The organism is Flavobacterium seoulense, assembly GCF_000695795.1.
GTDB lineage: Bacteria > Bacteroidota > Bacteroidia > Flavobacteriales > Flavobacteriaceae > Flavobacterium > Flavobacterium seoulense.
Map to the genome: position 1 here is coordinate 1 of NZ_JNCA01000013.1, position 57,671 is coordinate 57,671.

Annotated in this window: 32 protein-coding genes (1 of these 32 running past the window's edge); 3 read left to right on the forward strand and 29 right to left on the reverse strand. The window is 34.5% G+C overall.

Translation table 11 applies throughout. The features are described from left to right. The 8 genes from FEM21_RS16180 to FEM21_RS06565 form a co-directional block, all read right to left on the reverse strand. Positions 1-3,838, reverse strand: a 3,838-nt coding sequence (locus FEM21_RS16180; protein WP_152547382.1) for a rhamnogalacturonan lyase family protein, incomplete at its 3' end; no start/stop codon positions are given. A gap of 356 nt (positions 3,839-4,194) precedes the next feature. Continuing rightward, positions 4,195-5,595: a sialate O-acetylesterase gene (locus FEM21_RS16395; RefSeq protein ID WP_152547383.1), complete on the reverse strand. Its 1,401-nt coding sequence runs from the start codon at positions 5,593-5,595 to the stop codon at positions 4,195-4,197. A 163-nt stretch (positions 5,596-5,758) separates the two neighbouring features. Then, positions 5,759-6,934, reverse strand: coding sequence for a mannonate dehydratase (gene uxuA, locus FEM21_RS06540; RefSeq protein WP_035659024.1), 1,176 nt, complete (start codon positions 6,932-6,934; stop codon positions 5,759-5,761). 22 nt (positions 6,935-6,956) lie between these two features. Beyond that, the gene (locus FEM21_RS06545) at positions 6,957-7,784 is read right to left on the reverse strand and encodes an SDR family oxidoreductase (RefSeq protein WP_035659025.1); all 828 of its coding nucleotides are present in this window, start codon (positions 7,782-7,784) and stop codon (positions 6,957-6,959) included. A 406-nt stretch (positions 7,785-8,190) separates the two neighbouring features. Next, a complete protein-coding gene (locus FEM21_RS06550) occupies positions 8,191-11,070 on the reverse strand; it encodes a glycosyl hydrolase 115 family protein (protein ID WP_051627516.1) in 2,880 nt (959 codons plus the stop codon). Position 11,071: 1 nt separating this feature from the next. Beyond that, entirely contained in the window at positions 11,072-13,534 is a 2,463-nt protein-coding gene (locus tag FEM21_RS06555) for a glycoside hydrolase family 2 TIM barrel-domain containing protein (RefSeq protein ID WP_081824657.1), read from the reverse strand. Positions 13,535-13,842: 308 nt separating this feature from the next. Further along, positions 13,843-15,054, reverse strand: coding sequence for a mannonate dehydratase (uxuA, locus tag FEM21_RS06560; RefSeq protein WP_035659027.1), 1,212 nt, complete (start codon positions 15,052-15,054; stop codon positions 13,843-13,845). A gap of 13 nt (positions 15,055-15,067) precedes the next feature. Continuing rightward, on the reverse strand, positions 15,068-15,883 hold the full coding sequence (locus tag FEM21_RS06565) for an SDR family oxidoreductase (RefSeq protein ID WP_035659028.1): 816 nt from the start codon (positions 15,881-15,883) through the stop codon (positions 15,068-15,070). Positions 15,884-15,996: 113 nt separating this feature from the next. Here FEM21_RS06565 and FEM21_RS06570 point away from each other — a divergent pair, with 113 nt between their 5' ends. Further along, the gene (locus FEM21_RS06570; RefSeq protein ID WP_035659030.1) at positions 15,997-16,869 is read left to right on the forward strand and encodes an AraC family transcriptional regulator; all 873 of its coding nucleotides are present in this window, start codon (positions 15,997-15,999) and stop codon (positions 16,867-16,869) included. Positions 16,870-16,973: 104 nt separating this feature from the next. Here the strand turns inward: FEM21_RS06570 and FEM21_RS06575 are convergent, their stop codons facing one another. The 12 genes from FEM21_RS06575 to FEM21_RS06630 form a co-directional block, all read right to left on the reverse strand. Continuing rightward, complete coding sequence (locus FEM21_RS06575) at positions 16,974-18,281, reverse strand: rhamnogalacturonan acetylesterase (RefSeq protein WP_035659032.1); 1,308 nt, start codon at positions 18,279-18,281, stop codon at positions 16,974-16,976. A gap of 25 nt (positions 18,282-18,306) precedes the next feature. Continuing rightward, positions 18,307-19,752: a sialate O-acetylesterase gene (locus FEM21_RS06580; RefSeq protein ID WP_035659033.1), complete on the reverse strand. Its 1,446-nt coding sequence runs from the start codon at positions 19,750-19,752 to the stop codon at positions 18,307-18,309. 463 nt (positions 19,753-20,215) lie between these two features. Further along, a complete protein-coding gene (locus FEM21_RS06585; RefSeq protein ID WP_035659034.1) occupies positions 20,216-20,857 on the reverse strand; it encodes a hypothetical protein in 642 nt (213 codons plus the stop codon). Between the two features lie 80 nt (positions 20,858-20,937). Then, positions 20,938-27,978: a pectinesterase family protein gene (locus tag FEM21_RS16185; RefSeq protein WP_081824658.1), complete on the reverse strand. Its 7,041-nt coding sequence runs from the start codon at positions 27,976-27,978 to the stop codon at positions 20,938-20,940. Between the two features lie 161 nt (positions 27,979-28,139). Beyond that, positions 28,140-29,813: a glycoside hydrolase family 28 protein gene (locus FEM21_RS06595; RefSeq protein ID WP_035659035.1), complete on the reverse strand. Its 1,674-nt coding sequence runs from the start codon at positions 29,811-29,813 to the stop codon at positions 28,140-28,142. Positions 29,814-29,825: 12 nt separating this feature from the next. After that, a complete protein-coding gene (locus FEM21_RS06600; protein ID WP_035659037.1) occupies positions 29,826-31,052 on the reverse strand; it encodes a glycoside hydrolase family 88/105 protein in 1,227 nt (408 codons plus the stop codon). A 5-nt stretch (positions 31,053-31,057) separates the two neighbouring features. Further along, complete coding sequence (locus FEM21_RS06605) at positions 31,058-32,710, reverse strand: glycoside hydrolase family 43 protein (RefSeq protein ID WP_035659038.1); 1,653 nt, start codon at positions 32,708-32,710, stop codon at positions 31,058-31,060. 159 nt (positions 32,711-32,869) lie between these two features. Next, positions 32,870-34,519: a DUF5123 domain-containing protein gene (locus FEM21_RS06610; RefSeq protein WP_035659040.1), complete on the reverse strand. Its 1,650-nt coding sequence runs from the start codon at positions 34,517-34,519 to the stop codon at positions 32,870-32,872. Between the two features lie 12 nt (positions 34,520-34,531). Continuing rightward, positions 34,532-36,427, reverse strand: a complete 1,896-nt coding sequence (locus FEM21_RS06615; RefSeq protein WP_035659041.1) for a RagB/SusD family nutrient uptake outer membrane protein — start codon at positions 36,425-36,427, stop codon at positions 34,532-34,534. A 21-nt stretch (positions 36,428-36,448) separates the two neighbouring features. Further along, complete coding sequence (locus FEM21_RS06620; RefSeq protein ID WP_201448280.1) at positions 36,449-39,670, reverse strand: SusC/RagA family TonB-linked outer membrane protein; 3,222 nt, start codon at positions 39,668-39,670, stop codon at positions 36,449-36,451. A 39-nt stretch (positions 39,671-39,709) separates the two neighbouring features. Further along, positions 39,710-40,546 carry a hypothetical protein gene (locus FEM21_RS06625; protein ID WP_051627518.1) on the reverse strand — a complete coding sequence of 279 codons (837 nt, stop codon included), beginning with the start codon at positions 40,544-40,546 and terminating at the stop codon, positions 39,710-39,712. 720 nt (positions 40,547-41,266) lie between these two features. Continuing rightward, positions 41,267-45,610: a hybrid sensor histidine kinase/response regulator transcription factor gene (locus tag FEM21_RS06630; RefSeq protein WP_035659042.1), complete on the reverse strand. Its 4,344-nt coding sequence runs from the start codon at positions 45,608-45,610 to the stop codon at positions 41,267-41,269. A gap of 372 nt (positions 45,611-45,982) precedes the next feature. Here FEM21_RS06630 and FEM21_RS06635 point away from each other — a divergent pair, with 372 nt between their 5' ends. After that, positions 45,983-48,598: a beta-glucosidase gene (locus FEM21_RS06635; RefSeq protein WP_035659043.1), complete on the forward strand. Its 2,616-nt coding sequence runs from the start codon at positions 45,983-45,985 to the stop codon at positions 48,596-48,598. 57 nt (positions 48,599-48,655) lie between these two features. Here FEM21_RS06635 and FEM21_RS06640 read toward each other — a convergent pair whose 3' ends face one another. The 5 genes from FEM21_RS06640 to FEM21_RS06660 all read right to left on the reverse strand — a co-directional run bounded on the left by FEM21_RS06640 (position 48,656) and on the right by FEM21_RS06660 (position 54,034). Then, the gene (locus FEM21_RS06640; protein WP_035659045.1) at positions 48,656-49,339 is read right to left on the reverse strand and encodes an SRPBCC family protein; all 684 of its coding nucleotides are present in this window, start codon (positions 49,337-49,339) and stop codon (positions 48,656-48,658) included. A gap of 119 nt (positions 49,340-49,458) precedes the next feature. Next, on the reverse strand, positions 49,459-52,299 hold the full coding sequence (locus tag FEM21_RS06645; protein WP_035659046.1) for a CheR family methyltransferase: 2,841 nt from the start codon (positions 52,297-52,299) through the stop codon (positions 49,459-49,461). 95 nt (positions 52,300-52,394) lie between these two features. Next, positions 52,395-52,793 carry a hypothetical protein gene (locus tag FEM21_RS16190; RefSeq protein ID WP_051627519.1) on the reverse strand — a complete coding sequence of 133 codons (399 nt, stop codon included), beginning with the start codon at positions 52,791-52,793 and terminating at the stop codon, positions 52,395-52,397. 117 nt (positions 52,794-52,910) lie between these two features. Next, on the reverse strand, positions 52,911-53,630 hold the full coding sequence (locus tag FEM21_RS06655) for a YqjF family protein (RefSeq protein WP_035659154.1): 720 nt from the start codon (positions 53,628-53,630) through the stop codon (positions 52,911-52,913). 11 nt (positions 53,631-53,641) lie between these two features. Continuing rightward, entirely contained in the window at positions 53,642-54,034 is a 393-nt protein-coding gene (locus FEM21_RS06660) for a YidH family protein (protein WP_035659047.1), read from the reverse strand. 270 nt (positions 54,035-54,304) lie between these two features. Between FEM21_RS06660 and FEM21_RS06665 the strand changes: the two genes are divergently transcribed. After that, positions 54,305-54,907, forward strand: a complete 603-nt coding sequence (locus FEM21_RS06665; protein ID WP_035659048.1) for a YciE/YciF ferroxidase family protein — start codon at positions 54,305-54,307, stop codon at positions 54,905-54,907. Positions 54,908-54,971: 64 nt separating this feature from the next. On the opposite strand, the gene FEM21_RS06670 is transcribed toward FEM21_RS06665, so the two are convergent. From FEM21_RS06670 to FEM21_RS06685, 4 genes are all read right to left on the reverse strand, one after another. Further along, on the reverse strand, positions 54,972-55,451 hold the full coding sequence (locus tag FEM21_RS06670) for a CinA family protein (RefSeq protein WP_035659049.1): 480 nt from the start codon (positions 55,449-55,451) through the stop codon (positions 54,972-54,974). Positions 55,452-55,488: 37 nt separating this feature from the next. Next, positions 55,489-56,280: a UDP-galactopyranose mutase gene (locus FEM21_RS06675; protein WP_035659051.1), complete on the reverse strand. Its 792-nt coding sequence runs from the start codon at positions 56,278-56,280 to the stop codon at positions 55,489-55,491. Then, complete coding sequence (locus tag FEM21_RS06680) at positions 56,277-57,416, reverse strand: glycosyltransferase (protein WP_081824659.1); 1,140 nt, start codon at positions 57,414-57,416, stop codon at positions 56,277-56,279. Before FEM21_RS06680 ends, FEM21_RS06675 begins: the two co-directional genes overlap by 4 nt. 191 nt (positions 57,417-57,607) lie before the next feature. Beyond that, a protein-coding gene (locus FEM21_RS06685) for a DUF2188 domain-containing protein (protein WP_035659053.1) crosses the window boundary here: on the reverse strand, positions 57,608-57,671 show its final stretch. It continues 125 nt past the right edge of the window; only the last 64 of its 189 coding nucleotides appear in the window; its start codon lies beyond the right edge, outside the window; the stop codon is at positions 57,608-57,610.

Here is a 57,671-nt window from a genome sequence, read left to right on the forward strand (position 1 = left end):
CACCACAATTGTCAGTTGCTGTTAATGTTGGAATAATATAGTTATTGCTTTCATCATAACAGAATGATTGTGGTACAGGTTCTGTAATTAAAGGTTTTTGAGTATCCTGTACAATTACTTTTTGAGTGGCTGTACTAGTATTTCCAACTTCATCTTTAGCGGTCCATGTAATAGTTGTGGTTCCAACAGGAAAAACGCTTGGTGCATCATTTGTTATTTCAACTGTATTAGTGTCAATCGCTGATGCTGTACCTAAAACTACATTTGTAGCTTCACAACTTCCTTCATCTGAGTTAATAGTAAGATCTGCTGGAGTAGTGATTACTGGGCTTGTATGGTCAAAAGTATAAATTTCACCAGCTGTAAAAGCTTCTGTCAAAGTATTATTAGCTTCATCAAGGATTGAACTACCATTAGTATTTACATCTAAACGTAAAGTGCCGTCTCCACTAATGTTGTTTACTGTAATATCATACGATTTATTTGTAACTGTCGATACTTGAGCAACTGTTCCTGTAACATTTCCAGTTGTAATAAGTGCAAAATCAGCAACGTCAACTCCGCTTACATTTTCTGAAAAATCAACATGGAAAACAATGCTGTCAGCATTAGTTGTAGCCTCAAGAGGCGTTAATCGTTTTATCGTTGATACAGTTGGAGGAATATTATCAATAACTCTAATATCCGGTTTTGGAGAACCATTAGGTAGATAATAACTTAAATTAGCCGGTTGATTGTAGCCAATATTTTGAGTAGCTACCTGAATTCTGTATGCTGGATCATGCATTAAAGTATATACCTTATGTTCCGTAGGAATCCAGGAAGAGAAAAGTACAAAAGCACTATTATCAGGTTTTACAAAAACTATTTCTTCTCTCCAATCTCCTAAAATATCAGCTACTAAATTAGCATCTTGTTTAGTAGAATGTATAGTACTGGCTCCATAATACCAAGCTGTTAAAATTCTACCACCATTATTAACATCATCAATACCTGTGTTATTTCTTAATTCACGTTGAATATCACCATCAAAATAAACTGGTTGATAATACGAATTATAACTATAATTAAGAGGATTTCCTTTAGAATCAAAAACTGAACTTTGATCTTCTTTACCGTTATCGATATAATCACCCACAACTGATATTTCTACCCCCGGATTATCTGCTGTAATATCTGCTGCCCATGCTCTACCTACGTCTGCCGGACTTAAAATTTCCCAAATAATTTCTCCAGTTGCGGCATCACGAAATGAAACTCCATAAGTAGCATTTTCATGAGGTTGGAAATATTCCATACCAGGTCTGTCAGGATCCAAATCTCCTAAAGCATGTGCATCACCATGACCTCTCCCTGTTGCATACAATCCGTTACCATCATTGTCAATGGCACAAGCACCATACATCAATTCATCAGATCCATCACCATCTACATCGCCAACGGTAACACCATGGTTTCCTTCACCTCTATATAAAGTTTTCAATGGTTCTGGTAAACTATCACTATCAAAAATCCATTCCTGTTTTAAATCATTACCATTCCAAGTATAGGCTCCCATTGCAATTTTAGAATAGATTCCACGGCAGAAAACTAACAAAGGCCCTTTGTCTTTATCATACAATACTGCAGATTTAATAGATTGTGCTCTCTTTCCATAATTATCTTCCCAAGTAGCTTCATGAGTTTCTCTCGGACCTATTGGAATAGGATAATTAACGGTTGCCTTTTCAGCTCCTGTTAAACCATTAAAAACGGTCATATATGCAGGATCTTCCATTAAATGCCCTGAAATTCTAGGAATTATCATCGAATCATCATCTGTTGCAGCGGGACCTTTGCTTAAATAATTTCCTAAACCATCTTTAGTACCAGGCGCAGTTACACAAGCGACTTCTGATTTTCCATCTCCATCCAAATCGTAAACCATAAAGGCGATACCATTATAAGTAGTATTAGGCCCACAGCTTATTCTCCACAAACTTTTACCTGTTAAATCGATGGCCTCCAGATAAGCATTATCAGGATGGCCAGTAGGCTCCCATTCAAAAACCAACTCATACTTTCCATCACCATCTAAATCTCCAACTGACATATCTCCAGCAAAATAACCGGGTCCTGGAGCTGCAGGGATAGGTATTTCTAGTCGGGCTACATTCGGTTTTCCAGGTTCTATAGATGGTGCATATGGCCATACTGTAGCTTCGGCTGACATTTCGTTTCCTGATGGCAAAATTGCTTCCACCTTATACAAATCTGAAACTAATCCGCTAGGGTCTACATAGTTTGTAGATGAGGTTATTGGGCTTGTGTTTAATTTCGTCCCATTTTTATATAAATTGAAACCCACATCAGGATTGTCTGAACCCACCATTCTCCAAGAAAGAAAAACACCATTCTTAATTCCTAAAGCAACTAAACCACGGTCAAGAAATTCCATTGGTCTTGTATTTGGACCACCTCCCTGATAATCATTTACTGTAATAGTTATATTAGCAGTAGTACTGCCAGCTATATTAGTTGCAGTAATAGTATATTCATTTGCAGCCGAAACACTCCTTGGAGTTCCGCTAATAACTCCTGTTGTAGTATTCAAACCCAAACCTGCCGGCAAACTTGGACTAACACTATAAGAAGCAACTGCTCCTCCACCCACTGTTGGGTTTAATGGTGATATAAATCCTCCTCTTATAAATGTATTTGGGGTAATGTAACTTAAACTACTTGGTTTAGGAATATGAGATATTGTAATATTTACATTTACTACATTACTATCTGAATTACCATCATTAGCTTTATAAGAAAAACTGTCAGTAGTAGTATTTGAGCCATCATGAACATAACTAAATGTCCCATCTGAATTTAAAACTAATGTTCCGTTATTTGGACTACTTACTAAGATTGCATTTAAAGCATTTCTTTCTTGATCAGTATCATTAGCTAATACAGATGTTTTTCCTCCATCTAATACAGTGGCTGTTCCATTAAGCGCTACTGTAAACGAATCAGCAACCGCTACAGGCGAATAGTTTAAAAACTGACCTGCAATAACTGTTGTAGTATTCGATTCAAAATCATATTTACTTGAAATTGGTTTTCCCGCTGCTAATGCCGCACCTGACGCTTTAATCTTATTCGCACTAACAAATGACTGAACTGCTGCAGTTTGATCACCCGGAATTACGATACTCCCGGCATCGATAGTGATCAAACCAGTACTATTGATTGATAATGATGAAAAAGAAGTATAATTTACGTTTAATTTTCCTGAGTTGACATTGATTACACCTGCATGACTACTACTATATCCAAGAGACAAGTTTCCTGCTGCCCCTAAAGTCATTGTACCCCCATTGATATTAATGGTACCTGCAGCTGACACACCTAATCGCCAAACATTATTCCCTGTCAAATTTCCGCCTGCATTAACATTAATAATACCTGGAGCCGAAGATGAGTTTCCAATATATAATTTGGCACTATTTACTGTAGCTGCGTTAATATTTAATGTCCCATTTACCGAAGTCGTGGCCGAACTCGGGGTTGTAATATTCTTAACTGCATCAAAAGTTACTCCTTTTCCTAAAGTAATTTGCCTGCAGTTAATTGCGGCTGAATTCACAATCTGATTGTCATTATTTCCTGTAGCAGGAATATTAAAAATATCAGAAGTCGTAAAAGCTGATGGTACGGGATTCCAATTCGAAAAAGTCGAAAAATCAGATGATGTGCCACCTACCCAGGTGTAAGTAGTCTGACCATACATACCATTAAAAGTCCCTAAAAAGAAGACCATAGCAATCCCCCGGAGAAGATTGCTCCTAAGTAATTTTTGTTTCATAAATAATTTGGTTTGGTTAATATTAATAATGGTTATTTATTATCACAAACCTAGAAATAACTAAACTTTCATTACTTATCACCATTTGCCAATACGTATCAAATATTGACAAAAGCCTGATTTTATTGGTTTTATCATTCAAAAATTACAAAATCAACATTTTGCATAACGCTATTCTTTAAGTCATAAAAAAAGGCTGATTTACAAAAAACCAACCTCTTTCAACTATTAGAAACCTATTACCATCTTTATTTTCCCTCTCTTAATCGATCCGGATGTGCTTTGATATACGATTCCAGACTCTCAAATTTCTTTTCATAATCATATTAATTGGCTGCTTATTATTTTATACTTATTTACAAATCCTTCATCGCAACAACCTGACACTTATTTTCTTTTAAAAATTGTAAAATTTCTTTAAAAAAATCAACTGAAGTCGAATAATCAGGATCTAAAATATCTGGAACACCATGAAAAGTTAACACCAAAACTTGTTCATCATTTAAATTTTTTAAAGCTTCCAAAGTGCGTTTTTCATATTTCTCTGAAGAAATAACGGTAAAACTCGGAATGGCTAATTTTGAATCTACCCCTTCCTCATACAACTTAGCACCACCCGCTCTTGCAAATTGATAACCGCTCTCTTTTAAAATTCTTTGCGAAATAGTATCATAACGGTTTCCGGGATAAGCAAAGGAAACAGGCTTTGGAATTCCAAACTCTTTACATTTGGCATCAATATATTCTATTTCTTCCTTAATTTTCTCAGGAGTTAATTTCGTTAGATTTTTGTGATGCCCGCTATGATTCCCAATCTCAAAACCCTTTTTATGGAGTTCCTGAATTTGAGCCCAATTCATATACTCTTTTTTCTCGTCAGGATTGCGGGTTGGAAATTCGCAAACAAAAAAAGTAGCATCAAAACCATATTTCTTTAACAAAGGAGCCACATCATTATAATGACTAATCTCGGCATCATCAAAGGTCAGTACTACTTTTTTTCTATTTTTTGACAGTCCTGTTTTATTTTTAGACGAAGTCGGTTTGGAAGTATCCTTCAGCAATTTTTTCATAGCCTCAGCATAACGCTTACCTAGTTCGCGGGCGGAAGCAGTGTTAAAATGCAAATGATCTCCTCGATCGGTCAAACCTTCTGATGAAACTACCGCAGTATTTGCAACCTCTTCAGGCAATTGGTTTACAATAGGATTGATGAAGTTTTCCTTATTAAAACGCCCTATTTCACCTGCTATAAACGGAAGATTCGGCGCATTCAAATCCTTTCTGAAATTAGCTATCAGTTCCTGTAATTTTTGAAGATAAACCTTAGATCTTCCCGCATCATTATCCGATTCTCCCTGATGCCATAGAATCCCTTTTAATTGTCCTTTTTGCATAGCCACTTTAGCGCGTGCGATGGCTTCGTCATAGGGAAAATTATTAAAATACTTAGCTCCCGGTTGCCATACTTTTATAGGCGAACCACCCCAGGCACAAGGAATCAGACCAATTGTCGTTTTCTTTTTACCTTCAAGCATTGCCTGTGCAAAACTTATTCCGGGACCTACTCCAGCCGATGGTTTATCAAAATGCATAGGATCCTGAGCCGGAACCCAATTGTTATTTTTATCCAACATCAGGATATTCTGCTGAACTTTTAGTTCATTTGAATCTATTTTTCCCCTGCCAGCCATATTAGATTGTCCCACTAACAAGTACAAATCCATGTTGGTATCTACTTTAGTTTCCTGAGCCATTCCAATATTTAAGGCGAGTAATAATAGAACATGTATACTTTTAATTAAATATTTGACTTTTTTATAACACATAAGCTTTTTATCTAAATTAAAACTATTTTGCTAACCGCCTAATTATTACTCTACCTTAAAAATTGTAACAAACTACTAAAACTAATCTTCTTTATTGATTACGAACAATTCCAAATTCTACGCCTCTAAGTTCTGCTAATCCACGTAATCTTCCTATAGCCGAATAACCCGGATTAGTGCTCTTTTTTAAATCATCAAGCATTTGATGACCATGATCAGGACGCATAGGAATTAAAGCGTCTTTTCTTCCCTCAGCCTTACGTCTGGCTTCTTCAGTTACAATTGCTTTGATAACAGCATACATATCTACATCGCCTTCTAAGTGATTGGCTTCATAGAAATTACCTTTCTCATCACGCTTAGTACTTCTCAAATGTAAAAAATGCACCCTGTCAGCAAAACGTTTGAATATTTGAACCAAATCATTATCTTCTCTAACCCCTAATGATCCGGTGCAAAAAGTAATTCCGTTAGCAATATCAGGCACTGCTGAGAACAAATAAGCATAATCCTCTTCGGTACTCACTACTCTTGGCAATCCTAAAATTGGATAAGGCGGATCATCAGGATGAATACACATCATCACATTATTTTGAGCTGCAACCGGAATAATTTCCTTTAAAAAAGAAGCCAGATTTTCTCTTAATTTTTGCGCATCAATTTCAGCATAAGTATTCAGAATAGTCTGAAATTGCTCTAAGGTATATCCTTCTTCTGCTCCCGGTAAACCGGCAATAATATTTTTTACCAAAACTTGTTTTTCAGAGTCTGAAAGTTTTTCGACATACACTTTTGCTTCTGCCTGAATTTCTGCCGAATATGTTTCTTCAGCTCCCGGACGTTTTAACAAAAATAATTCGAAAGCGGCAAAAGCAACCACATCAAAACGCAAAGCTTTTGAACCATCTTCTACCACAAATTCTAAATCGGTTCTGGTCCAGTCTAAAACCGGCATAAAATTGTAGCACACAATGTTGATTCCACAAGAAGCTAAATTTTCGATACTTTTTTTATAATTTTCAATATAAGTTTGAAAATTTCCTGAACGGGTTTTTATGTTTTCATGTACCGGAATACTTTCAACAACACTCCAAGTAAGTCCGGTGCTTTCAATAACATCCTTTCTTTTTTGAATCTCTTCAACTGTCCAAACTTCTCCGTTAGGAATGTGATGTAATGCCGACACAATCCCTGTTGCACCTGCCTGTTTAATATCTGATAAGGATACGGTATCTTTAGGTCCGTACCAACGCCATGTTTGTTCCAAAATTTTATTATTTTTAGGTTATTTATACTCCGCTAAAAGCACTAAATCCACCGTCAATAGGGATAACAACTCCTGTTACAAATGATGAAGCCTCATCACATAAATAAAGTGTAGTACTGATTAAATCTTCAGCTTTACCAAATCTTCCCATAGGAGTTTGTTCGATAATGGTATTCCCTCTTACGGTTAATTCACCATCTTCAGTTGTCAAAAGTGTACGGTTTTGATCAGTCAAAAAGAAACCCGGTGCCAAAGCATTAACACGGATGCCAACCTTTGAAAAATGAACTGCTAACCACTGCGTGAAATTAGACACAGCCGCTTTAGCTCCGCTATAAGCAGGGATTTTAGTCAAAGGGGTGTAGGCATTCATCGATGAAATATTCAAAATACTGCAAGCTTCTTTTCCCACCATATCCAAAGCAAAAACTTGTGTAGGTAACAAGGTTCCAATGAAATTCAGATTAAAAACAAACTGAATTCCTTCAGAATCCAAATCAAAGAATGTTTTTACTCCTTCCTTAGCATTCACTAAATCTTCGGCTAACAAATGTGGATTAGATGTTGTCCCTAAAGGGTGATTTCCTCCGGCTCCGTTAATCAAAATATCACAAGAACCTAATTTATCATTTACTTCTTTTTTGGCAGCCTCGAGTGATTCTTTCTGTAAAACATTAGCTTCAACTCCTATTGCAATTCCTCCCTTTGCAATAATTTCCTGAGCCACTTTCTCAGCTGATTCTTTCTTTAAATCTAACAGAGCTATTTTGTGTCCTTCCTTAGCCAATGCTTCAGCTAGAGTACTACACAAGATTCCTCCCGCTCCTGTTATAACTACTACTTTACTCATCTATATATTTGGTTTATTATTTCTATTGGATACTCGAATTTTAATTCTCATCTGAATTTCTGATCCAAAATTAATTCTTAAACAAAATCTACTATTATCATATTTTGCCATTGCTTATCAGCATCAGACAAAGCAAATAACAAGTCTAAAAAACAACACATTACAACAAAAAAACTTCAGAAAATCATCATACAAAACAGCATTTTTAAATAAAAAACAGCACTAAACCTAAATTTAATGCTGTTTAAATCTCTACCCTGATACCTTTATCTGTCTTAAATCTTTACTTTCAAAACAAGTTAAATGATTTTAATTGTTAATGACAATTTTTCTTCCATTAAGATCAAAATCAAAAAGGATTTTATCCGAAAAATTAGTCGCTTTTAATTTTTCATTTCTACATTTATTACCTAATTTTTTTAATTCTGGTTTCATCACCTAATGAATACGGCAGTTCTCCTTTAGAAGTTTTTACAACCATATAATCCAGCATTACGCCTGAATCCATCATAAAGATTTTCAGTTTTTGTTTGCCCTGAGTTTTGATTGCAACGGGGATTTCTTTTATAGTTTTGTTGCTCAACACATTTTCTTTCCAGGTTTTGCTTCTTCCTTCGGTTTTAAAATTGATTACTTTAACTGGCTCGTCATTCCATTGCACTCCAATTCTAACTTCGCCATCTGTAGTTAACGGATGAGACGGAATGGCTGCAATAGCCAGTTTAGCTTTATCGGTAATCGTTTCTGTAAACAATTCATATTCTAAAACCGCCGATTTCTCATAATTACTAACCGACTCTTCTTGTAATGGCTGCGCCCGCATCACTTTTTTAGAATGTCCAAATCCATCTAAAAGTTGCCATTTTAAATTTCCTGATGGTTTATTATTACTATAACTGTCTGCATACAAAACTGCCGTTCCGTTTTTCTCTACAATAGCATTTTGAGGTGCATTTGCATAATTATCAGAAATTGTTAGCTGAATTTTTTTCTCAAAATTATCCCCTTGGATAATCACATTTTCAGTTTTCGGTTTTCCAGATTTTTGCCAATTTTCCCAGTTGATTGAGAATTGAATTCTTTGTTCTAAATCTCCATTTGCATTCAAATTCCCTGATAATTGACTCGCCTGAATCCAATTTGGTAATGACTTAAATTTCCATGAAGTAGCATTAGCCTCTGCCAAATAAACATCCACAAAATGCTTAGCTGGATCATTTACATAAAATGTTGGTAATTTTTGAATTCCTTCTTTTGTAGTCAGCGTATCTTCAACTGAAATCCCAATAGGCTCTTTAGAAGGAACCACTATCAAATTTATTTCAGGATTATCAAAAACAGGTAATTTTCGGGGCTTCATATCCATAAAACCCTGCCATTTACCATTGGATAAATCGTTATAATTTTGTGTCAACGCCACAATAGTATTATAAGAATCATTTGCCAATTCTTTATATTTTACGGCACTTTTACGTCCTTGTTGGACATAAATCAAAGCTTTGTCTCTAAACAAAAACTTGTTATTCATAGCTGCCGATGCCTTAACCGGATAACCAACTAATTGTGTAAAAGCAGACTGTAAATTTTCAGGCAATTGTTTTTCGATAGTTCCAACTTCCTGAGTGATTTTTGCGTAAGCGTCAATACGTTTTTGAATTTCATCGCCATTAGTTAACGGATTATAAGCCGTATTGAAAATTTTAGTAGTTGGTTCGGTTTGGCTCCAAGCCATAAACTCCGGTCTGCGTTCAAAGGCTAATTGGTAATAATTCGATTGAATATCGGCAATTTGCTGACCGAATTTATCTCCGAAAATCTCGCTGTAAAATTGTTTCTGATGCGCTTTGATAGCTTTGGTTTCCTGAAATTTTTCAGCATCATAAGCCATATCCATGAACAATTGTGTGTTGTACTCCCCTGGTTTGATATCACCCACATTTACAATCCAAATATTATTGTTTTTTAAATTGTAGGCTTTCATCATTTCTTCCTGTAACAAATACGGATTAGTGGTATCTAACCATAAATAATCGTGAGGTCTTCCCCAATAGGAAATATGATAATATACTCCGGCACCACCGGCACGTTTTTGCTCTTGCGTATTGCTCAACGAACGGATATATCCATAATTATCATCGGTCCACACCAAAGTAATATCCTCGGGAACTTTCAAACCGCTTTTATACAAGTCTAAAACCTCTTTATAAACAGTAAAAACCTGTGGGATTTCGGAAGCTGGTTTATTCAAATTAGCCTGTAACATATTTCGCTGATCTTTAATCACCTCGTTCAAAACTGCAACAGCTTCGTCATTATTCTTCACGCCTTCCATGCCACTATCATGTACACCACGCATCCCAATGGTATAAAATCCATCAATGTTTTTGGCTTCTTTTACACGATCTTCCCAATATTTGAAAACATTGTCTTTATTTGTTTTATAATTAAAAGCCCCCATCGCTTTCTTATCCCATTCGTCAACATTATTGCGAAGCATAGGCTCAGCATGCGAAGTTCCTAATACAATATTATACAAGGCAGCTACTTTGGCATTTCCCGGATAATGGAAAAAAGCCTTTGTACTTTCGTGCATAGCCGGCCAAATAGTATTGGCTTTTAAACGTAATAACATTTCGAAAATCTTAGCATAGGTTTTCGGTCCGATGTCTTTTGTCTCAGGCTCAAAATTTTTAGCCGCCCAAGGTTGTAATCCCCAATCTTCGTCATTTAAAAATATTCCTCTAAACTTTACCGAAGGTGCTTTAGACTGAAAATCTTCTTGAGAAAGCACTAATTCTTGTTGTGTAAGCACAGGTACATCTGCCCACCAATACCAAGGAGAAACGCCTATTTTTTTAGACAAATCAAAAACACCATAAGCCGTCCCACGCGGATTGGTTCCCGCAATCACGAAAGCTTTTTTAATTTTTTTATTTGGATTGAGAACCGTTCTGTAAACATAGCTTTCCCATTGTTTCAGAAAATCAGCAGTGATTGATTTTTTATTGACAAATGGCTTTAGGAATTCAGAACTAATATTTCCAATAACAATTACATTTCCTTCGGCCTGTTTGATATTAGTAAGCACTTTTGGTTTGTATTGCGTTACTTTATAAATATCCTCAGCCAAAAGATGTGCCGCAATAGAATCTAGTTTGGCAGCTTCTTTGTCATACAAAATGGTCGTCTGAATGTTATTATTAGTATAAATTTCAAACTTAGAAGTTTGGGCCTGGATGGTTGAACCAAACAAAATCAAACCTAAAACTTTTACAAAATATTTCATGTTATTTAATTGAATTTACTGTTATTGTAGCCGATTGCATTCCCTCTGAAGAAACAGTCAATTTGGTTTTACCTGACACTTTTCCAGCTCTGATAATTGCCATGGCACGTCCTTTAAACAATGACGGTGTTAGCGATCCAAAACTAGCCATATCTGTTGGCGCTCCATTTCCTGAAGCAATTATTTTGCCAATACCCTCACAACTTATTTTAATTTGCTGATTGGAATCAAGAACTACATTTCCATTTTGATCTAACAATTCTATTAAAACATAAGCCAAATCCTGACCATCAGCTTTTAAAGTGGTCGTATCGGAAGTTAATTTAATGGTAGTAGCTTTTCCAATAGTTTGTAATATTGTGCTCGCTCCCTCTTTACCATCCTTTACTTCAACAGCTTTCAAAGTTCCGGCCTGATAAGGTACTTTAAAATTTGCTTTGTATTGAGTTGTTGTTTCTGCTTCAGCAATCAGCTTATCATTCAAATACAATCTCACTTTTGCAGCTCGGGAATACACATTTACTTTCAGTTCTTTGTTTTCGAAATTAGGAAAAGTCCACGACAAGGATTCTTCCGGCCAGCCCCAAAAACTTACTTTTTTAATTTTCCCTTCCGCTACCGGTAATTCTACCGCCATACTAATCTTTTTCTCTCTCCAAAGAACATCTCTATAAAACGATTGTGGCTTTTTTACACCAATCAAATCAATATCACCACACCAGCCATTATACCAAGGCCAGCCCATAAACTGATGTACGTTTTCCTGCGGATCTACTTCAAATGAATTTCCTAAACCGGATTCTCCTAAATAATCCATGGCTGTCCAGATAAAATCACCTATCACATAAGGTAATTCTTCTGCTTTGTCCCAGTTTTCAGAAGCTTCGGTGGCAACACTTTCACTACTGTACATCAATTTATTTGAATACTTTTTATGCTCTTCTTCATAAAAACGCCACATATAATTATACCCCAGAATATCTAAATTTTTCAAGGCATTATCTAATGGAAGCATGTTTTTATGCTCTTTATCCCAATGCTTATTTACACCTGCTGTAATAAGTCGTGTTGTATCGTATTTAAGGATTTCATTCTTCAAATACAAAGCGGTTTCACTTCCTGCATCGGTGATGCGTTCCGGAATTTCATTTCCTAAACTCCACATAATTACCGAAGGATGGTTTCGGTCACGCAATACTAACGAACGGATATCTTTGGCACTCCATTCGTCAAAATATTGATGATAATCGTTGGCATTTTTCTTCTTTCTCCATTGGTCAAATGCCTCATTAATCACCATCATTCCTAAACGGTCACAGGCATTCAAAAAACTCTCTGACATTGGGTTATGCGAAGTTCTGATCGCATTAAAACCACTTTTCTTCAACAACATTATTTTACGTTCTTCGGCCTTATCAAAAGCTGCCGAGCCCAATAAACCGTTATCGTGGTGTACACAACCTCCTTTTAATAAGGTTTTAACCCCGTTTAATTTAAATCCTTCGGTTACCGAATAATCCAAAGTGCGGATTCCAAACGGAATTGCTAATTCATCCGTTTTTACTTTGCCTTTCCAAAGACTGATTTTCACAGTATATAAATTAGGTTTATCAGTTGACCAAAGAGCCTGATTTTTAATGGTAATTGTAAAAGGGATTTCTTTTTTTTCAGCAGCATTTAGCGTTCCTTTTTGTGAATTTTCGAATACTTTTTTTCCTTTCGGAGAAATCCATTCGGTTACTACAGTATAACTATCTTTATTGTCAGTTTTATTAGCCAAAGTAGTTGAAAGGACTATTTCTGCCTGCCCATTTTCAACTTTTTGAGTTGTAATAAAAGTGCCCCAATCTTCCAGATACGTTTTTGGCGTATGCAGTATCCATACGTGGCGGTAAATTCCCGAACCTGAGTACCAACGGGAGTTTTTACCTTCGTTCAGTACTTTTACAACAACCACATTTTTTTTGCCTAGAGTATTACAATATTTAGAAATATCAAATCTAAAGGTAGAATAACCATAGACATTATTTCCTACTTTTTTACCATTAACCCAAACCTCAGCCTGATTGTAAACGCCTTCAAAATACAATTCGTGACGCTTTCCTTGTTCTTCAGCCGAAAGCGTAAATTCTTTTCGATACCAGCCTTCACCTCCCACGGTTTGCCCGGTAGCAAATCCTCCAACACTGGCGCGGCTAAAAGGCCCTACAACCGAATCCTTCTTTTGATTAGGCAAATGCTCAATACTCCAATCGTGAGGTAAATCTAATTTTCGCCACGAACTGTCATCAAAATTTACTTGTTCTGCATTTACAGCTTTCCCTTTGTAAAAACGCCAATCGTTATTGAATAATACTTTTCTTGATATAACAGACCGCTGTTTTTTCTGGGAATAAGCCGGAAGTAATAATGCCATAAATAAAATGGCAAACAGGATGTGCTTAGTTGTAATTGTTAATTTCATTTTGAATTAAAAAAGTTCAATAAATAAGTTTTTGATTAAAAAAAGACAAACTAAAAAAATAGTCTCAAGTCTATTATTTTTTCAAAAGTAACTTAAACCTTAATTTTGGAATTATCATATATTGCCAAAGCTTATCAAAACAAGACAGTGTAAAAAACATACTTATAATCAATATTTTAGACCCTAAATTTTGATTCAAAATAGGATTATTTTTTATTTCTCTCCTATTTCAATAAAGAAGCCAAAGGCAATTTTTCAAAGATCCATTAACAGCTATTAACTTCATCTTACACTATCCTGAAAATAATTTAATTGTTTTGAATCATATACCTAATCCCCATTTCAAGACCAGCCAATTCAGCCAACCCTTTTAATCTTCCAATCAATGGGTAACCCGGATTTCCTTCTCTGTTAAAATCGTCCAGCATTTTATGACCATGATCCGGTCGGATTGGGATATTATAATCGGTTCTTCCTGAATTCTTTCTTCTAATTTGTTCTTCTACAATGGCTCTCATCACTCCGCTCAAATCAACAGTTGGATCCAAATGTTCGGTTTCGTAAAAATCGCCGTTGTCTAAGATTTTTGTACTTCTTAGATGAAGGAAATGTACACGATCCGCATATTGTTTGAAAATTTCAGCCAGCTTATTGTCTTTTCTTGCTCCTAAAGATCCTGTACAAAAAGTGATTCCGTTATGCAATGACGGACAAGCCTGAGTCAGCCATTCAAAATCTTCACTACTACTTACAATTCGAGGCAAACCTAATAATGGAAATGGCGGATCATCAGGATGTACTGCTAATTTCACCCCAGATTCTTCTGCCACAGGAATGACTTCATTTAAGAAATAGGCAAAATTTTCTCTAAGTTTATTTTTGTCAATACCCTCATATTCTGCTAATAATTTCAGAAAAATAGCCACCGGTTCTTTTTCATCAGCTCCCACGGCACCGTCAATAAAGGACTGCGTTTTTACAATAATATTATATGCCAGCTTTCTGGTATCCTCCTGAGTTAGGGTTGCAAATAGATCCTCGGCTTTTTTTAGCTGTTCCTGAGTATAATCATTCGAAGCGTTAGGACGTTTTAAAATAAACAAATCAAAGGCTGCAAATAAATCTGCTTCAAAATACATGGCTTCGGTTCCATTCTCTAGAGTATAATGCAAATTAGTTCGTGCCCAGTCCAATACCGGCATGAAATTATAACAGATTGTGGTAACTCCGCATTTACCTAAATTCTTAACGCTTTCTTTATAGTTGGCAATTATTCGTTCACGGCTGAGTTTCCCTTTTTTAATATCTTCATGCACCGGCAAACTTTCAACTACATCCCAGGTCATTCTGTGGGCTTCTATGTTATTTTTGGTTTTCATGATTTCCTCAACCGACCAGATTTCGCCGTTAGGAATATGATGCAGAGCAGTAACAATTCCAGTTGCTCCTGTTTGTCTGATTTGTTCCAGACTGATTGGATCTTTAGCACCAAACCATCTTAATGTTTTCTTTAATTCCATTATCTTAAATTATTTAAACCCCACTAAAAGAACTAAAACCTCCGTCAACCGGGATAATAGTTCCTGTAATAAAACTGGCTGCATCAGAACATAAAAACTGAACAATACCATTCAATTCATTAATATCGCCAAAACGTTTCATAGGCGTTCTTGCCAATACTTTTTTACTTCTTTCAGTATAAGAACCGTCTTCGTTTATAAGCACTTTTCTGTTTTGGTCACCAACAAAAAATCCCGGAGAAATGGCATTCACTCTTACTTTTTCGCCAAACTTAGTTCCTAATTCCATAGCCAGCCATTTTGTAAAGATATCAATTCCGCTCTTAGCTACCGAATAACCCGGAACTCTTGTTATAGACGATAAGGTTGCCATTGAAGAAACGTTAATAATACTTCCCTCCCCCTGATTAGCCATCACCTCGCCAAAAACGATACAAGGATAAACACTTCCGTTTAGATTTAAATCAGTTACTTTTTCAAAATCAGGAATTTTCATATCAAAGATAGTTTGTTCCTCGGTCAATGTTGCACCAGGCATATTTCCTCCTGCCGCATTAATCAAGATATCAATTGTTCCCCAGGCATCAACAATTTTTTTTCGTGTTTCTTTCATTTCTTCTACATCCAAAACATTAGAAACAAAACCTATCGCTTCACCTCCCATTTGTTTTAATTCTTCTACACGGTTGTTTACATTTTCCGCTCTGATATCCAGGACCACTACTTTACAACCTGCACTAATTAAATGTTTTGCAATACTTCCACCCAATACTCCACCTCCTCCGGTCACAATGGCTACTTTTCCCTCAATACTAAACACTTCGTTCATTTTTTATTTACTTTTTTAAAATTAGCAAATCCAAATTTAAGAAGTAAAAGAGCTAATTATATTTCCTAAATTTGCATACAATAAGTCTATTTTTGCAAATTAAAAATTGGTATATGAAAACCATTATGAACGAACGACTTCCTATTTCGAAGTCTTCTCCTCTGAAAGCACGATTTTTCGACTATGACCATTTTAGCTATCCTTTGCATTTTCATTCGGAATATGAGATTATTTACATTAAGGAAGGAACAGGCACAAGATTCATTGGGAACAATGTTGCCAAATACAAGGCAGGAGACATCCTGCTCATTGGTTCTAATTTACCTCATTTTCTGAAAAGTGATGACGCTTATCATTTAGGAAATCCCGAATTAAGAGTAAAAGGAACCATCATTCAGTTTGAAAATGAATTCATGTATTATGCTATTAATCATTATCCACATTTCATCAAAATTAAAAAATTACTGCATGATTCTTTAAGAGGAATTTATTTTAGTTCAGCCAGTTATCCCAATTTGGAAAAATTAATCACAAAACTACCTTTAGAAAACGGTTTGAACCAAATGATGCTTTTTTTGGAAATTCTCAAAGAAATGTCGGAAACTGAAAACAGACAGCTTATTTCCACAACAGACTATGTTGATGAAACTATGTACAATACAGCAAGGATAGACAAAATAATTTCCTTTTTAAATAAAAACTATACGCGTGCTGTCAGCCTTGAAGAAATTGCTTCTTTTGCTGCTATGAATACTGCTGCTTTTTGTCGTTATTTTAAAAGCAAAACAGGTAAGTCTTTTAAAAACTACATTCTGGATATGCGAATTGGCTATGCCTGCAAATTATTACTGATGGAAGACATGAGCATATCCCAGATAAGCAGTCAATGTGGTTTTGATACCATGTCCCATTTTAATAAGACTTTCAAAAAAAACATGAACTATGTTCCGTCTGAATACCGGAAAGTAATGATTAGTAATTCATAAAAAAAGCCTGTCTATGTTTATCACATCGACAGGCAAAATTTCGTTCACTAAAACCACTGTTTTAATTAGCTTAGCACTACAAAATACTTTTTTTTATCAAGATATTAATTCCCATCCGGTTTTACAATTTCAATGGAAGCACTAGCGGGAACTGTCCAATCTTGAGGTTGAGAAGGTTTTTTAGGGTCATAATTTGGCACTGATGATTTGATGTTTTTAGCAATATCCAACTTTAAATCTTTGATTCCCTGCACCACACATTTAGCAATTTCATTAGCTCCAAAACTATTAAAATGGGTATTGTCTGCTAAAGCTTTCTCCTGTCCCGGGAAAGTATTAGCCGGATAATGTACAAAGGCTTTTTTAGAAAGTTCGTCGCCCCAGCTTTCATACATTGCTGTAGTCATATTGGTAACATCAATTAAAGGAACTTTTAATTCAGTAGCTACTTTACGCATTGCATCCGGGAATTCCCCATGAGTTGGAATCAGCTTGCCATCATCGCCAAAATGACGTCTTTGCGTAGGTGTAATTAATACCGGAATTCCTCCTTTTTCTCTTGTTCTGGTTACATATTCTTTTAACAAGCTTGTGTATTGTCCCCAGGCGCCTTTGCCTTCTCCTTTGGCTTTTTCGTCATTATGACCAAACTCAATAAAAAGATAATCTCCTTTTTGCATCAGGTGCAAAATTTTATCTAATCGCCTTTGTGATTTGAAAGAACTCAATGCCAAACCGGAACAAGCATAATTAGCTACCGCTACATCATTGGTCAAATAACCCGGAAAATATTGTCCCCAGGAACCCCAAGGTTCTGAACCCTGATCGGTAACAGTAGAATCTCCGGCTATATAAAGGGTTTTAATTTTTGAAATAGGTGTAATTTTAATACTCTGAATATTTGGGTTTCCTAAAAACTCCAAAGTCAGTTTGTCATCCCAGTTCAGACCGCTGATTTCAGTAGGTTTCAGCCCAATTTTTTTATCTCCGTCAAAATTTGCGGTTTTAATATTGACTATAAAACGTTCGGTTTTGGATTCCCCTTTGTTAGTCTTTAGTTCACGCAACATCAAACGTCTTGACTCAGCATTTACAGTAGTGACAGCATTTTCTTCACCTCCTAAAACAACCTCAACACTATAACTTCCTTCAGGCAATTTCACTGAAAAATAAAACGGACTTTTAGACGAAATTGATTTTGCATCAAAATTGACATTGGCTACTGTTTGAAATTCAAATCCATATCCGGTCTTATCATCGTAATCCACTGCTTTATTGATAGATACCCCACTAGCCGATTTGGCTTTTGTTCCAAAGTTAAAAGCTATTGTTTTTTCTTTTTCTTGGGCGTTTGTATTAAAAAAGAAACTGATACTCAAAAAAGATAAAAAAGTGGTTTTTAATTTTTTCATAAATTATATAGTTGATTATTTAATTCTATTTTTTTGCTCGAAAAGGCAAAGCAGGCAAACCTTCGTTATTAAACAAATTAGGCATTGCGGCTTCATTCCATGCAAATCGAACATTTGCAGGTTTGCTAATTTTATCACTGCTCACAATAACTTTATTGCCGTCAATCACAGCTTTGGCATCCTGAAAAGAACCATCTTCTCCGCTAATTTGAAACCAATTCAAAGAGCCGTCTGAACTTGTGGTTTTCAATCCTGAACCTATTGAATCAAACTCTAAAATAGCTTTATCTCCTTTAATCGTCATTTTTTTAAAAACAGGTCCACTACTTACTAACTCTTTTTTACCATATTGCTTTGCTAATGCTAATTTAGCCAAACGCTCTCCAACAATCCATTTATAAGAAGGATGGATATCTGAAATATTATCGACCAAATCAGTCGTTACTACCATAGCAGTATTTGGTACACGTTTCATTATTTCGGTTTGGGCTTCCCAGAATTCAGGCAATGCCTCAGTAGTATGAGAAACACGATCCTTACTTCGGTTTGAATAATTATGTGGTGCGATTTGTACGTAATAAAACGGTAATTTTTTATCATTCCAGGCAGCTCTCCAGCTATCTGTTAAGGCTTTTTGTTTATCAATATAAATTGTACTGTCACCATTTATAAGATTCGTTTCTCCCTGATACCATAAAAAACCACCTAATGTGTAAGGAGCCATAGGACTTATCATGGCTTCAAAACGCATTCCTACTTGTTGTTTATCCAGATAACCGTCTTTTACTTTATCAGCAAATAAAGGATTAGAAGTATAGGCCTGCATAGGAGTCCAGTTTTCAATAGGAGTTCCTCCCCATGCCGATGTAATAATCCCCACAGGAACATTGAGTTCTTTAATTAATTTTTGAGCAAAAAAGTAAGCTGCCGCCGATGTAGGAGCGAGATTTGTAGTATCAGGCATATGCCAGCCATCCGAAGGCAAATCTTTTGACTTTAAATTTTTGCTCACATACATCACTCTCAAACGAGGATCCTGTTTGGCATTAAAAGCCTTAGACAAATAATCCGGATCTCCTTTTTTAGGTTTAGCATACTTAGGATGTTTATTCATCGAATATTCCATATTAGACTGACCTGAAGCCAGCCAAACCTCACCTACCAATATATTTTTAAGTGTTATTTTTTCTTGCTCTCCGTTAATTTCCATTATATCAGGAACAGCCGATGCCTTAAGAGGAGCTAATGAAAGCTGCCATTTGCCTTCAGCATCTGCTTTTGTCTTTTTAATTTGCTTTTTAAATACTACAGTAATATTTTCATTAGGATTTGCCTTTCCCCAAATATTTACTGGCTTATTTCTCTGTAAAACCATATTATCACTAATTACTTTAGGCAATTCAATGGCATGTACATTAAAAAAACTTCCTAACAGGAATAAACTAAAAATAATTTTGAATCTTGTTTTCATGTCAATTATTAATTATTATCATCTCTTTAAATTGCTCAAATATAATTTTAAAGATTAGCTTCAGTATCATGCTCTATCCTGAGAAATATTTAATTTTTTAATTGTAAAAACTACAATTACGACACATTAAAAAGCCTACCGAATATTTACCAAAATTCGATAGGCAATTAAAAAAACTGACTAAACCATTTATAACAAATTATAAATTTCTCTTAAATTCGATTTAAAAACAATAAATTAATAAATACTCTCGTAAAACTCCAATCTTACGATATGTATTTATTCTGTTATAAGTAGTTACAAATGTAGATTCTTAAATATTTTTTCGTTTATCAATAATTGCCATTACTAATCATAACTTGACATTTTAACGAAAATGAAGGCGAAATAGCTAAGCATTAAGAAAAATGACAAAAAAATAAGCCCGATGGGTATCGGGCTTATCATAATTTGAGAATCACTTTTAATGATCGAATTTCTTTTTAGGACGCTCTGCTGAATTTGTTTGTTTCCCTGTAAACTGAGTACTGTTGTATTGTTCAACATTTCCAGAATATTCCATAGAAAAATCAACATTTTCCTGAGTAGATGTTAGCTTTCCATTCAAATAATTACTGGCAGTTCCTTTGCCAGAAAAACTCACTTTGTAGGTTTTGCCATTTTCGGTTACTTTAAAAATTCCTTCTAATGGTTTAATGCTAATACCAGTGGCAACCATCAAACCTTTATCGGTCGAGGTAATGTTTAATCCTAATATAGATTGTCCCCAATGCGTAAATGTATTAGCCGTAGCTGATGAATAATCACCTAGAACATAATCCCCTTTGGCTATGCTTTTTTCTTCAGAGGAGAACAATTCGAAATAAACCGCTGCGGCATCTACATGATTTCCCGAAAGTGTTTCGGAACGGGCAGCAAAATCGATATTATATGAATTTCCTTTTTTTCCATAATTTTCTAAATAAGCCTGCGATAAAGCAACTGTTTTATCTCCTATTTTAAGAAAACCCTGGTTGTTTGCGTTTTGATTATCACTATCATCACTTGAACAAGCAAGAAATAATGTAATGAAAACCAGCGAAAATAATTTGATTATAGTATTCATAATTATTAGGTTTTTAATAATGATTATTTAAAAACAACAGGAGGCAAATTCTATGAGTTTTACCTCCTGATTTTTAAAACTTACTTGACAATAATTTTAGTAGTTAATCCTGATTTTTCACTTTGGATTAAATAATAGCCCATAGGTAAATCACTAACCGGAATTTCAGTTTCAAGATTAGTCGTTTTAACTTGTTTAAGAACAGTTCCTGTAACTGAAACAATATTTACCGTATCATTTTCAATAGATGATTTTAAGGTTACACTATGTTTGGCAACCGATGGGTAAGCATAAAACTCATTCAGTTTTTTCCAACGTGCATAAACTGTAGTATTTTGAGATTGCGTAGCACTAAATCCGATGATTTCATCTGAATACGCTGCATCCGAAAACCAACCCATAAATCGATAACCTCTACATTGCGGTTCTAATAATTGATACCCTTTACCAATTTCTACTGTTTTTGCATTTGGATTAATAACCAGCTTAGGCAAGTTTAAATACGAAATCGTATAGTTTGTTGGTCCTGAATTAATAGGTCTATTATTACCTCCTTCACCCCAAAAAGCATAGAATACCTGATTTCCTTTGGCTGTAGCCGAAATCGATTTAATTACATTTGGTACGGTTTCAGAATTTGACCAGCCAAAGAACACATAACCATCTAACACCGGAGTTGGCAAGACCTGAATGTTTCCTTCTCTATATTCTAATGGAGAAAGCGTTGTCATGGTTTGACCATCAATAGCATTGATATAAGTAACTGACGAAAAAGTAGCTGTTGTTTTTAACCATCTTGGATCTCCAAGAGCAACTCCTCCAATTCCTGCCGTAGCCAAAGCAGCATTTTTAGAAAAACTAAAATCACCAGCTGATGGATTTGGAAACACAAGCATTGTCATGCCTAATCCACTTAATGTTTTAATATTCGTTTCGGCAACTGTAACTGTTCCTTTTACCGATTGTGATGTTACTCCTACCATAAGATTATTATCTAAAATAGCAGTTCCTGCACCGGCAACGTTCGTAGAGCGGAACATAAAAATAGCTTTTGGATTCTCGCTACTTTGCTGAACAATATTATTTTTAAAAGTGTAAGCCGAAGCATTGCTGTAATGACCATCAATAGACACCAAAGCATTATTATCCTGACTGCCTACATTGTAAATGGTATTATTTTCGACAGCAATAGTTACAGCCTGATTAACGGCATCTTTCTTTTGAAGCAATAGAAAATTATTCGCTTTTTCGAAATTATAAATTGTCGAATTTTTAATCGAAATCGAATTAACAATATGTGAATCTGGCTGAATGAAATTAGCTCCGTTTGTAGCTGTTCCGTCAATGATACAATTATCGATAGTGATTGCTGCAATTGCACTTTCACTATTTCCTTCAGTTACTAATAAACTTTGTTTAATTCCTTTGATAGTTGCATTTTTTATCTCTAAACCAGAAATACTGGCACCATTTTTTAATTGTATCAAGTTAGCACTTCCGTTAGTCATATCAATCGCTACTCCATCAAAACTGAAACTTCCAGTAATGATTTCTGGTTTTTCAGAATAAAAATTCCCAGACAAAACAGGTTTAGCATTTTCATCAGGAACAAATCGATACTTATGATTTTTTACCTCAAGATTAGTTGCATTATAGGTTCCCGTTGCCATAATAAATTTGGTACCATCTTCGGCTTTATTGTATTTTTCGATAAAATCTTCAGGAGTTACATGTACATCTAAACTTCCATTTTGATTATCAGTAATGTTTTTTACAATACCATTAATGTAAACCTCAACGTTAGTGTAGCCTGAGTCAAGAGTTTTTAAATTTCCGTCAATTGAACTATTCGGATTCAAACCATGAGAAGTTTCCCATGCATCCGGCATACCATCACCATCTGTATCCACAGGGGCTTCAGCTGTAGGCAAAACCGGCCATCCACCAGTTGCCGATTGTGTATCGATATAACCATTAGTACTACCATTGCCTCCGTTCATGATTGTAGCATTACCAGCACGGGTATCGTTTACAGCTCTTAAATCGACAGCATCTCTAAATAAGTTAGCTCCAGCGTGTTCTAAAACCAGTTCATAAGCTTTAGTTGCGCTATGTGTAGTAATTTCTCCCGGATTATGTGGAGTATTAATTTTAAGTGTAGCTTTTTGATCATCGCTTACAGGTAACTGACTACCATGAAATTGATTGTAAACACCATAAGTCCAGTTATCCTGTGTGGCTCTGGTCGATCCTACAACATGGTTTCCGTCTACAAAATATTTTCCAAAAATTCCATATAATGGCGATGTTGTATCAAGGCTTCTACCTGTGGATAGAATACGCTCTTTAGTAGAATTAGAAGTTCCCGGACCTGGTTTCCAATAATTGTTAACCAAATTCACATTCATTGCATCCCCACCATAACAACTGTTTCCTCCCCAATTGTAAATAACATTGTTACGAATATCGACCAAATCAGTTAAAGCAAAAGGATCATTGGCATATTCGCCTAACCTAGGATTACGGCTGTCATGATGCGCTAACAAATTATGATGGAATGAAGCATTTTTTCCGCCCCAAACTCCTCCATATCCGTGAGCTCCTTTACCGTGAACTGAATTTCTAAGACTCTCTGAAATGATACACCATTGTAATGTAAAATTTTCATTTTGATAAAAAGAAACACATTCATCAGTTGACCAGCTCATCGAACAATGATCTACTATTATATTCTTTTGGAAGCGTCCTCCCAAAGCATCATTTTCCACATTCTTGGCATCTCCCATTCTAAAACGCAGATAACGAAGAATTACATTATTTCCTCTTACCTTAACATTATAATCCTTTAAAGTAATACCTCCTCCAGGTGCTGTTTGTCCTGCAATAGTAATATTATCAGTAATATTTAATTCACTTTGCAAACTAATTGTACCTGAAACTTTAAACAATACAATACGCGGACCAGATTGATTAATAGCATCACGTAGTGAACCTGCTCCAGAATCATTAAGATTAGTTACATAAATAACCTTACCGCCACGACCTCCTGTAACATACTTTCCGTGACCTTCGGCACCTGGAAAAGCAGCTGTTTGCTCTGTATTTCCTCCACCGCTACTATTTTTATTTACCACAATACTTCCTTCTCCTGTAAAAAATGTAGAATGAGTGTTTTTACTATAAGTCCCTTCGGCTAATTCTGTTCCGTTCAACACAAACTTTTTCACTTTCAAAACCGTATTTAAAACCGCAGTAGCTGTTCCTGAAAGATTTAAAATTAAGTTGTCGCCAGCAGCATTTTCGTGGCTGAATATTACAAAATTGTCTTTATCAACATTGATTGTTCCTGAACCAAAAGCATTTGCAGAAGCTCCTTCAATAGCTGTTACATAATTAAGTTCTGGAAATTTGGTGCTTTTTTGGGTTAAATCCCAAATTCCTGCAAACTCACTATTATCTCCTTTCAATAATACAGTTCCTGTATTTAAATTAGTTCCTTGTCCGATATTAAGCGGAATAATAGTTCCACTACCTGAAATTGCTCCAGTTAAAGTCATAGTAGTTTGATTAGCAATGCCGGATAACATTTCGCATTTTACATTAGCTTTAACTATTATTGGCGCCTCCAAAGACATCCCTGCACCACTAGTATTATAATAAATTCTGGAATTCTCTTTAAAAATTAAACTTCCGGTAGCTTTATGAGCCCCTCTTAAACGAAGTGCTCCCTCTCCTGAAAAAGTAAGATCTGCTGGAAAAACAGTGGCTGTTGTTTCAATTTCTTTAATTACTGAAACCTGTTTACCTGCTTCTGGCATTGTTGCCGGAGTAAAATTCCCTGCATTATCCCAACTCTTATTTACTGCTGCTGTAAATACATAATCAAAGTTCGCTGGTGGAATAACAGTATCTGCCTGATTATTACCATTTACTCCCCAAAACGCATAAAAAGTCTGATTTCCTGTAACTGTACTTGCAACTTCTTTAATAGTATTAGGCACTGTAGCTGAATTTGACCAACCGTAAAAATTATAACCTTGCATTGTTGGAGTTGGCAATGTTACAGCTGTTCCTTGCGTATATTCTGTTGGAGTTAAATTAGTTAATCCAACATTTCCAATGGAGTTAATATAAGAAATTGTAGGTTTAGCAGTTCCTCCATTGATAGTCATATTAATACTGCTCAACGTACTTAAACCTCCGTATTCATTAGCTGCCTGAACTGTGTACGCATGACTGCCCGGAGTAGTATCACTATCAACATAAGTAGCATCAGTTGTAATGGCTACTACTTTACTGTCTTTAGTCACAACATAACAAATAGCATATTGATTTGTATCCCATTTTAAAGTATTGTTACCACTAACTAAAAGATTTGACGGCGCTCCTAACTGCTCCACTATTAAACGTGGATTCCATTTATCTGTTCCGCTTAAAACATTTTCTATTGTATATTCTGCTGCTTGTTCCTTTGTTAAAACCGGATTATAATTTCCTGTTTGAGGAACATTATTAACATTAAACACATTGGTTCTGTTAGCTGTATTAACCGCAATTCCATTGGCATTTACACTATTATATTCAGCAAAAATTGCCGGTACAGTTCCCATACTTGCCCATCCAAGTGTATTAGGCTCATTCACCATTGTTGTATTTAAATAAACTGCTCTTGGTGCATTTTGCCAAGGTCGTCCTAAATAATAACTTGTAGTAGCCGTGATAGTATTGTTATTAAATATATAGCCATATTTTGTATTCACATCATGATTTGGAGCCACAATATAACCAGCTGCTACTGATACCAATTTACATTCTTCAAACCAATGTGTTCCGCCTCCGCAAATAAAATCGACATCACCTTCAATTGTTGATTTATAATAAAAACTTCTGTTTCCGCCTGTAACCTGAGTATCTTGTTTACTTCTTAATCGTACTCCGTTATAGACATTACGGTCTCCAGCCGGATTTAGAGCAGGTTTCTGACCAGAATTAATCACTCCGTCTTTATGCTCGATAGTTATATTTTCCATATACAAATCATTGGCTTCAATAGAAAGAACCGGGTTTTTAATTCCCTGCCCTGGATTTCCCTGAAGAATGACTTTATCTTTTGATTGTGCAATTAATGAAACATTATTCTTTCCTGACGGAAGCTGAAGTAAAATTCCTTGCGGATTTGTTCCATCGCCACCCAAATTATAAGTTCCATTAGTAATCAATACTAAAAATTTAGCTGATGAATTAGAAGGTGCTTTAGTAAAAGCTTCTGCAATAGTTTTCACATATTTTCCTGAAGCTATTTGATCTGCTGTGGCATTAGCATCAACAATTAAATCAAAATTACGCTTAACAGGAATTGGCTTGACCATTGTTTTAAAAGACAAATTGACTGCTGCTGCATTATTACCCGAAATATCTTTAATAAAACCTGCTGGTAAACTAAAAGTATATTGTTTATCGTATTCTAGTCCAAAATAACTGAATTTAACCGTTTTGTTTACAAATTCGGCATTCAGATTTTTACCATTCAATGTTGCCTGCCCAGTTCCTAACTGCACTTTTTCGTCATAATTTAATATAACTGTACCGCTGGCACCGGCAGTAACTGAAGCATTTTCAGGAAGACTTGATAAAAGTACCGGAGCTACATTGTCTAAAACCGCTATTTCATCTGCTTTGATCATAACATTAGATAGTACAGTTGCTGTTACATCAGTAGCACTTCCGTGTTTTGTACCATTTACATTAGGAAACCATCTAATGTATATTTTTTCTTTTCCTTCAGCCTCAACGGGTAATGTTCCTCCAATAGAAGTTATTGAATTGGTATTAATAGTAGTTAAAGCAGAAACATTCTGAAAGTTTACACCATCTAGAGAATATTGAAAAGTCCATTCGTCACAACCATAATAATAACCAATCAATCCTGATGCAATATTTATATTTTTATAACCAATTGTTGATAATGTAGTCATGAAATAAAAGAACTGTCCTCTGTCAGTATTCCATACACAAAAACCATTTTTTCCACCTCTGTTTTGAAGTCTAACATTTGCAGCAAGAACATTATCCTGCGTATTGTAAGCAAACAACTGAGGTCTGTTTTCTATTTTCGAATATAACTCAGCTACTCTGGGATGCGCATATTGATCAGTTTTAAATGTCCATCCCGAAATGAATGTCTGGTTATCAAATGTTGCTGTAAGGCTTACATTTTCATTCATTACTACTGAATTACTCAATGATGTAGAACCATTTGACCAATTGCTGAATTTGATAATATCGTTTTCAACGGCAGTAATTGTAACAGTAGTACCTTTTTCATAAACCGAAAACCCGCCATCTTTACCAGCTGGTGAAACCGTATAATCGCCTAATCCAAATGCACCGGCAAGATTTACATTCAGCGTATAAGTACTCAGTGCTTCATACTCTGCAACTAAAGTAGTATTAGCATTAATAGTAAATATATAAGGGTTTGCTGTTGATACTGCTGCCCCATTTCCATCTACCCATCGGGTAAATTTATAGCCAAAATTTTTATTGGCAGTTAATGTTATTTCTGTTCCCTGATTGAACTGTGTTCCCGCCGGATTTAAAGTAACTGTTCCTGATGAAGCAGGGCTTACATTAGTCGTTAAGGTGTAAGTAACCGCATTAGGATTATTGGTTACTTTTTCTAAATAATCTAAATTAAATAAATATCCTGTATTGGTGGGATGTTTAAATATAAGATATAAATCATGCACTCCAGTAGTGGGAGTAATTGCTGCTGAAAACTTTTTGTAATCAGTCCATCCCGTACTTCCTGATACAGTTGCTGTACCTACTAAAGTACCATCGGCAGCATCTAAACGAAATTCAATCGTTCCTCCTATTGTCCCTGAAGCTGCCACATCAAAACGAGTGACAAATTCAGTAAACGGAATAGCATTAAATTTAATCCAGGTATTATTTTTAATGTAACCCACATTTCCTGTACCCGAAAGACTGGCATTCGTTTCTGCTCGTGCTCCCGAAGCACCATTAAAAGTTTCACCTTCAATTCGCTGAATGGTTTGCGAAAATCCCATTGCTGAAAAGAGTATCAGCAACAAGAACATAAAGTATTGTTTTTTCATTTTTTTGGTTGGTTTTAGTTAATAGTCTGTTTTAACTTCCTTAGTAAAATTTGAAAGATTCATTACCAGAAGTTTATTTGATTTAATATTCTTTTTGCTTCATATATTTATTAGGTTTAAGTGTTAGATTTTTTTGATTTACAGAACCAATAATTTTGTTTTTACTCCATTATTTTTACTTGATTTTTAACGGATTCCGGTAGTTTTACCACATCAAAAGTCATTTTTTCTCCATTGGTTTTTACTGAAATAGCTTTAGTCGCTAAACCTCCAGCCCAAAACAATTGATTTTCTCCTGTAGCTTTAAAACTTTCGATATTTACATTTTGACTATTCGAAATACTTGCCGCTATGCCAGGTTTGTCTAATCGTAAATCGATATTTTGAAAGTCAATGTTTTTAGCATAATTCATTTGGATACCAACATCTGATCGAATGATCATATTTTTGAATTGTAAATTTTGCACCGGCATTTCTGGAATTCCCATGATTTTTAAAGCTTGTTTTGCTCCGTTTACATAAATATTCTTGAAATACATATTTTTAAATGCCGGAGTTTCTTCCGAAACTGGAATTTTTTCAACAGTTACTTCACCTGTTTGCGGATCTTCTTTAATGGCTTTTTCAAAATAGTACAGGTTAAAATTAATAGCATCGGTAGGGATATTATTCATCCTGATATCTTCCATCCAAATATTCTCAACCACACCACCTCGGCCTCTTACTGATTTAAAACGAAGCCCACAATCGGTACCATTAAAAGTTAGGTTTTTAGCAAATATATTTTTAACACCGCCCGACATTTCACTACCAATAGTAAAACCACCATGAGCATGATAGACTACACAATCAGTGATTACAAAAAATTCAGTTGGTTTTCCTCGCTCCCTGCCTTCTTTATCTTTCCCTGATTTGATACAAATGGCATCATCACCCACATCAAAACGACAATTAGTAACCGTGCCTATTCTACAAGATTCTAAATCTAAGCCATCACCATTTTGAGAATACCAGGGATTTCGAATAGTCAAATTGCTCAATGTAACATGTTCACACAATAACGGATTGACATTCCATGCAGGAGAATTTTGGAAAGTAACCCCGTCTAATAACAGCTTTTTACAATTCACCAAACTTACCATTACAGGTCGTAATGCCTGTTTGTAAGGTTTCATATTCTCAGCTGTAGGCGTTTTAGGCAATTTGCTTTTTTCTTCGTTACCAATAAAAGCTCCCTCTGATGGATACCAAATTTTACCGTCTTTAGATAAAACACCGCCGGATTGAATTAATTCCTGCCATTGTCCTGCTGTCATTTTTCCAATTTTAACCGGACGCCAGGCAGCACCATTTCCGTCAAAAATTCCTTCACCTGTAATGGCAATGTTTTCTAAATCAACTCCCATAATAGGAGATTCACAACGAAGTACCTTATTTCCCTCAAAATAAGATTCAATCAGTTGGTATTGATTTAAATCGGCAGTAAACGAAATGAAAGCACCATTTTTAGTATGCAAATTCACGTTGCTTTTCATTTTGATAGGTCCCGTAGTCCATAATCCCGCAGGAATTACAACCACGCCTCCACCAGATTGCGAAGCTTTAGTAATGGCATTATTTATTGCTGTTGTACAAAGTTCTTCCGTATTAGGAATCGCTCCAAAATCAGTAATACTTAAAGTATCTGCTTTAAATTTCGGAATTTGTACTTCCGGCATTGTAAAAGGAAGATTAGTTTTTACAGCAGTTTTATTTTGAGCAAAAATGGTATTACTACAAGAAATAACAGCCAATAGTACCGTACCAATAAGGAAACTTGTTTTAAATTTTATCATCTATTTAATTCTTTATTTTTTATCTGAAATTTTCTGCAATTCAATCCCTGCCATAATAAATGGACCAACCGCTTTAGCATCATTGTCGCCAATAGGTTCTGAAATATAATAGTCAAATGAACCATCGCGATCCTGAGGATTTTTGCCTCCTAGTCCTGCCACAGAACAGCACTTTGTAATAGTAATAGTTCCGTCCTGATTCTCTTTGACAAATTGTTTCAGGATTCCGTTGAAACCTTTTGTAGCTGATTTTAAGTAGCTTTTATCGACATAACCATTGCGATACGCTTTCGCAAAAGAGTACACAAACATTGTAGAACAGGTCGATTCGAGATAATTTCCTTTTCGTCCTGGCTGATCCATTACCTGCCACCAAACACCTGAATCTTTTTCCTGCGCTTTGAGAACTGCTGCAAATACTTTTTGAAGAATTTGTATCAATTCTTTACGCTTTGGATGTTCTTTTGGAACAAAGTCTAAAATATCAACCAAAGCCATACAATACCAGCCTTGAGCCCTACTCCAAATATGAGAGGAAAGTCCGGTTTGTTTATTGGCCCAAAACTGAGCCCGTTTTTCATCATAACCATGAAAATTCAATCCTGTTTTAGGATCAAAAGTGTGCTTTTGAATCAATTCTACCTGCAAAATAGCATCATCAATCGACTTTGGAACATTGAAAACAACGCCGTATTCTGCCGAAAACGGATCGGCCATATACACTCCGTCAAGCCACATTTGCCAAGGATAATTTTTCTTATGCCAATATCCTCCATCGGAATTTCGTGGATGTGATTCCAACTGTTTGTACAAAGTATCCATCGCTTTTTTATAGCGCTCTTCACCTGTTTTATTATAAATTTCGAAAAGTATTTTACCGGAATTTATCAAGTCAAGACTGTATCTATCCAATGCATAACCGCCTAGTATTTTTCCGTTTTTATCAATCAGCTGATCGGCATATAAAATTCCGTAATCCCAATATTTTTGCTCTTTGGTATAATTGTATAATTTTTGGCTGGCTAATGTTACCAAACCATTGGTATAATTCCATTTTGGATTTTTTGCTCCATCCAGAAACACCGGATTTGGAATACGCTTTTGATCGGAATCAGCCATTTTTTTAGCCCATTCGATTGGTGCAATTCCTTCGAAATCATTCTTGGATTTAGATTGTCCGAATACAATTGTAGTATTTACAAGCAAAACAAAAAAACTATGTTTAATTCTGTTTTTCATAAGCGCTATTTATTATCATCGTTTATTCTGAACCAATCATAATCAGCATAACTGCTATCGCTAATGCTTTTAGTTCCTGTTGCAAAAAGTCCGATTTTTGCTCCTACCCATCGCCCTGCACGAGGCGTAAAAGCTTTACCAAATGCCTTGAAATTATTTCCGTCAGTGCTGTAATAAAAAGTAACACTCGCATCAAAAGGTTCTTTTTTAGTTATCATTTCGACTTTAGAACGGAAATAGATTGTTTTTTTATCAATAGGTATTGATACAATTTCGGTTTCAGCTTCTTTAGAGGTACGGGCATTTTTCATACTGCGTTGTACTAACTTTAATTTCCCTAAATTATCCTGCTCGATAGCGATATAAGAGTAATCTTCGCCAAAAACAATCAGACCGGTATTCGATTCGCCAGCATCAGGATTATTTTCGAAAGTGAGTTTAGTAGTTGCTGTAAAATTATCTCCGGGAAATTTTTGTAATAAAAGATTTGGTACCATCCACATTGTTTTCATATCCTTTTGACGCGGAATACAATTAAGGCGCATATAGCCTAAATTAGCCGATGACCATCCCCAGTGTTCCGCCGGATTTTGATTGGCCTGCCATTGCCATTGCAATCCCAATTGATGACTATTAAATTCATCTGAAGAAACAAGAGGAGTCGCAGGATAATTTTGACCAACATTAGGTTTTGTCCATTCCATTACCGGCTCTCCAATACCATCCTTGTTTGTATCAACTCCTATAATTGGCCAGGCATTTTTCCATACCACAGGTTGCATATGAACAATTCGTCCATAAGCCCAACGATCCTGAAAATGTAAGAACCATCCCTCGCCGTTTGGTGTTTCTACATAAGCTCCCTGATGCGGTCCATTGACTGGAGAATTCCCTTGATTTAATACAATTTTAGACTCATACGGTCCCCAAACATTTTTAGAACGCATTGCGAGTTGCCATCCTGGTTTTACTCCGCCTGCAGGTGACCAAATCCAATAATATCCTTCCTTTTTATAAATTTTAGTCCCTTCGGCAGTAGTATGTCCTTTATGACCGTCAAAAACCATAGCCGGATTGCCTATTAATTTGGTACCATCTGGAGTTAATTCAGATAACATTAAAACAGTTTTTACATTGGCACGACTACCCGCAAAAGCATACGATAAATAAGCTCTTCCATCTTCGTCCCAAAACGGACAGGTATCAATAATTCCTTTGGCTTCTTTTACTAAAACCGGTTCTTCCCAAGTGCCAGCAGGGTTTTTAGTTTTTACCATGTAAATCCCAAAGTCAGGATCACCCCAATAGATATAATATTCGCCTTTGTGATAACGAATAGCTGGAGCCCAGACACCATCGCCATGACGTACACTTTGATAATGTGCTATAGGAAACTGATTTTGTAATGCGTACCCAATTAACTGCCAGTTAACCAAATCTTTTGAATGAAGAATGGGCAATCCAGGAGAGCTATTAAAACTGGAAGCAGTCATATAATAGCCATCCTCGCCTGCGCATACATCCGGATCTGAATAATCGACATGTAGAATAGGATTTTTGTATTTTCCATTTCCTAAATCGGCATTCCAGCCTTGGGCATTTGCTCCTAACACAGCAACTGTCAAACTCATAGACAGTAGTAATTGTTTTAATTTCATTTTCAATGTTTATTTAATGTAATTCGCTTATAATAGCACTAACCCGAAAGTCAGTCTATAGTACCCAAAAACTATTTTTATCAAATAGGATTAAAGAAGTATCCATTACGGATACTTCTTTTCAGCCTATTCTATTTAGAAATTGTTAATAGTTTATTTTTATGGAAGCCATCTGGTGTCTCCTACTCTGTTGGTAACAATTGGAGAATTGGAATTCTTGATCATTAAATTCCCTGCAGCCGGATTTACAAATAAATCCTGAGCACTAATTCCTAATTCAGTTCCCTGAATGCTGGCAGCACCAAGTAAATAATCGGTAGTTGTATAGTTATTTTCGTAGATTGTAGTCGAATTAGCTCCAATAGCCTGAATTACTTTTCCACAAGCCGAAGCCAGCAATACATTTTTGAAAATCAAAGTAGAACCTACAGCTTCCGGAATATTAATTAATGATCTGTTATAAGCATAATCATAAATAGTAATATTTTGATAGGTTAAATGAATTGGATACTTCGAAGTGCCATAATCAAATAAGTTTTTGAAATTTCGATTTTTATCAGTCGTTTGATAATAATCTCTCATAAAAGTACAGTTAGAGAAAATCGCTTTTTTAACATTGTCAGCTCCGGCTGAACCGAAAACAAATGTTCCATAAGGTCCTGTATGTCCTCCTACTTCATCAAAAGTACAATAGCTCATATCAAAATTTCCTATCTCCTTATATTTTCCACCGCCCTGATGCCTCCAAAAACCTCTTTTAAAATGATTGAATACACAGTTGTAAAATGAAATTTCTCCCACAGTCCAGGCAGTACCACTATTAAAAAAGTAACTGGCATCAATGGTTTGATAGAAACGGATGTTTTCAAATGCTAAAGAACTTAAAAATGATCCTTCGGTAATATTCCAGTTTCCGTTCATTTCAATTTGAGGACGTTCTCCCTGTGTACCACCTGTAAGTTTAAAACCTTTTGAAATGGTAAATGGTGTAATCTTAAACAGCGAACCTGCTTCCAGAAAATATACTGTTCCTTCCGGAATAGCCGGATCAGTATTATTCGCTCTTAACAGAGCATCTAAATCATCCCCTTTCATAACCAAAATTTGTCCTGGTGATGGTCCTGCCGAGCGGAAATTTTCCTGATTGTATGGTTTGTCATAAACACGCGGCTTCTTAGTATCATAAACATTTACATTGTAGGCTGTACTTTTTTCCAGACCTTCAATTTTGGCTTGCCCACTGCTTATTTCTGCTGCAGTCAATTTACGACCTATAGCAGGAATTTCCTTAGACTGCGCCGGCACAACAGAAATACTATCAACAGGATTTGACGAATCGACTGTCCAGTTTACGGTTACTTCTGTTTCAGTAATATCTACCTTCTCTACAGGTTTCAATATATGGGCATACACAGGACGTTCTTCTGTTAAAGCACTAGTATAAGCCCATTGCGAATTATGCCCCGGATCCCTATGATTAGCACGTAATCGAATGTAAAACTGCGTTTTATACGGAATATCATCCATGAAAACCTGGGTTTCAGTAACCGTATATTCTTTGTATAAACTTTTATAATAGTTATCAGTATGTAATTCTACAGTATAAGTATCTGCATCGTTTACTTTGTACCATACTAAAGCAATAGAATTACTTTTAACTAAAGGAGCTGCAAGTACAAATTTAGGCTGAAATAAATCCTCAGACTTATTGTAAAGAAAATTGTCAGCCTGACAGGATTTTAGCATTCCACCCAGCACAATCATGCTGATTAATGATAAAATAGAAGTTATTCTTTTTAAATTTTTCATACTCTGTTTGATTTAATAATTAAACCCATAATAATTTTGAATTGCTCCACGGTGATCCGTAATTACCTTTGAAGGATAAGGACATAAATAACGTAAAGGAGCGTTTGGCGATACAGCTGAGGCATTATTGTAATTGATAAATCCTCTAAAACTCCATTTTATATCATTGATAGGTTCATAGCTTGCCGTTTCATTATTCAATGAATACCATTTTGTTGCAAATACATGCTCAGTATAACCGGCAGGACGTGCCTGTAAAATTTCGTTAATTCCCTGAATGTCTAAAATAGTTCTCGAAGCATTTTTAGGATCTGGGATATTTTTCCAATAAACACTTCCCGGCACCTGATCTATTCCCGGAACATAAGCACCATTAGCAACGCGTCCCCAATTCAGCATTTTGTAATATTGATTGTAGATAACTTCACCAAATTTATTCCAGCGTGCTAAATCAAATTTTCGCTTACTTTCGCCTCCAAATTCCCATGCACGTTCGTCCATAATTGCCTTAAAGAAAGATTCTGAACTAGTTTTAGAATCCACATAACTTTCTACTTTAACAGACCATTTAGTCTGATCAAATGCTCTGCGACGAACACGTTTTAAACATTCACGAGCATCATCACGCGGACCAAAACGTTCGTTTACTGCTTCGGCATACATTAATAACACATCTGCAAATCGCATCCAGGAATAGTTTACCCCTGTTCCTTTTCCGCTTGTGCTTCCTAATGGATCATCCATGTATAGTTTAGACCATTTGGCTACAGCCAAACGAGCCAAATCTAAACGAATTAATTGATTTAATTTTTCATCATACGAAAATGGAGCACAGGTCATATCGCGGCGTAGATCTTCATTATCAAAAGAATACAAATAAGTTCCTGCCAAACTTAAGTTTCCTGAAGCTCCACCGTAAGGATGACTGCCTTCGGTAATAGGTACTCCAATGTAAAAAGCATATTCTCCCGTAGAGTTTTTTAATAATGGTAATGAAAACAACACATCATCATCAACTGGTGTTTCCCAGTTATTTTGCTTAATCCAAAAATCACGGTAGCTTAATTTTAAATCATGGTGTTTTTCGTCAATTACTTTTCCTAAATATTGAATAGCAATATCATAATACAATTCATGATTAGAACCACGCTGCATCTGTCCTATACTTGCAGGATTATTAGTATCAGGACGTAAAGTCCAGCCACCTCGGGTAAGTGCAAGCAATCCTATTAAACCCTGATTAAAACTTTTAGAAGCACGTTCTACACCATAATCTAATTCGTTGGCATATTTCATCAAAGGTTCTACTGATTTTAAATCATCAATTAAAAATTCAAGAATTTCATTTCTGTCAGTAACACCTACTGCAAAATTCTCACCTCCTGATGACGATTTAGTACGAAATATAACATCTCCCCAAATACGAATCATATCTAAATACACCATCGCACGAAGTGTTTTTACTTCGCCATACAATTGAGTAACATCGGATGGCGTATCTTTACTGGCTGCTTTGTAAATATCAGAGTTTTCGATTCCTTCAATAATATCATTAGACAAATTAATGATCTTATACATTGCATTCCAGGTAGAACTTAATGTGGTCCAATAGGGTTTAGGCTCATAACAAGCCAAATCAGAACCGTTTACATTGACTGTATTTGTTGCAACACCTGACATTTCTACATCAGTATTCATGTTAAAAACAAAAGCAAGACGATTCGAATAAGCATCTTCACTCAACATAAGCGTGTAAACTCCGGCAACAGCAGATTGCATATCTTTCTCGGTCTTAAAAACTTCTTTGGCGGTAAAACCAGTGTCTGGTTGAACATCTAAGTAATCTTCGCAAGCTGTAAAAGACATCGCAAAACTTAAAAGAAGACTATATAATATCTTTTTATTCATTGTTTTATATATTTAATTTGATTAAAATGATAACTGCACTCCAAAAGTGTAATTTCGGGTTCTTGGATAAGCGTTATAATCAATATTAGGTGTTAACCCTCTTTCTAAATTAACCTCCGGATCATAGCCTGAATAGTTCGTCCAAATAAATAAATTAGACCCTGTGGTGTAGAAACGAACTCTGTTGATTCCGAATTTTCTAGTAATATCCTGAGGAATTGTATACCCTATTGTCAGGTTATTTAATCTTAAAAAAGTACCATCCTCAACAGCATAAGACATCGCAATAGGACGACCAATTGAAGTAGGATTCCACATGGTTGCATTTTGATTAAATTGTGCTAACAATTCCGGCTGGTAACGAATTTCGTTCCCCATATCATCATAATTACGCCAACGATTTTCCAAAGAAACTTCCATTCCTAAATTATTCTGATTATTTTGATACCAGTTAGTCATTGAGACTTTATTAGCATTGAAAACATCAAAACCTACTATGAAATTAAAGAAAGCTGATAAATCAAAATTTTTCCAGGTTGTATTTAAACCAAAACCTCCTGAATATTTTGGATTAGTATTACCTATTACTTGTCTATCCTGATCTCCAATCACGAATGTATTTGGATCACTTAAATCAATAGGAGTCAGTTTTTTGAATTTAGCATTTCCAGGGCGTGGAACATCAGATAAGTTTCTTGAATCCGCAATACCTTCTTTTAATTTCCAACTTCTGGTTATAGGATCAAAAGATTCAAAATCATCCATAGTATAGAATCCATCATTGACAAAACCATAAATCAAACCTTTTTGTCCTCCTACACGAGCACGATAATCATCATCATTTAATAACTGAGTTCCTGCCCATCCTGAACTAAGAATCCATTCTTGTTCTCCACTAGCAAGTTTATCAATTCTATTTCTGTTAAATCCTATATTAAAAAGAAGATCCAATTGCCAATCTTTTTTCTGAACAACACTTGCATTAATAGCTAATTCTACTCCTTTGTTGGAAGTTTGACCAACATTTTTCATGATTTTTGTAAAACCGGAGGAACCTGGAATATCTGACGGCACTAATAAATCTTTAACCGTATTCTTATACAACTCGATATTCCCTGTAATTCTATCTTTAAAGAATCCAAAATCAATACCTAAGTTTCGGGTATAGGTTGTTTCCCATTTTACATCAGGATTACTTAAGAAATTAGTATTATAAAAATTATAATAATAATGATCTACTTCTCCCCAGCCCACTGATCTGTTTCTTGATACACCATAATATTTAGCATACAAATCACCACTAATTCTATCATTACCTGCTAATCCATAACTTAAACGTAATTTTAAGTTTGAAATCGTTTTATTGTCTTTTAAGAAATTTTCATTCGAAATTCTCCATGCAAATGCTGCTGCAGGAAATACTCCCCAACGGTTATTGGGACCAAACTTAGTAGAACCATCCGTACGAACTGTAAATGTTGCCAAATACCTGTCGTCAAAACCATAATTCACACGTCCGAAGAAAGAAGAAATTCGGTTAGGAGAACCAGCTGAAGAACCATTTTCATAAGGAGTTCCCAATGCCAGATTATTTAATGCTTTAGGACCTGAAATATCTTCCGGAAAATAACGGCTACGATAATATTTGCTAATATCTTCCTGATTTTTCATCTCCTGACCAAGCATCATTTGAAAATCATGAACAGTTTTTATTTTAAATGAGTAATTCAAGACGTTACTCAATTGCCAACGAGGGCTTTGTCCCATTTCCCAAAGCACAACTGGCTGGTTATTATTGGCATTTGCTGTACCTGTATCAGTACCCCAGAAACGGCCATCTTCACTATATTTATACTCATACCCAAACATGCTTCGCAAACTTAAACCTTGTGCTATATTCCATGTCAATGCCCCTACAGTGTTAAAAGTACGGGTGTTACGTTTGCGGTAATTTTTCTCAGCTTCCTGTATTGGATTAAAACGTACTGTAGGCTGATAATCTTCAGGATCAAAATAAGTATTGTCTACTGGTAAAGTCATATAATCCTCCAAACCAAGTGTAGGCGCCTGACGCAATGCATTAAGCAAACTAACTCCTTCAGTACCGGAACCATCAATAACTTGATTTGTTAAACGTGTTTGAAATTCGAAGGTAAATTTGTCCGATAATCTAGTATTCAACATTAAATTTAGGTTGGTTTGTCTTAGTCCACTACCAATTAATACACCCGGCTGATCCTGATTCACAAGTGCAAACTTATACTTCGTCTGCTCATTTCCACCACTTAAATTAAAATCTGTATATCTAGCAATAGGATTAGAACCAAAAATTTCATCCTGCCAGTCAATCCCTTTATTTCCCTGATAAATGTATAACTCATTGGCACGGCCATAACGATTGAAAAATGCAGTTGGATTAGAATTACGCTGACGCTCGTACTCATATTGCATCATTACAAATTCATACGGATCCATTACATCCATACGATTAGCAAGGGTTTTCATTTGCATATAAGTATTAATATTTACCGAAATTCTACCTGCTTGAGGTTTTTTGGTGGTAACTAAAACAACTCCGTTTGCACCTCGGGCTCCATAAATTGCTGTTGATGCCGCATCTTTTAATACTTCTACCGATTCAATGTCTGTTGGAGGAATGTCATTCAAATTAGCTACCTCAAAACCGTCCACCAAAATTAATGGTGAATTATCCTGCGTGACAGAACCGCCTCCACGAATTCTAATCATGATTTCAGCTCCGGGCGAACCATCAGCCGAAGTAATTTGTACTCCGGGCAATCTTCCTACTAATGCTTCCGCTACTGAAGAAGTAGGTATTTTAGCTAAATCAGCTCCTTTTATACTTGAAATAGCTCCTGTAAGATTTCCTCGTTTTTGAGTACCATAACCAATAACGACTACTTCGTTCAATTCGCTGGTAGATTCTTTCATAGTAACATCAATTCCAGATGTACGTCCTTTAAGAGGAACATTAACATCATTCATTCCGATAAACTTTACTACTAAAACTGCTGTTTTAGGATCACTTACTTTTATCGAAAATTTTCCATCAAGATCTGTGGTCGTGCTTGAGTTTTGGTTTAAAACCATAACCGTTGCAGACGGAATCGACCCCATATTATCTCGTACCACACCGGTTACAGTGGTACGCTCCTGAGCATAACTATTAAGCATTAACAGCAAAGCAGCCATAATGCTCACGATATGTTTTTTTATCGTCATAACTACAATATTTTATTTAGATTTTGTTTTAGGACTTCTTTATTGTCTTGAATTGCTTTTTTTAGCTGTAGCAACGACCCCGTTAATGGTCAATACATAATCCTTAATAATTGGTGTTTCGGGATCATTCAGATTAAAGTCGATACTGCTAACTCCATTAGGTAAAATTTGAAAAGATCCTTCAAATTCTTTGGTTCTGACAATAACCGAATCCTGAGTCATAAAATCGATACGAATACGAACATTATTAGCAGCTTCATCAGTTTGGAATAAAATAAAATCATCCGTGTAATTAACTCCTCCTGTAGTAGTTCTTTTAGTTCTGGAAACAGCTAAATCCTGCTGAATAAATGTTTCATCCACAACTTTATAACCACTGCGCTTTACCTCAACAGTAGTTTTAATAATGGCATAACTTGGGTCAGGCGCTATATCCCTTGATTTTAAACGTAAAATTCCTGATCTGCTTAGAATATTCATAGTAAGCTTATTTTCGAAAGGAGAACTGTAAGGCATTGCTGCCGAAATTTTTACCGGCTGATCAGCAGTAATTAATTGGGGAATAATTAAATCATTTAGATTTACCGGAGATTTGACCATTTGTTCCGGAATATCTGTCGCTACAAATTTGTAAGCTCCATTTTCTAATGCAAAACGGTAATGCGAACTGTAATTAGCAAAAAAATCGCCATTTTCTTTATAAACAAAAATGGGTTTAGTAGAAATACCCGTATTTAAACTCCAAGGTTCGTCATTGAGCTGGATTTCAAAATCCTTAACAACTGATGTATCATATTTTAATACATCATTATCGCAGGCAGTCATCAGTAAAAGAGATGCTGCACCTCCTATAATACAATTTCTTATATTTTTCATACGCTCTGATTTTAAAATTGAATAATCTTAAAAATCACGCTCGCATGCATAACAATAGTACCGAAAGTTGTCGATACCATTTTTTGTGTATTACTTCCAAATTTCAAACTGAGCATTTTTCCTCCTTCATTTTCTGATACTGGAGACAATACCGTTGCTTTTTTCATTTGACAGCAAGACACTATGATTATCCCCACAAGTAGTAGTAGGACAAAAGTGTTACTTTTTTCCATAAGCTTAATAATTTAATAATGATTAGTTAGTTAATAGTTAGCCTTAAAAAGACTATTGGTTCGGATGTAAAACTAGATATAGGAAATCTTAATCCGGGAGATAAATTGCTTTTAGAGGTAGGTGATATTACTAATCAGGTTGAAAAACTTTTTTACCCTGTGTCAATGGTAGAAAAATTGATAAAATACAGGGTACATTTATCTAAATAATCAATAAAACCGATTTAAACGAAAGTAAAAAACACAATCAAAATATTTAAAATCAACACTTTACACACAAACAAACCTATAATTCATTAGCTTATATAAAATCTTAAATAAAAGTTAACAAAATCAGTATTATTATACTTACATCTCTGTAAAAAATTACTTTTTTGTATTTAATTTGAATGAAAAGAGTATAAAAAAAATCCACAAATAAGAACAAACAGCTGTGTCTGTTCTTATTTATGAATCCTGAAAAAAAGTATAAAATCAATAATTTAATCTAACGATAAAGACGACGGTATTCGGCAGGTGTATAGTTGAATTTAGCTTTAAAACATTTTCCAAAATATTTCAAATCACTAAATCCAACCTCAAAACAAATTTCCTTTATTAGTAAATCTTCTTTTTTAAGCATTTCAGCAGCTTCATTCAACCGTATATCACGAATAAATACAACGGGAGAAACTCCAGTTAAATCCTTAAGTTTATTAAAAAAACTGGCGCGCGACATACACATTAATTTTCCTAATTCTTCTACTGAAAAATCGGTTTTAGAAACATTGTCTTTTACCAATTTAATTACCTGAAACATAAATTTATGGTCCTGATTAGAAATTTGTAGTGGTTCATCGCCTGGAATTTCAGAAATAGTACCACTAGAATACAACATTTGAAGTCGTTTGCGCTGCTCTAAAATGTTTTTGACTCTCGCTTTTAAATAACTCACATTAAAAGGTTTGTCTATATATTCATCAGCACCATATTCCATTCCTTCTAATTTAGATTCTATAGCCGTTTTGGCACTCAATAAAATTACCGGAATGTGGCTTGTAGCAATATTATTTCTAATTAATTTAAGCATTTCAATACCATCCATCTGAGGCATCATAATATCACTGATAATAAAATCAGGATTCAAACTTGCTGCTTTTAAATGCCCGTCAATACCATTTTCGGCAACATGAATTTTATATTCTTTTTCTAAAACAGAAACTATAAACTCTCTCAATTCCGGATCATCTTCGACAACCAAACCTACTGTTTTTCCTTTTTTAATTTCTTCTGATAAAGTTGGAGTAACTTCATTTTCGGTTTCTGAAGCATCCGTTTCTAAATAATCCTCAAATTCTTCAAATACAATATCAACATCTTCAGTAAAATGAGAATATCCTTTTAAGAAACTTAACTCGAAAGTACTTCCCTTTCCAACCTCACTATTTATCGTAACCGTAGCTCCATGTTTATCAGCCAAATCTTTTACAATCGAAAGACCAATTCCGGTACTTGGATTATTAGGATTTTCATTGTAATTAGAAAAACGAACAAACAAACGTTTTTGGATAACAGGATTAATTCCGGGTCCATTATCACTTACTTTTAATACAATCTGATTTTCTGATTCTTCGATAATTATTTGAATTATATCTCCTTTATGGCAATACTTAAAAGCATTTGAAATTAAATTGACTAAAATTTTATCCAAACTATCCGGATCAGCCCATATAACTGGATTTTTAACGATCGAATTTACTTCTAAACGTATTTTATTTTGTAAACTTATTTCTCTAAAATTATCTACAATTTTAGCAGCAAATTCATTTAAATCAATCGCTTTTACTTCTAATTTTCGATTTTCGATTCTCTTTAAATCTAAAATCTGGTTTACCAAATTCAGTAATCGATTACTGTTTTTCTCAATACCCTGAAGTTGTACTTTTACTGAATCCTGAATCTCATCATCAGTAAGCATTTTTTCTAAAGGAGCTGTAATCATAGTAAGCGGAGTACGTATTTCATGCGAAATATCAGTAAAAAACTTCATCTTTAATTCAGATACCTGTTTTTCAATCTGAACATCATTTCGTAATTTTATAATGGTCGAAAATGTACGTCGGATGAATTTAAAAAGTGCTATTGCCAGCAGTGCATAAATGATTAATGCCAGATTTGTCCACCAAATCGAAGGAAGAATCGTAATTTCGATACTTCTTTGATTATCAACCCATAAATTATGACTATTAGTCGAAGAGATTAAAAGAGTGTATTTTCCTCGGCTCAAATTGGTATAATTAATAGATTGTCCGCCTTTAATGTAATTCCATCCTTTGTCAATTCCTTCCAGTTTATAACGATAAACGATATTTTCATTCTTCACATAATCCAAAGCTGAAAACTGAACTCTGAAAAAATTTTGATCATGTTCCAGACGAACTTCTTGTAATAAATCAGGATTACTTGGCGTTTCAGGATTTATCTCATGTAGTTCTTTGTTATTTACCGAAAAACCAGTTATTGCTAAATAGGGTTTATACTGAAAAGGCTTAATTTTTTCGGGATTAAAAATCACAGCACCATTTGAATACCCCACTACAATTTCTCCGCTAAGAAGACGGGATTTAGTTGCTTCAGAAAATATTTCATTGCCTATAAGCGATTTTAATTCCGGAAAAGTCTCATAAGTCTTTTTATCAGTATCAAATCGTACAATTTGATTGCTGCCCATCAACCATATTTTCCCTTGTTTATCCTCCTGCATGGCCACAACACCATCAATAGGAAAACCTATTTGTTCCTCTTCAAAATATTGAAATTCCAGTTTTTCTTTTTTATTTAAATCGGCCAATAAAACTCCTTTTCCATTAGTTCCCAAAGCCAATTTATTATTTGAAGTCACTAAAATATCCAAAATATCATTTCCTGAAACCTGATCAAATTCTTTAAAAACTACTTTAGTTGTCGATGACTTGTTATCAAAGAAAGAGAATAATTTATACGATGAAATAAAAAACAATTGCTGATTTTTACTTTCTACAATAGAGCGAACTCTGTCTGCCGATTTTATTGGATAATTTTTCCATTCATTTCTATAATTAATAAAATGAATTCCCTTATTCGATTCCCTGACTGCGTTTACTCCTCCTCCCCAGGTTGCAATGTAAATTTTACCTGAACCAGACTGAAAAATTCTATAAATATCATCAGAACTAATACTGTAGCGATTAGATTCATCATACTTGTAATGAATCACTTTATAATGAAACGGCTTCAAAGTTGGGAATAAACAAAACAATCCATTACCGCGTGTACCTACCCAAATTCTGCCTCTATTATCCTGTAGCATGTGGTAAATGTCAGCTCCCCAGCCGGGACTATTTGCCGACAAACTACCGTCAGCCCCCAGCATTCCTATCTTTCTTTTTTTAGAATCGAATAATGTAATCTTATCGGTACGACTGGCAAGCCAGAGATTACCACTTTTATCAGTCATCAATCCTCTTACATTATTTTTTTTCCTGCCTGAGGATAAATCTAATTTTAGCTTTGAAAATTTCTGCTTATTAAATGTTATTAAATCAAGTCCTTGTCTATAGGAGCAAAACCATAAATTTCCTAGTCGATCAAATGCAGCAGCGTGCATCACATCAGAAACAACATCTCTGGATTCATCTATAGTATGTGCTATCGAAAGTAATTTATCCTGTTTTTGATCCCAATAAGCCAAAGCTCCATCCCTCGGCTGTACCCAAACATTTCCATCTGGAGCAGTAATTAAAAATGTTTTTCTCGATACTCCTATCGCCGCCGGATCACTCGTATCTGTTTGCAAATGTTTTAACTTTCCAGTAACTAAATCAAATCGATATACCCCCGGAGCATTAGTTTCAAACCAAAAATATTGGGAATGCGTTAATCCTAAATACTTAATATTTGAGTCAGGAAATCCTGCTAAGGTTTTGCTATTGTATGCATCTATTTTTGCGGTTTTAATATCATAATAGCAAATTCCTTGTGTTTTTGTGGTAATAAGAACTTTACCACCTTTAACATATTCAATTCTATTGATATCGGCATTTATACTTAACTGAACATCAAAAAAAGTACTCGATTGCTTAGAATAACGTGTTAGTTTACCACCAACACCTGCAAACCACAACTCTTCTTTTATTTCCATCACCGAATTATAAGAATACGGTTTTCCCGAAGGTCTTGTCATATTAAAAAAGAAATATTCCGCTGCGGTGGCATTCTTTTTTAACTTACAAATACCTTTGGTAGTTAAAAACCAAGTAGTTCCGGTAGCATCTTCATAGACATCCTTAAATTTAGCTCCATTTAATTTTGTCTTATCAAAAGAGATTTCTTTTAATTTTTTATCCGTTTCAACAGCTACAGCAACATTTTTATCTTCTGAAAATAACCATACTCTTCCGGAAGACATTAACCTGAATTGTTTGAATGAAGTATTCGAATATTTTTTAGAATCAATTTCTAAAGGAGAATGATAGTTTAGAGTCTGAGTGTCAAAATAATAAATTTCATCTTGTTCTGACTTGATCCAAATGCGTCCGTTTTTATCAAATTTAAAACCAGAAACTCTATTCGATAATAAATTTAATTTTCCTCTTTGCAGTACTTCAAAATTTTGAAAAGTAGTTCCATCATACCTGATTAAACCTATATAAGTTCCTAACCAAATAAACCCTTTTTCATCCTGTTGAATATCAAGAATACGTGACTGACTTAATTTTGCATCATAAGTAAAACGTTTTAAAACGCCTACAGGCTGTGCAAAACTCAGGGTAAAAATGAAGTAGAAAAAAATGATTATAAAATTTCTTTTCAAAATATATACTTTTAAAAACCGTACTAATTACAAAAGTATCAAAATTCATCAGCCGTCCTAGATTTGTAGGCCTTCCTAGCAAAATACCCCTACTTAAATAGCATTTTTTCTCCCTTTTGAATAGATTTTGAACCAAAGAAATAAACACCAAGCGTTACCTCCTACTTCAAATAGCAATTTAGCCCAAACAAATAAAACTTTAGCCAGTAATTTTGCTTGACTTCAAATCAGAAAATAAAATCTTTTATGAATCAATTAATTAAATCGAATAATATTAACAATCAAATGAAAAATAACGAATAAATGTGCGTAAATTCCAACGCTGATATGCTATTTACAAATGACCTCTAAAAAAATTATATATACCAATCTATGAAAAGAATAAACTCATTAGTGTTTTTTATAAACCTAATAACCGTAACCACCTTTGCACAGCAAGATTTTAAATTTACAAATCCTGCATTATCTATTGAGCAACGAGTTGATGATCTAGTTTCCAGAATGACTGTAGACGAAAAAATTAGTCAATTAATGGATTCTTCTCCTGCAATAGAACGTTTGGGCGTACCTGAATACAACTGGTGGAACGAATCCTTACATGGAGTTGCAAGAGCTGGCTATGCTACCGTTTTTCCGCAATCTATTTCTATTGCTTCTTCCTGGGATCGCCAATTGATTTTTGATGTTGCCAATGTTATTTCTGACGAAGCCCGTGCTAAAAACAACGAATATTTAAGAAGAGGACAACACGGAATGTATCAGGGATTAACATTCTGGTCGCCTAATGTCAATATTTTCCGTGATCCGCGTTGGGGTCGTGGTCATGAAACTTATGGTGAAGATCCTTACCTTACCAGTCAATTAGGACTTAACTACGTTAATGGACTTCAGGGAACTGATTCCAAATACCTAAAAGTTGTGGCTACAGCTAAGCATTACGCTGTACATTCAGGGCCTGAACCATCACGACATGAATTTAATGCTGAAACTAGCAATATTGACCTTTACGAAACTTATCTTCCTGCATTCCGTACATTAGTAAAAGAAGGAAATGTATATTCGGTAATGGGAGCTTATAACCGTTTTAGAGGAGAATCAGCAAGTGCAAGTCCGTTTTTATTTAATATTCTTCGAAAAGACTGGGGATTTAATGGTTATATCGTTTCTGATTGTGGAGCTGTAGTTGATATCTGGAAATACCATAAAATTACTCCCGATGCAGCATCAGCTTCGGCATTGGCAGTAAAAACAGGATTGGATTTAGAATGCGGAAGCAATTATAAATCATTAAAAGAAGCATTAAATAAAAAGTTACTATCTGAATCTGATATTGACATCACATTAAAACGTTTATTTACTGCCCGATTTAAACTGGGTATGTTTGATCCGGTCGAAATGGTGTCTTATGCCCAAATTCCTTTTTCGGTAAACAATAATGCTGCCCATGATTATTTAGCGCGAGTAGCTTCTCAAAAAAGTATTGTTCTTTTGAAAAATCAAAATCAAACACTGCCTCTTTCTAAAGAAATTAAAACTGTTGCTGTTATAGGTCCAAATGCTAATGATGTTCAGTCTTTATGGGGAAATTACAGCGGAATTCCAAGTAACCCGGTAACTGTTCTAAAAGGTATCCAAAATAAATTAGAACCAAATGCAAAAGTTTTGTATGCCAAAGGTACTGATCTTGCTAAAGGAGTTCCTGAAATGAAAGTAATTCCATCTGTTAATTTTCAAAACGAAAACGGTACACAAGGATTAACTGCCGAATATTTTGCCAATACTAAATGGGAAGGAAAACCTCTTTTTACACGTATCGATGACAATGTCGATTTTCACTGGGATATTAACACACCAGATCCTCGATTGAAAATGGGTAATTACAGTGTGAAATGGAATGGTTATCTTGTGGTTCAAAAAACAGGAACTTATTCTATTTCAGAATGGTCAAAACCTTTTATGACTGTCGAAATTGAAGGCGGAAAAAATACTGGTGGAAAAAATAACCATCATCCACGCATTAGAGCACAAAAAGTAGAATTAGAAGCCGGAAAAAAATATAAAATTGAAGTAAAATACCAGAATTTTTATGGCGATGCAATAGCGCAATTATTATGGTCTGAACCTCAGGAAAATTTATTGCAGGAAGCTACTCAGGTAGCCAATCAAGCCGATGCAATTGTTCTGGTATTAGGTTTAAATGAACGTTTAGAAGGCGAAGAAATGAAAGTAGAAGCTGATGGTTTTGATGGTGGAGACCGCACCAGCTTAAATCTGCCTTCTAACCAGGAAGAATTAATGAAAGCGATGGTAGCCACAGGAAAACCTGTAACCTTAGTTTTAATTAACGGAAGTGCACTTTCAATCAACTGGGCAAATGATAATGTTCCCGCTATTTTAACTGCCGGTTATCCTGGTCAGCAAGGAGGAAATGCCATTGCCGATGTCCTTTTTGGCGATTACAATCCTGCGGGTCGTTTACCGGTTACTTATTATAAATCTGTCGATCAGCTTCCTGATTTTGAAAATTATGACATGAAAGGTCGTACGTATCGTTATTTCGATAAAAAACCATTGTATCCTTTTGGATTTGGTTTAAGCTACACCAAATTCAAATACAGTAATATTCAGATTCCAACTAATATTACTACTGAAAAAGATTTTGAAGTAACTGTTGATGTAACAAATGCAGGTGATCGTGACGGTGATGAAGTGGTTGAATTATACTTAAAAGACGAGAAAGCTTCTACTCCACGTCCAATATGGCAATTAGAAGGTTTTGAGCGTATTCATTTGAAAAAAGGAGAAACAAAAACGGTAAATTTCAAGATTACACCTAGACAACTTTCGATGATTAATAAAAAAGACCAGCGCGTTATTGAATCAGGATGGTTTACAATTGCTGTTGGCGGTAAATTACCTGACGGATCAACCGATATTCAAAGTGGCCGATTTAAAATTAATACCGGATCAACTTTATCTGATAAATAAACAAATAAGGGACTTCAATTAAATGAAGTCCCTTTTTTATAATACATGAATCGTTAATTATAAATAATTATTCGATTCTATATAAGTTTTAAAATTCATAATATCATCCTTAATTAATTTTTCAAAATAAGGATTCAAAAATTTTGCAGCTGCTTCACCGGCAACTCCCAGTGGAGCGTGATAAGAAATAGTGATGTCTATTTCGGTAGTTTTTCCTATTGGTTTAAAAACAACTTTTCCAGTGTTTTCAATAGTTGAATCAGCAAGCGATTGCCAGCTTAACATTTGATTTTCTTCATCTTTAATTATTCTGGCTTTCCATGATAATTTTCCAATTCCTGCCGGACCTTTGGCAGTCCATTCTGAAAGCTTTGAATCTATCGTTTTTACTGATTCCAGATGGTTCATAAATCTTGGTAAGTTTTCTAGATTACGCCAAAAACCATACACTTCGTTAACTGGTTTATTAATTAAACTATTGATACGAATATTTACATTAGATGTTTTATCATTTTTAAGATGATCAACCGCATCATAAACCGGGCAATAACCTGAAACACCTCTAAGCAGCATTGCGCTTCCTGAGGTTATTTTTCCGGCGCATTTTTCTTCTTTTGAAATTCCTTTGTATAATAGATAAGCGCCAGCTGTAATCATTGCAATCCTTTCCAGTTTTGATACATTGGTTTTTAAGCCTAACATATTGTGGTGTTGTGTCGGTGAGAATGTTCTTGTTTCCATAATTTCTTTTTTTAATATTCGAATAAAAGTTTGACTAATCTATGTTCCAAATCTATAAGTCCAATTAACCTTTATTTTATAGAATTAAGCAGTTTAATTACATAATTATCAGATTGTAATTAATTGACTGGTATATAAATAACCATTGTGGTACCCGAATTTATTTCGCTAATTCCTTTAATAAAACCACGATGATTTGCTACTATTTTTTGTGCCAATGTAAGTCCGAGGCCACTGCCTTTATAGTTACTTGTAGTATTCAATCGATAAAAAGGTTCAAAAATTCTGGATTCAAAACATTTTTCGAAACCAATTCCATTATCGCTAACACAAATTTTTACATAATTCGTATCTGGATTACCTCCCATTTCTGCAATTTCTTTACTACAAGGCTGTTCGGTTTGAATTTTTATTTCTGGCACAACATCTTTTTTAGAATACCTAATTGCATTGGTTATTAAGTTGGCAAACAATTGTTGGATTTGGTTTGGAATCACATTCAATTCAGGAAATGGTGCAACAGAAACAACTGCGTTTTTCTCGGAAATAGCATCTTTTAGATCACGAATACTTTTTTTCAAAAGTGTATTTAAATCGGTCTTTTTATATTCTTTTTCAAGATAATTCACTCTCGAATAATTAATAAGGTCATTGATAAGCTGCGTCATATTTAGAATCAGACTTTGCACGCGCTCTAAATCATGCCTGCTGGATTCACTGATATTTTTTTCGTTTTCAACAATTCTTTTGCAAAACATGTGAATTTTTCGAAGAGGTTCTTCTAGATAGTGAGTAGCCGAAGATGTAAATGCTTCTAATTGTTTGTTTTGTTTTTCTAATTCTACTTTTTTCATATTCAACAGCTCATTAGCATCGACTAAACTGCTAATATCATTGAAGGTTAGGAGAACTAAATTGGGTGAATTTTGTATCTGACGTGCATTTACCAGCAATGTTTTTTTACCAACACTGGCACAAGTCATATCAACTCTAAAGTTTTCAATAATTTCTTCATTATTGATTACTCTTTTAATTTGCTCTTTAAAGTCTGAAATGTTCCATTGTGCGTTTTCTATTTCAAAAAACAGATGATTCTCTATCTCTTCATCGGTTGTTTTAAAATACTTGAAAAACGCCGGATTAGCACTTTTTACAACACACTCTTTATCAATTACTAATAATGGTTCGTGAATAGTTTTAATAATCGATTCTGAATAATACTGTATGTTTACCAATTGTTTTTGGTACTCCTGAAGCTCATCATTTACACACAACAATTCTTCATTATTAGATTTTAATTCCTGAGTTGCGAGTTCTAATTTATCATCTATTTTATGAATTTCAACTGATTCAGTTACGTCTTCATTAAGCTTAATAGTTGCTCGTAACTGTGATAATTCTTTCTCTAACTCATCAATTCTATTTTGAGTTTGAATTTTTTTAGCTGCTTCATTTTCGAATGAATTGCTTTTTGCAGTTTGTATTACATCTGAAGAAAAGTAACCTGAAACAATCTTTCGGGCAAAAATACTTTGCTGATTTTGTTTATTTTCAAATAAATACGAAGCCTTATTTACAGTTTCTGAATTTCCCAGAAGCAGCAATCCATTTTGTTTTAGTGAATAATGAAAAGAAGCCAATACTTTATTTTGTAAAACAGCTTTAAAATGCAGTAATACATTGCGACAGCTTATTAAATCGATTTTTGCAAATGGAGGATCTTTTACAAGATTATGAACTGCAAAAATACACTTGTCACGAATTATTTTTTTAACATGGTATTGTCCATTATTTTTAGAGAAATATTTTTGCAATCGCTCTTTCGAAATGTGCTGCACATCATAAGTAGAATAAAGAGCTGCTCTGGCTTTTGCAATACTTTTTTCGGAAAGATCAGAAGCAATAATTTGGAATTTTAAGTCTTCATTATTCGTTTGCAATAAATACTCATGCATACAAATTGCCAGCGAATACGCTTCTTCTCCAGTTGCACAGCCTGCGACCCAAATACGTAAAGCTGCATTAGTTTTATTTTCTGTTAATGACGGGAAAACACTAGTATTCAAATTGTCAAAAAAATGACGGTCTCTAAAAAAGTAACTTGCAGTAATTAATAAATCATCATGCAATATTTGCTGTTCTTTTTTATTATTTTGAATTAAACTGTAGTAACTTTCTAAAGTATCTTTTTGCATTATTACCATTCTTATGGCAATACGACGCCTAATAGTTGCTTGCTTATAATTACTGAAATCGTTTCCTGTTTTAAATAAAATAAGCTGAACAATCTTAGTGTAGATTTCTTGTTGATCCTTAGGTAAATGCTCTTCTTCATTATAAGCCAGGTTGAGAATGAATTTTTCCTTAATTTGTAATAATTCGGCAGGAACATCATCTGGTTTTACTACAATATCGGCATCATAAATATCAATAACGGTTTGTGAAATACCTTTGTATTCTGCTGTTTCCGGATTTTGTAATAAGGTAACTCCTCCTAACTCTTTAATTTTTTTAAATCCCAATATGCCATCTAAAATAGTATCTGAAAGTAACATTATGCCTGTAAAATAACTTTTATAAACCTTAGCAAGTGATTCAAAAAAGAGATCAACAGTATTGTTTTGTCTTTCGTTACGTGTATTTCTTTTTAATTGTAACACACCGTCCATTATGGTAAGTGTATTATTTTCAGGCATGATATAAATATTATTAGGTTCTAAATTTATTTCATGTATAATTTCGTGAACAGGAATCTGGGCATATTGTGCTATTATTTCGGATAGGTTGTTTGAAAAATTTGCAGAAAAATACGGCGAAATAATATAAGCCATTCCAGAATTTTGAGCAATTCCTGAAACTATTTTGTTTATAATATCTAATCCTCCCGCAACTGTAGCTATACCTACAACAGGGAAATTTAAAATATTTTCTTGTATGTTTTCTATATTAGGGACAGTCATAATCAATTTTATATCTTGATATCTATATCTAATTTTTTTCTCTCAACAAAAAAACCGCTTGGTATTAAGCGGCCTTTTCTATTTTAATAAAGTGATTAAAATATACGTGGATCTTTAGGATCTGTGTTATCAAAATCATCTTCATTAAGATCATCTTCGTTAAAATCATTTTCTTCGAAATCATCTCTATCAATATCTTCTTCGTCAAGATCGGTTTCTTCAAAATCATCTTTAACAAAATCGTCATCGTTTTCCAGAGGACCTTCCTCATCATCAATAGGGTCTTCTTCGTCAATTCCGTGTTCATCGTCAAGACTATCATTATTATCATAATCGTCTTCATCTATTAAACGTTGATTGATGCGTTCCTCTTCTTCATTCGTTAATGAATTGTCTACCGGATTTACATCTAAATCGTCTTCTCTGTATTGGTTTCTTTCATTTTGAGAATACTGATCATCCTGATTGTAGTTCTCTCTTTCGTCTATATTCATAATAATAAGTTTTAAAAGATTATTTTTAGAATTTATAATGGTAAATATATTTTTTAAAAGGGCCTGTATTTTATATAATATTGATATCTAATTATATAATTACCATTTGAAAGAGATTTATGCTTTTTGCTTAGCCCAAAAAAGTGTATCCAACCTTCTGGCAGAATGTACTTTATCAGGATGAATCGTAGGTGTATATTTTCCAGCTTTATAATTGATATCAAGAATTTCAGCTTTTGGTTCTCTTAGATTGAGCTCTTTATGATGAATATCATAACGATACGTTTCTTCATTAAAATTTTTATATAATGAATGTCTTTCTGTCAGCCATAAATCCAAAGCTGATTTTTCAATAGTAGAAGCTTTACTACTGTCGACCATTGTAAAATGAGAATCTGATTTTTTATTGTCAGATTTTAAACAATGTAATGTTCTTTTTATTTGCGATTTCTGATAAGGTAAGCCCGTAAAAATGCGTGTTAACAAAACTTCTCTAAACTTATCTGTTTCAATAGAGAATAAATAAATACCTGGAATTCCGTCTTTAACAACATAGGTTCTAAGATTTATTTCATGAAAATTAGAGATTCCGGGAAAAGGAGGCAAATTGCGAAGTCGCATATTCTTTACTTCAAAAGCTACGAGAGATACCCATGCTGTATTATCTATCATATCCAGTTCCATTCCTTCAGGAATATATTTTTCTAACAAACTTTTAGGCACACGCCAATGAAAAAATAAAATATTATGCCATTCCTGAGAATATTTCCATTTTTTTTCAGGAAGTGGATATTGCCTGTTTGATGTATGTGCAAGAATTAGATTTGTATTTTTCATTTCTATCATTTTTAAAACATAAACGGATAAGCAGCCATAATTAAATAAGCGATAATGATTATACTCATTATAAAAATGACTACAGTTAAAACAGTTAACATCAATGTAGAATACAAATATTTACCTTGCTGTAACAATTTATAAGTTTGTCGATACTTCCAGTAAGACAAAAAAATCATAAGAGCTCCAGTAATTACTAAAGCAATTCCAATAAAAATGGTAAATCCGTTTTTAGGAATATTGGCATCCTGAAAAAAACTTGCCGGTAATTTATTGACAACTAATGAAAACTTAACGAGTACAAATCCAAATACCATAATTCCGATGCCTGTGCGAATCCAGGACAGAAAAGTTCTTTCATTTGCCAGATGCTCATTAACCATAGGTTTATTATCTATATCCATATTTGTAAATGAATTATTTAATCACTTAAAAACAAGCCAAAATAAATTTGGAATGCTTACAAATTTAAACTCTCTTGCTGTAGATACTTTATACAATTCCATCTCGTATTTACATAATAACAACCTATTGAAGACTAATAAATTATTTAAAATCAGGTTTATAACTGAAAATGCTAATTTTATAATTAGTTAGAAAAATTTTATAAATTACGGTTGAATGGTGTCTCTATATTTGGCTTAGTATTAATAATTTAATTATTCAAAAAAGCTATGAAAACAACAAAAAGTACCACAGCAAGCACTAAAACGAAAAGTGCAAAAACACCATCTAAATCAAAAGGAAATACAAAATCTTCGGCAGCAGAAGGTCTTAGAGAATTATTTGTAGATTCATTAAAAGATATTTACTGGGCAGAAAAAGCGCTAACTAAAGCTTTACCTAAAATGGCTAAGAAAGCGACTTCAGAAAACCTTGTAAACACTATCAATGATCATCTTACTGTGACCGAAGAACAAGTGGCCAGATTAGAAGAAGTGTTTGAATTAATAGGAGAAAAAGCAACAGCAAAAAAATGTGATGCTATGGAAGGTCTTATTAAAGAAGGAGAAAGTATTATGACAGAAACTGCGGAAGGAGCTGTAAGAGATGCCGGAATTATTGCTGCTTCGCAAAAAATCGAGCACTACGAAATTGCAAGCTATGGAACATTAGCCGCTTATGCTCAAACTCTGGGTGAAGATGAAGCTCTGGCTTTGTTACAACAAACTTTAGAGGAAGAAAAAGAAGCCGATACACTCTTAACTGAAGTAGCTTACAACAATATCAACTTCGAAGCCGCTTCTGATGAAGATTTGGAAAATGAAGAAGAATAAATCCTATTCAATACCAAGGAAAAAACCTGTAATTCTTAAATTAAGAATTACAGGTTTTTTTTAATTATTTCGTGATACTTTCTATAATGAGTCTGGCCGTTTTATCTATTGCCTGAAGTACAATTTCTTCTGGAGAACCTTTAAAAATTTCCTGACAATTAATGTTTTCATTAGGAGTTATGATACTAAAAAAAATGGTTCCAACAGGTTTTGTTGCAGTTTCACTGCCTCCTGCTGTGGTTAATCCTGTAATGGCCACAGTCACTTTCGAATTAAAAAACTGAGCTACCTGCTGCGCTAATATTTGAGTTACTTCGGCAGATTCAGCCGTGTAATTTTCAATTGTTGAGTAAGGTACTTTTAATAATTGCTCTTTTACAAATACCTGATAACATACAATTCCTCCACGCAAAACTTTTCCGGAATCTACAGTCATTGAAAATTCGGCGCTCATTCTTCCTGCAGTAGCACTTTCGGCAAAAGCAATATTCCACCCTTTTTCAGCTAAAGCTTTACTGCATTTTATAACAATCTCTGACGGCATAATTTTGATTTTAATAATAGCTTATTAATACATCTTTCTACACTGCTGTTTTGTAAATTGTTTCATTACTTTTTTCGAGCTGATGAAATAAATCCAAAGCATTTTTAAACTCTTCATCAATATTAAAATAATTGTAGTTAGTCGCTTTTTGTACTAAGTCAAGTTCAGCATTTTCCTGATTGAGCGCACTTGGAACAGCATAAAACACCTCATCTTTAGTAATAAATCCATGTATAAATGCTGCTTTGTCCAGATTGTCATTTTCGAACTTTGGAACTTCAGTTACCTCAGTAATTTTTTCTTCGAATGATTCATAATCGGTGGATTCGCTAACAAAATGAATGGAACGACCTTCTAATTTCTCAGAAAACTGATGTGTAAATTCAAAAAAACGATTTACCGGTCCTGTGTAAAACAGTTTTTCATAATTAGTATATTGGTCTTTTATATCACAATAATCTGTGTCTAACAATACCTCAATATTCGGATTGTCTAATATATTTTCGAACAATTTTGTGAAACCTTCTTTTGGCAATGCCTGATACAAATTTGACAAATAAGCATCATCATGATTATTGCTGACTACTATAGGATTCCAGTCTGAAAATTGATTCACATAATCCCAAACAACATCTTCAGTTGTGTAAAATAAATGTGATCCATATTTAGAAACTAAATTGCCATCTTCATCTAAATAATCATAACAATTTCCTGCAATATGATTTTTCTTTTCGATAATTAAAACCTTCTTTCCTAGTGAGGCATAACGTTCGGCTAAAATTGCGCCTGAAATTCCTGCGCCTATGATTAAAATATCGATATTTTTCATTTTGCAAAAGTTTTAATTATTGATTTCATCTTATCGGCAGTGGTATCCCAGGATGTTTTTTTAAGTGTATGGTAATATTCTAATTCCATTGACAAACGGTCTCTTTTGTCTAATGAAAACTGAATGGCTTCGCTAAATTCATCGGCAGTTTCAATCAGGCTCACACTAATACCATGATTTTTAACAACTTCATTAATTTTAGTCGAAATTATTGGTCTTCCTGCAGCCATATATTCTAATGTTTTTACAGGACTTATAAATTTAGTACTATCGTTTACAACAAATGGCATCATTGCAATATCGAATGCTTTTAGATAATTTGGCAACTGATTGTACAATCTTAGTCCGAAGTAATGGATATTAGGTTCTTTAGGGAGCTCATCTTCGCTAATTCCTACTAATGGTCCAATCATAGCAAATGATACATTAGGTAATTTCTTTGCCACTTCGTGAAGTAATTCTAAATCAATACGCTCATCGATTACACCACAATAACCAACAATTGGTGATTTTAAATGCGTAATATCATCAGGAATAGCGATTCCGTTTAATGCTTTTGCAAAATGATATTGATCTACTGAATTAGGAAAACAATACACATTTTTATGATATTGTTTCTTGATTTCGTACAATGATTTTCCAGCTGTAAAAATGATATTTGCCTGAGTAATTAAATATTTTTCCTGATTGAATAAATGTTCCGGAGCGTTTTTAAATAACGAAAGCTCGTCAACACAATCATAAATTACATTTTCAAAATGAACGGTATCTAATAGCGAATAAAAAACCGCCGAATAAAACCATCCAAAAGGAATACTTTCATTACTTACATATTTAGGAATTATCGAAGCTATAGACGGAATATCTTTTACATTAGGCTGTAAAACATGTAGCATTTCGTCAATAATGATAATGTTTCCTGAATCTTCATTTTCATCGTATGCCAATGGTTCTTCAACAAAAAGAATTTTCATTGTTTTTGCCATTCGGCTAATAATATGTTGCGGACGCTGATAAACAAATTGCCATCTTAAATGACTAAATACAATCATATCATAATATTCAGCTGAATCATGATAAGATGAGATTTCATCAGTAAAAGTTTTTTTTTGGGCGTTGTGTAAATTATCTATCATACTACTAATTTTTAGGTTATTCAATTTAAAATCGTATTCGGAAAACGGGGCATTTTTTCCAAATTTTGCTGACTACAAATTTATAATCAGGTTCTTGTAATTTCTTACACTTTACAGCAGGATAGTTATATAATTACCAGTAATTAGAAATAGTAATACTTATTTTGAATTATAGATTTATTAAATTCAAATTACTTTTTCTTTTTATCACTTTTATTCTCCACAGTTTCTTTAGCTTTACTAATACTTGTAGCA

Coding starts and splice junctions, on each gene's coding strand:
- FEM21_RS06555 (WP_081824657.1), bottom strand. CDS start 13,534: ATGAAATTAACAATTACAACTAAGCACATCCTGTTTGCCATTTTATTT.
- FEM21_RS06640 (WP_035659045.1), bottom strand. CDS start 49,339: ATGGAAACAAGAACATTCTCACCGACACAACACCACAATATGTTAGGC.
- FEM21_RS06570 (WP_035659030.1), top strand. CDS start 15,997: ATGAAAACCATTATGAACGAACGACTTCCTATTTCGAAGTCTTCTCCT.
- FEM21_RS06660 (WP_035659047.1), bottom strand. CDS start 54,034: ATGGATATAGATAATAAACCTATGGTTAATGAGCATCTGGCAAATGAA.
- FEM21_RS06580 (WP_035659033.1), bottom strand. CDS start 19,752: ATGAAAACAAGATTCAAAATTATTTTTAGTTTATTCCTGTTAGGAAGT.
- FEM21_RS06600 (WP_035659037.1), bottom strand. CDS start 31,052: ATGAAAAACAGAATTAAACATAGTTTTTTTGTTTTGCTTGTAAATACT.
- FEM21_RS06615 (WP_035659041.1), bottom strand. CDS start 36,427: ATGAATAAAAAGATATTATATAGTCTTCTTTTAAGTTTTGCGATGTCT.
- FEM21_RS16185 (WP_081824658.1), bottom strand. CDS start 27,978: ATGAAAAAACAATACTTTATGTTCTTGTTGCTGATACTCTTTTCAGCA.
- FEM21_RS06655 (WP_035659154.1), bottom strand. CDS start 53,630: ATGAAAAATACAAATCTAATTCTTGCACATACATCAAACAGGCAATAT.
- FEM21_RS06595 (WP_035659035.1), bottom strand. CDS start 29,813: ATGATAAAATTTAAAACAAGTTTCCTTATTGGTACGGTACTATTGGCT.
- FEM21_RS06550 (WP_051627516.1), bottom strand. CDS start 11,070: ATGAAATATTTTGTAAAAGTTTTAGGTTTGATTTTGTTTGGTTCAACC.
- FEM21_RS06620 (WP_201448280.1), bottom strand. CDS start 39,670: ATGACGATAAAAAAACATATCGTGAGCATTATGGCTGCTTTGCTGTTA.
- FEM21_RS06625 (WP_051627518.1), bottom strand. CDS start 40,546: ATGAAAAATATAAGAAATTGTATTATAGGAGGTGCAGCATCTCTTTTA.
- FEM21_RS06575 (WP_035659032.1), bottom strand. CDS start 18,281: ATGAAAAAATTAAAAACCACTTTTTTATCTTTTTTGAGTATCAGTTTC.
- FEM21_RS06545 (WP_035659025.1), bottom strand. CDS start 7,784: ATGAGTAAAGTAGTAGTTATAACAGGAGCGGGAGGAATCTTGTGTAGT.
- FEM21_RS06585 (WP_035659034.1), bottom strand. CDS start 20,857: ATGAATACTATAATCAAATTATTTTCGCTGGTTTTCATTACATTATTT.
- uxuA (WP_035659027.1), bottom strand. CDS start 15,054: ATGGAATTAAAGAAAACATTAAGATGGTTTGGTGCTAAAGATCCAATC.
- FEM21_RS06645 (WP_035659046.1), bottom strand. CDS start 52,299: ATGACTGTCCCTAATATAGAAAACATACAAGAAAATATTTTAAATTTC.
- FEM21_RS06680 (WP_081824659.1), bottom strand. CDS start 57,416: ATGATAGATAATTTACACAACGCCCAAAAAAAAACTTTTACTGATGAA.
- FEM21_RS06565 (WP_035659028.1), bottom strand. CDS start 15,883: ATGAACGAAGTGTTTAGTATTGAGGGAAAAGTAGCCATTGTGACCGGA.
- FEM21_RS06605 (WP_035659038.1), bottom strand. CDS start 32,710: ATGAAATTAAAACAATTACTACTGTCTATGAGTTTGACAGTTGCTGTG.
- FEM21_RS06670 (WP_035659049.1), bottom strand. CDS start 55,451: ATGCCGTCAGAGATTGTTATAAAATGCAGTAAAGCTTTAGCTGAAAAA.
- FEM21_RS06675 (WP_035659051.1), bottom strand. CDS start 56,280: ATGAAAAATATCGATATTTTAATCATAGGCGCAGGAATTTCAGGCGCA.
- FEM21_RS16190 (WP_051627519.1), bottom strand. CDS start 52,793: ATGAATATAGACGAAAGAGAGAACTACAATCAGGATGATCAGTATTCT.
- FEM21_RS06610 (WP_035659040.1), bottom strand. CDS start 34,519: ATGAAAAATTTAAAAAGAATAACTTCTATTTTATCATTAATCAGCATG.
- FEM21_RS06635 (WP_035659043.1), top strand. CDS start 45,983: ATGAAAAGAATAAACTCATTAGTGTTTTTTATAAACCTAATAACCGTA.
- FEM21_RS06665 (WP_035659048.1), top strand. CDS start 54,305: ATGAAAACAACAAAAAGTACCACAGCAAGCACTAAAACGAAAAGTGCA.
- FEM21_RS16395 (WP_152547383.1), bottom strand. CDS start 5,595: ATGGCTCAGGAAACTAAAGTAGATACCAACATGGATTTGTACTTGTTA.